The sequence below is a fragment of the Cupriavidus taiwanensis LMG 19424 genome (genome assembly GCF_000069785.1).
Lineage (GTDB): Bacteria > Pseudomonadota > Gammaproteobacteria > Burkholderiales > Burkholderiaceae > Cupriavidus > Cupriavidus taiwanensis.
The window spans coordinates 56,257-112,739 of record NC_010530.1 but is presented as its reverse complement, the minus strand read 5'-3'; the positions used below and the strand labels follow the sequence as shown (position 1 = coordinate 112,739).

The window sequence follows — 56,483 nt, the reverse complement described above, 5'->3', positions numbered from 1 at the left end:
AATACGTCACTTTCTTACCGGGACCTTTCATTCCCTCCCCTCGCAGGAGGGGACGCGACACGGACGCGTGACAATCCGGATTAGATTAAATTAAAATCTGGTCTGCGCCAGAGTTAATTGACCCCTCCGACGCATTCCCGACAAGCCGCCAGGCCTCCTGGCGGCTTCTTTTTTTGATCCGGTAGAATGCGCGTTGCCCGGCGCACCGGCAACCGACCTCTCGGTTGGCCGTCGCCCGCGGCGCCGCGGGCATCACACTGCCCGCATCCTGCGTCAACCGGCGCGGCGCCAGTCGCGTTGCCAATCCACATGAAACGACAGTTCCTGGGCCTGCTGGCCCGCGTCTACGTCCTGCAATTCGCGCTGGAAGTGCCCGCCACGGTGGCCATGCTGGCCGACATGCTGATGGAGTATGGCTTCCAGGTCGATATCGGCTCGGTGCGCCCCCTGCTGCGTGCGCTGCAAATGGAAGGTTACCTGGAAAGCGTGCTGCGCGACGGCATCGGCCGGGTCTACCTGCTGACCGAACGCGGCCGCGAAGAACTGCAGGCCAGCCGCCAGCGCATCGACGAACTCTACCGCCGGCTGCACGCCGGCCTGCCGGCGTCCGCGTCCGACGACGCCAAACGCTCGGCCTGAATCGGGCTCAATCGGGCCCGTCAGCGGCGGCCGCGGCGCCGACAGCGTACCCGTTTCTGCGGGCTGCTCGTGCCGCCGCGGCGCCGGCCCAACGGCTCTTATTTCTTCTCCGCCTTCCCTTCGTAGCGCTTGCTCCATTCGGCCAGGATGCGGTCGCGGTTATCGCTGGCCCAGCGGAAGTCGTTCTTGATCAGCCGCTTCTCGTAGTCCGCCGGCAGCAACGCGTCGGGCCTGGCAATGCCTGGCACGGCCAGCACCGCGAAGTTCTTTTCATACAGCGCCATCGCCTCGCGCGACGCCGAGAAGTCGGCCAGCTTGCGCGCGGCTTCCAGGTTCTTCGTGCCCTTGACGATGGCGGTCGCCTCGATGTCCCAGCCCAGGCCTTCGCTGGGCAGCACGATATCGATCGGCGCGCCTTCCTTCTTCGATTTCATGGCGCGGTACTCGAACGCGATGCCGATCGGGAACTCGCCTTGCGCGGCCATCTTGCACGGCTTGGAACCCGAGTGCGTGTACAGGCCGATGTTCTTGTGCAGGGCATCCATGTACTGCCAGCCCTTCTGCTCGCCCATCATCTGCAGCCATGCGCTGGCGTCAAGGAAGCCCGTGCCCGACGACGCCGGATGCGGCATCACCACCTTGCCGGCATAGACCGGCTTGGTCAGGTCGGCCCACGAGGTGGGCCTGGGCAGGCCCTGCTTCTGCGCCTCGACCGTGTTGAAGCAGATCGCCGCGCCCCACACGTCCATGCCGACCCATGCCGGCGGGTTGGCCGCGCTGCGGTACCTGGCATCGATCGCACCCAGGTTCTTCGGCGCGTACGGTTCGAGCATCCCTTCCTTGTCGAGGATCGCCAGGCTGGAGCCCGCCAGGCCCCACACCGCGTCGGCGCGCGGCGCGGCCTTCTCCGCCAGCAGCTTGGCGGTGACGATGCCGGTGGAGTCGCGCACCCACTTGATTTCGATATCGGGATGGACCTTCTCGAACGCGGCCTTGTAGGCGGCGATCTGGTCGGCTTCGAGCGCGGTGTAGACCGTCAGCACGGTGGCGGCGGCGGCGTGGCCGGCCAGCAGCGGCAGCGTGGCGGCGGCCACGGTTGCAATGGCCGCGGAAAGGCGGGTGATGCGGGACATGGTTTCCTCCTTTGAAATCGGTCAGTGTGTGGCGCAGTGCAGCGGGATGACAAAACGGAAGGCTCAGCCGGCGCGCCAGCGCTGCGCGCGGCGCAGCCAGCCGGCTGACAGCGCGTGCAGCAACAGCGCCGCCAGCACGGCGGTGAGCAGGATCAGCGTCGACATCGCCGCGGCGGGCGCGGTATCGCCGGCATCGTCCATGTTCAGCACCGAGATCGCGGCCAGCACGGTGTCGGGGCTGTACAGGAAGATCACCGCCGAGACCGTCGTCATCGACGACACGAACAGGTAGCGGAAAATATCGAGCAGCGCCGGCAGACACACCGGCACGGTCACGCGCCAGCACGTCAGCAGCGGCGCCACGCCCAGCGACAGCGCGGCGGCCTCGAACTCCTGGTCGAGCTGGCGCAGCGCGGCGGCAGCGGTCAGGTGGCCGGTGGTATAGCCATGCGCGACATTGCACAGCACCAGCAGCGCCATGGTGCCGTACAGCGGATGCAGCGGATTGCCGGGCGCGTTGAAGAAGAACACGTAGCCCAGCCCCAGCACCAGGCCAGGCACCGCCATCGGCAGCAGGAAGCCCGCGCGCAGCACGCCATGCAGCCAGGCCGGACCGCGCGTGCGCAGGGTCAGCCAGGCACCGAGGAAGATCGCCACGGTGCCGGCCAGCGCGGTCAGCACGGACAACTTCAGGCTGTTGCGGTAGGCCAGCCAGCCGCCGCCGTCCATGTTGTCGAAGTCGTAGTGCGCCAGCGTCAGGCCCAGGTTATAGGGCCACAGCTTGACCAGCGACGCCCCCACCGCGGTGGCGACCACCGCCAGCAGCGCGGCACTGACGGCCAGCACCAGCAGCAGGCAGGCGCCGTCGCGGCCGCGCTCGGGCGCCGGCACGTAGACCTGCGCGCGGCTGCCCAGCTGCGTGCGCTGGCGCCGCTGCAGCGCCATGTCCACGGCAAAGGTCAGCAGCGCGGGCGCCAGCAGCAGCATGCCGATCAGCGCGCCGCGGTCGAACTGCTGCTGTCCCACCACGGCCTTGTACGCCTCCAGCGCCAGCACCGGGTAGCCGCCGCCCACCACCTTGGGCACGCCAAAGTCCGTGATCACCAGCGTCAGCACTAGGCATGCCGCGGCGAACAGGCCCTGGCGCGCGCCCGGCAGCGTCACGGTGCGGAAGGTGCGCCACGGCCCCGCACCCATGGCGCGTGCCGCTTCGTAGAGGCGCGCGTCGGCCAGCGACAGCGTCGCCACCAGCACCATCAGCGCATGCGGGAAGGTGTAGAAGGCCTCGCCCAGCACGATGCCCCAGAATCCGTAGATGCCGCCCGGGCCGAACACGCCGCGGAAGATGCCCTGGTTGCCGAACAAGTAGACCAGCGCGATCGCCGGCAGCAGCGACGGGGCGAACAGCGGCAGCAGCGCAATGCCGCGCCACAGTGGCCGCAGCGCGATGCAGGAACGCTGCAGCGCATAGGCAAAGCCGAACGCCAGCGGCACCACCAGCGCCACCACCGTCAGCGACACCGCGACACTGCGCCCCAGCATCGGCAGGAAGTTCGGGCCGGATACCAGCGCCGCCATGCGCGCGCCCAGCACCCACTGGCCCGCGCCGTCGAACCAGGCCTGGCGAAAAAGCGCCAGCAGCGGCAGCAGCAGGCCAGCGGCAAGCCCGGCCAGCCACAGCCACTTCATCGCGGCGGGAGCGCCATGCGCCAGTCGCGCGGCCAGGCCGGTGCCGCGCCGATGGGACGACGGCGCCTGTGCCGGCAGCGCAGCGGTCGCGGCCCGCATCATGCGAACACCCGCAGCGCCGGCGCCGGCAAGGCGATCCAGAACTTGTGGCCGCCCGGCTCCGGCACCCGGTGCCGCGCCTCGCGCGCGACGTCGGCAAACAACGGCAGGCCAGGCAGGCGGTCGGCTTCCAGCGCCAGCCGGTAGCGGTTGCCGAGGTAGGTCTGGTCGACCACGCGCGCCAGCAGCCGGTTGGGCTCGGCGGCGTCCGGGTCCAGCCGCACCGCCTCCGGGCGGCAGCACAGCCTGGCGGCGCCGGCCACCGGCTGCGGCGCGTCGACCAGCAACTCGACCGCCTGGCTGCCCTCGCCGATGGTGAAGCGCCCGGCCGACCCGCTGTGCCCCGGCAGCCAGTTGGCCTGGCCGAGAAAGCCGGCGACGAAGGCCGATGCCGGCTGCTCGTAGATCTCGGCGGGCGTGCCGGCCTGCACGATGCGCCCGCCATCCATCACGGCGATGCGGTCGGCCATGGTCATGGCCTCTTCTTGGTCGTGGGTGACCATCACGGTGGTGATGTTCAGGCGGCGCTGCAGCTGGCGCAGCTCCGCGCGCAGATGCTCGCGCACGCGCGCGTCGAGCGCCGACATCGGTTCATCCAGCAACAGCAGTGAAGGCGCCGGCGCCAGTGCGCGGGCCATCGCCACGCGCTGCTGCTGGCCGCCCGAGAGCTGCCCCGGGAACCTGCGTTCGCTGCCGGCCAGGCCGACCAGGTCGAGCATTTCGGCCACGCGCGCGTCGCGGTGCGTGCGCCCCATGCCGCGCCCGTGCAGGCCGTAGGCAACGTTCTGCGCCACGGTTAGGTTGGGGAACAGCGCGTAGGACTGGAACAGGATGCCGTAGTCGCGCGCCTGCGGCGGCAGGCCGGTCAGCTCGCGCGCGCCGGCGTGGATGCGGCCGGTGTCCTCGCGCTCCAGGCCGGCGATGATGCGCAGCAGCGTGGTCTTGCCGCAGCCGGACGGGCCCAGCAGGCATAGCAGCTCGCCCTGCCCGACCGACAGCGACACGCCGTCCAGCGCGAGGAAGCCGCCGGAGCCGCCGGAGCCACCAAAGCGCTTGCTGACCCGCTCCACGGCCAGGAACGCCCCGCCCTGCTTTGGCTTGCCTGCCTGCATCACCGCATCTCCCTGCATCTCGATCGAACCGGCCGCCAGCATAGGCAGCGCAGATGCCAGCCATATGGCAGATCGGCAAAGTATTCCGATGGAGGTATCGGGGGATTTGGGATGCGGTGCGCCGGGTGCGATCAGGCCTGTTGCGGAGTGGACGCGGCCGGCGTGCCCGCGGTGCCGGGGACCGGTAACGGCTTGCGCAGCACATCGCGCAGCGCCTGCTGCGGCACGCCCTGGCTGAACAGGAAGCCCTGCAGCCCGTCGCATCCCTGGGCGCGCAGGAAGGCAAACTGCGCCTCGGTTTCCACCCCTTCGGCGATTACCTTGAGATGCAGCTGGTGCCCCAGCGCGATGATGGCCGCGGCCACGGCCTGGTCGTGGCCGGGGGTGTCCACGCCGTCGACGAAGGACTTGTCGATCTTGAGCCGGCTGATCGGCAGGCGGGTCAGGTAGTTGAGCCCGGAGTAGCCGGTGCCGAAATCGTCGATCGACAGCCCCACGCCCAATTCGCGCAGGCGGCGGAAGGTCTCGATGGTGGTCTCGCCGCCGTCGACCAGGATGCCCTCGGTGACTTCGATCACCAGCCCTTGCGGCGGCAAGCCGGCCTGCCGCAGGCAGCGCGCCACGGTGTCGGGGAAGTCGGCCTGGCGCAGCTGCAGCGGCGAGATATTGACGGCCACCTCCAGCTCGCGGCCCAGCTCCTCGCGCAGGGCCTGGATCTCGCGGCAGGCGGTGGACAGGGTCCATTCGCCGAGCGGCACCACCAGGCCGCTCTGCTCGGCAATGGGGATGAACTCGGCCGGCTGGATCACGCCGCGTTCGGCGGTCTCCCAGGTAATCAGCGCCTCGACCGCGGGGATGGTCAGCGTGGCGGTATCGACGATCGGCTGGTAGCGCAGCCGGAATTCGTTGCCGGCCAGCGCGCGCCCCAGCAGGCCTTCGATGGTGAAGCGCGCCAGCGAGGCCTCGGCCATGGCGCTGGCAAACCGGCACAGGCGCGCGCGCCCGCCCTGCTTGGCGGCGTACACGGCGGAGTCGGCGGACTTGAGCAGCTCGGTCAGCGTGTCGCCATCGTCCGGAAAGACCGCCATGCCGACCGACGGCGTCACCCGCAGGCGCTGGCCGCCGGCCACCAGCTCTTCATTGACGCGCGCCTGGATCTTGGCGGCGATCAGTTCCGCCTCGCTGTCGTGGCGCAGGCCGCCCAGCACCACGCCGAACTCGTCGCCGCCCATGCGCGCCACCAGGTCGCCCTGGCGCACCGTGCCCTTGATGCGGTCGGCCATGGTGCGCAGCACGTCGTCGCCCACCGGGTGGCCGAGCGAATCGTTGATGCGCTTGAAGTGGTCCAGGTCGAGCAGCAGCAGCGCCACGCGCTCGCCGCGGGTGCGTGCTTGCAGCAGCAGGGCCTGGGCGCGCTCGCCCAGCTCGGCGCGGTTGGGCAGGCCGGTCAGCGGATCGTGCAGCGCGAGGTGGCGGATGTACTCGTCCACGCGCAGGCGCTCGGTCAGGTCATAGCCGATCGCCTGGTAGCCGGCGGCCACCGTTGCCTGCGCCGGCACGGGCAACGCGGACACCGCGAGCCGCACCGGCATGCGCGAGCCGCCCTTGCGCACCCAGGTCCATTCGCGTTCATCGGTCAGCCCCAGCCGCGGCTTGGCCAGCAGCGCGGGCAGCCCCGGCGCCACCGGCGCACCCAGCTCGGCGCTCAGCGCGCGCGCGTGGTCGGCCAGTTCGGCCGCGACATGCAGCCCGGTCACCGGCATGTGGCCGACCAGTTCGGTGCTGCTGTACCACAGCATGCGCTGGCCGGCCGCGTTGATGCCGGTGATCAGGCCGTCCTCGTCGAAGGTGATGACGCAGAACGCGGCGTGGTCAAGCAGGCCGGCATAGCGCGCCGCCTGCATCGCGGCGGCGTCCTGCGCGCGCCGCTCGGGCGCAAGGTCGGTAACCGTCCACAGCCAGTGGGACGCGGCGCCTTCGGCGGCGGGCAGCCGCGCCGCGCTGACACGCAGCGCAAAGCGGTCGCCGTCGGCGCGCAGTCCCGCCAGTTCGCGGCGGATCGCGGAACCTGCCGCGGCGTCCGCGGGGACCACGCCGGTGGCGCCGGGAATCAGCGCGTCCAGGCTGCGTCCGGCCAGGCGCGTGGCATTGGTGCCGAACAATTGCCCGGCGCGCTCGCTGGCGCGCACCACCACGCCATGCGCATCGGTCACGACGAAGCCGTCGGCGGATTGCGCCAGGCAGGCCTGCAGCATGGCGCTGTCGTCTTCCCAGGCGTGCACGGCGCGGGCCTCGCGCTGCCGCGCGGCGCGGCCCTGGCGCGCCAGCGCATAAGTCAGCCAGGCCAGCAGCAGCGTCGCCAGGCCCCCCGCGGCCGGCACCAGCAAAGCGGGCCGCGGCCCATGCGCGGCTTCGAAGGCGGGACGGGTGGCGGCGCGCAGCGTCCAGCTGCGGCCGCCATAGTGGAACTGGCGCTCGCCCTGCAGCAGCGGGGCGCTGCCGTCTTCGCGCAGCTCGCCTTCGGTGGGGCCGCCCGACAGCAGCGCGCCGGCGGCGGCGGGGCCGCCCTCGTGCAGCGACAGCTCGAGTTCGTTCGATGCCGAGGCCCCGACCGCGCGCATCAGGTCGCCCAGCCGCAATGACAGGTAGACGTAGCCCAGCACGGCCTCGCGCCGCTGCGCCACCGTGCTGAGCGGGGCACCGGCGCCATAGACCGGCAGGAACACCAGCGCACCGCGCTGGCGCGCCACGGCTTCGGGCTCGCCGATCGGGTCCAGGCCGGCGCTCAGGCGCGGCTCGCCGCTGTCGCGCGCGGCTTCGAGCGCGGCCCTGCGGGTGGGCTCGGACAGCATGTCGAAACCCGCGACGCGCATGCTGCGCCCGTCCAGCGGATCGATGTAGAGAATGGGCGCGTACAGCGCGCGCGCGCCGGCGGGATGGATGCTGTAATCGGCCAGGCCGTCGGCGCGCGCGGCCTGCACCAGCCGGGGCACCTGCTGCGGCGTGGTGAGCGGCGCGTAGCCGATGGCCTGGGTGCCGGCCGGCAGGTCGTCGCGCTGCGCGGTATAGAGGTAGTTGCGCCATTGCGCGCGCGAGGCGCCAGGATTGGCGGTCATCACCGCGGCCACGCCGCGCAGCAGCCGTTCGTTCTCCTGCATGCGCTCGCGCAGCGCGCTGCCGGCCTGCGCCAGCAGCGCATCGAAGTGCTGCTGGGCGGCATGGCGCTCGAGCCGGTCGGCCTGCAGCCATGCCCCCGCCGTCAGCATCGCGCCGCCGGCCGCGACCAGCAAGGACAACAGGGCGGGGGAAAGCGAAGTCAGTCTCATGGTCGGTGGGTTCCGGCATGCGGCAGGGGCACTTCCCCTGCGCAGGCATGCCGCCACGCGGCCAGCCCTCGCCTTAGCGGGGGACTATACCGTGGCGCAGGCAGCGCGCACAGCCCCGCCGCGGCATGGCACCGCGCGCGGGGAAATGCCGGATGCCCCGCGAGGGCGGGGGTATGGTAGGGTTGCACCCGAGACTCGACCTGCAGGTTGCGACAAGCTCGCGCTCTTCCTCGCGGCCCTTGCGCCCCCCTTGCACCCGACATGCCCGTTTACACGCCCACGCTGAAAGCGCGCATTGCGATCATCACCACCGTGCTGGCCGCGGTGTTCGGCACCGGCATCATACTGATCGCCCTGTATGACGCGCACAGCGATCTGCACGATGCGCTCGAAGGCCAGCAGGATTCCGTGGTCAAGCTGACCGCCAACCAGCTCGACACGGCCATGAACGACCGTATCCAGCTGCTGTCGCACCAGGCCGACCGGCTCGGCGGCCTGATGGCGCAGGCGCACGGCGCGCACGCCGCCGCGATGCGGCAGCGCGCGCTGCAGGCGCTGTCCGACGCGATCCCGGTGCCGGCGGCGTTCAACGCGCTGCTGGTTGCCGACCAGCACGGCAATGTCCTCAGCGACCAGGGCGCCGGCGCCGAAGTCCGCGACCGCGACTACTTCCGCGAGGCCACGCGCACGCTGGCCCCGGTGGTATCGCCGCCGATCCGCTCGCGCACCAGCGGCCAGATGGGCGTGCTGGTTTCGGTGCCGGTGCTGTCGCCGCAGCGCAGCTTCCTGGGCCTGGTGGGCGGCTGGCTGGACCTGTCCAGCGCCAACTTCCTGGTCGACATCCTGCACAACCGCCTCGGCACCACCGGCTACTACTGCCTGGTATCCGCGGGCCGCGAGCCCGTCTACGTGCGCCATCCCGACCCCGCCCAGGCCCGCCAGCCGGCCCGGCCAGTGGGCGACACCTGCGGCGAGGACGACAGCCCGGCGCCGCTGGAATTCCTGACGCCGGCGCGGCCGGTGATTGCGCGCCATCTGATGTCGACCACCGGCTGGGAACTGGTGGCGCTGCTGCCGGCGCGCGAGGCCTACGCCCCGCTGCGGCAGATGCAGCAGCGCTTTCTCGGCATGGCCGGGGTGGCGATGGCCGGGGTGGCGCTGCTGATCTGGCTGGCAGTGCGGCGCCAGCTGACGCCGCTGTCGCGCCTGCACCGGGTGGTGCTGGCCAGCGCCAACGACTTGTCCGCCTTCGAGCGGCTGCCCACGCGGCAGCAGCGCGACGAAATCGGCGACCTGACGCGCGCCTTTATCAAGCTGATGCGCGACGTGCGCGAGCGCCGCCAGGCGCTGGACCGCAGCGAGCGGCGGCTGCGCGCGGTGACCGACACGCTGCCGTCGCTGCTGGCCTTCGTCGATACCGACGCGCGCTATGTGTTCAACAACCTGGCCTATGAGCGCGTGTTCGGCCTGAAGCCCGAAGAACTGCGCGGCAAACCCATGCGCGAGGTGCTGGGCGAAGCCCGCTTCGCGCACGTGCGGCCGTACCTGGAACGCGCGCTGGCCGGCAGCGCGGTGATCTTCGAAACCGAGGACGAGGTCCCCGTCTACCACTGCATGGAAACCAGCCTGCGCCCGGAATGGAGCGCCGACGGCAGCGAAGTGGTGGGCGTGCATGTCCACGTGCAGGACATCACCCAGCGCAAGCTCGAGACCCAGCGCCTGGCGCGCATGTCGCGCACCGACCACCTGACGCAGCTGCTCAACCGCAGCGCCTTCGAAGGCCAGCTGCACGCGGCCATGGCGCGCAGCCGCGAGCAGGGCACGCTGATGGCGCTGCTGTATCTCGACATGGACCGCTTCAAGGCAGTCAACGATATCCACGGCCACGCCGCCGGCGACCTGCTGCTGCAGGACTTTGCCCAGCGCGTGCGCCGCTGCGTGCGTGACAGCGATACCGTGGCCAGGCTTGGCGGCGACGAGTTCGCGGTGGTGCTGGAAGACCTGCCGCAGGCAGGCGCCGCGCGCCGGGTCGCGCAAGCGATCCTGCAGGCGATGGATGCGCCGTTCCGCTTCGAAGGCGTGCACGCCGACGTCGACGTCAGCATCGGCGTAGCGCTGTATCGCGGCGGCGCCGCGCAGGAGCACGAGCTGATGCGGCTCGCGGACGTGCTGCTATACCGCGCCAAGGGCGCGGGCCGCGGCCGCTACGAGATCGGCCCGCCCGAACTGGCGGACGCGCCCAGCGCGCAGCCGGCGGGGCCGCCCGCGGCTCAGTGAAGGGTGCCCGCGGGCTTGTCCGGCACCGCCCCGGCCGCGCCCTCGGGCTCGAACGGCACGTGGCGGCCGTCGCTGGACTGGTAGCCAAGCTGTGCGTCGGCGCCGAGCATCTTTTCCCAGGCGATCATGGCCTGGGCGACGGCCTCGGGCGCGCCCTTGAACACCACCACGTCATTGCCGCAGCCCGGGCATTCGCCCCCGAACACCGCGTCGATGCCGGGCAGGCCTGGCACGTCGAGCGTGTCGAACTGCGCGAACGCGGTCTTGCAGTGCCCGCAGACCAGCTGGGCGGGGCGCAAGGCCTCGATCTTTGCGCGTGCCTGTGCCGCACGCTCCTCGGGAGTACCCCGCCGTTTTGCCTCGCCCATGATGTCCTTCCTTCCCCGTGCTGCCGGTGTGTGTTTGCAGCGGCCGGCCGGTCTGGCCGGTGCCGTGACTGTTAGATGCGCAATGCCGGCCGGTGGTGCCCCGGACCGTCGCGCAGGTGACGGCAGCGCTGCCTGTGTGCCGCCGCCTGCCTGCCGCGCTATCCGGCATTGTAACCAGCACCAAGCAGCAAATACCGGGCCGACAGGATGCTGCAGCGCCTGCTATTGTGGATAACGATGCCCCGAGCGCACGCAGATGCGCCGCCTGCCGCTCCGGGGCATGCCGGTTCCATCCACCTACCCCCCAAGGAGGACGTTCCATGATCCGACCCACCGTGCAGGAAAACGCCGCCCGCTACGCCGACTGCATTGCCGCCTGCAATGCCGCGGCGGCGGCGGCCCTGAAGTGCGCGGCCGCGTGCCTGGAAGAACAGGACGTGCGCAAGATGGCGCGCTGCATTGCGCTGGACATGGATTGCGCCGGCATCGCCCAGCTGGCCGCGTCGTACATGCTGCGCAACAGCGAGTTCGCGCCGCTGGTGTGCGAGGACTGCGCCGAAGTCTGCAAGTGGTGCAAGGAAGAATGCGAACGCCATGACGCCGAGCACTGCCAGGAATGTGCGCGCGCCTGCGCCGTGTGCATGGAGCAGTGCCTGAAAATGACGGCGTAGCGCCGGCGCCCGGCGCGCCGGGGTGGCGCCCGCTCAGCCTGCGCCGCGCCCCTGCGCGGGCGGCGTGTCCGCCAGCGCGGCAAACGCATCGATCAGCCGCGCGCCGCGCCGCTCGCGCAGGCAATACAGGTATTCGTGCAGGCACGGCGAAGCATCGGTGAAGCCCAGCACGCGCAGGTCGGGATGGCTTGGCACTTCGTGCCGGGCGATCACCGAAACCCCCAGGTTGCGGATCACCGCTTCGCGGATCGACTCCCGGCTGCCGATTTCCATCTGCGCCGCCGGGCTGACGCGCGCCTGCGCCAGCATGTCCTCGGTGGCGATGCGCGTGGTCGACCCCAGCTCGCGCATCAGCAGCCGGCAGCCCGCCAGCGCGCTCACCGGCACTTCGGTATGGCCGGCCAGCGCATGGGTGCGGTGCACCACCAGCATCAGCGGATCGACGCCGAGCAGCATGCGCGACAGGCGCGCGTCGTCGACGCGCTGCGACGAGGTGGCAAGGTCGACGCGGTACTCCTGCAGCGCCTCCAGCACCTCCTGCGAATTGCCGGTGACCACGCTCACGTCGATCGCCGGGAACCGCTCGCTGAAGCGGCGGATCAGTTCCAGCACGTAGTACGGCGCGGTGGCGCCCACGCGCAGGCTGCCGGTGCGCAGGTCGCCCGAATGGCGCAGGAAGAAGTCGATCTCGGTTTCCTGCTGCACCAGCGCCTCGACCCGCGGCAACAGTGCCAGTCCGGCGTCGGACAACGCCAGCCGGCGCCCGCCGCGATGGAACAGTTCCACCCCGTAGGCCTCTTCCAGCGCGCGGATCTGCGCGGTGATGGTGGGCTGGGACAGGCCCAGGCGCTTGGCCGCCTGCGTGACGCTGCCGATGCGGGCCACCATGAAGAAGGATTTGAGCTGGGCGATGAGCATGCGGCGGGACAGATTGCGAACGCCGGCCACGCGGCAGGACGGCCGGGCGCGGGCACCCGCCATGGCGAAGCGGTATTCTAATGGACCGCACCACGTCCTCCGGCCCAGCCGCCCGCCGCCTTGCCAAGGAGTCAACCCATGCCTGCCCCGTCCACCGCCGCCACCCGCATCGAAAAAGACAGCCTGGGCGATGTGCCCGTGCCCGCCGACCATCTGTGGGGGGCGCAAACCGAACGCTCGCGCCAGAACTTCCGCATCGGCACCGAAAAGATGCCGCCCGCGCTGATCGAGGCCTTTGCCATCCTGAAGCTGTGCGCGGCGCGCGCCAACGGCGAACTGGGCGTGCTGCCGCCCGAACTCGCGCATGCCATCGAGCAGGCCGCCGCCGAAGTCATTGAAGGCCGCTGGCCCGACGAGTTCCCGCTGTCGGTGTGGCAGACCGGTTCCGGCACGCAGACCAACATGAACCTGAACGAGGTCATCGCCAACCGCGCGATCCAGCTGCTGGGCGGCGAGGTCGGCAGCAAGACCCCGGTGCATCCCAACGACCACGTCAACGCCAGCCAGTCGTCGAACGACAGCTTTCCCACCGCGATGCACATCGCCGCCACGCGTGCGATCCAGCAGGAACTGCTGCCCGCGCTGGAGCAGTTGCAGCAGACCTTCGCGCGCAAGGTCGAAGCTTTTGCCGATATCGTCAAGGTCGGCCGCACGCACCTGCAGGACGCGGTGCCGCTGACGCTGGGGCAGGAGTTCTCCGGCTACATGGCGCAGGTGGCCGATGCCCAGTCGCGCCTGCAGCAGGCCATGCTGCGCGCGATGCCGGTGGCGCAGGGCGGCACCGCGGTGGGCACCGGCCTGAACGCGCCGCACGGCTTTGCCGCTGCCTTTGCACGCGCGCTGGCCGACTACACCGGCCTGCCGTTCGAGCCCGCGCCCAACCGCTATGCACTGCAGGCCGCGCACGACGCGCTGGCCGACCTGTCGGGCGCGCTCAACACCACCGCGTCGTCATTCCTGAAGATCGCGCGCGACTTCATGCTGCTGGGCTCCGGCCCGCGCGCCGGCTTTGCCGAGCTGGTGCTGCCGGCCAACGAGCCGGGCTCGTCGATCATGCCGGGCAAGGTCAACCCGACCCAGGCCGAGGCGCTGGCGATGGTGTGTTGCCGGGTGATCGGCAACCACACAACGGTCACGCTGGCGAACGGGCTGGGTACGCTGGAGCTGAACGCCTACAAGCCGGTGATCATCTACAGCCTGCTGCAATCGGTCAGCCTGCTGGCGGGCGCGGCCGCGAGCTTTGCCGAGCATATGGTCGAGGGTGTCGAGGCCGACCGCGAACGCATCGCCGAGCTGCTGGAGCGCTCGCTGATGCCGGTGACCGCGCTCAACCCGCATATCGGCTACGACCGCGCCGCGGAAATCGCCAAGCTGGCGGTCAAGCGCAACCTGTCGCTGCGCGAGGCGGCGATCGCCTCGGGGCATGTCACCGAGGCGCAGTTTGCCGAGTGGATCGACCTGAAGGGGATGACGCGCGAGGTGTAGCGCGCTGGGGATACAACAGGGGCGCCCGGCGCGGAATCGCGCCGGGGCGGACTGGCGTCAGCCGACGAAGGCCTTTTCCAGCACGAAATGGCCGGGGTGGCTCATATTGCCTTCGGCAAAGCCGCGCGCTTCCAGGATGGCGCGCACGTCCTTGAGCATATCGGGGCTGCCGCACAGCATGATGCGGTCGTTCTCGGTCGAGAACGGCGCCATGTCCAGGCGCTCGAACAGCTCGCCGGAGGCGATCAGGTCGGTGATGCGGCCGCGGTTGTCGAACTCTTCGCGCGTCACGGTCGGGAAGTACACCAGCTTCTCGCGCACCATTTCGCCCAGGTGCTCGTGCTGTGGCAGGTGTTCCTGGATCAGTTCGCGGTAGGCCAGTTCTTCGACGAAGCGGCAGGTGTGGGTCAGCACGACCCGGTCGTAGCGCTCGTAGACGTCGGGGTCGCGGATGATCGACAGGAACGGCGCCAGGCCGGTGCCGGTGGCGAGCAGCCACAGGGTCTTGCCGGGCAGCAGGTTGTCCACCAGCAGCGTGCCGGTCGGCTTCTTGCCGACATAGATCTGGTCGCCTTCGCGCAGATGCTGCAGGCGCGAGGTCAGCGGGCCGTCGGGCACCTTGATGCTGAAGAATTCCAGCGTCTCTTCATAGTTGGCGCTGGCAATGCTGTAGGCGCGCAGCAGCGGGCGGCCGTTCACCTCCAGGCCGACCATGGCGAACTGGCCGTTTTCAAAGCGGAACCCGGGGTCGCGCGTGCAGGTGAAGCTGAAAAGGGTGTCGGTCCAGTGGTGGACGGAAAGGATGGATTGCTGGTTCAGATTGCTCATGGCAAGACGCGGAATGCAGCGCAACGGCGCGCCAAAAAACGGCTGGAAGGAAGCGATCTTAACGCAAGCCCCCGGTCGGCGCAGGCGGAGCCTGTAACGCCAGCAAGGGATTAGCGCCCACTCCTCTCGAATGAGACGACGTCATCACATCAACGTCCGAGGCTTGGGCCTGACCAGCCAGGTTCAGGCTTCACCCACCGGGCGTGAGCGCGCCGGACAGTTCGCAGCGCTGGCGCGCCAGCGCTTCGCGCGAGTAGCCATGGCGCACGCGCAGCTGGTGCTCCACGGCGTCCGCCTGGTCCAGGCAGGCGAACACCAGGTCGTCCTTGACGCGTTGCGACACACCCTTCAGGCGCGGCGCCTCGTACGCGACCTGGCGCGCGCGGCAGCGCAGGAACAGCAGGGTTTCCTGGGAGGCAATGATGAGCTGGTCGTGCTCGATCCGCTTGCATTCGACCAGGTCCTGGGCATAAACGCCGGCGCCGGCAAAGAACAAAGGCAGGCACAGCCATCGGCGCAGCGAGCGGTGCATGGCAAACGGGGGCGCAGAAGGCCAGTTGAGGGTCCGGCTCGAATCATTGCCCAGACCCGCGCACAGTGCAAGCCGCAGTGCGCGCAACAACGCATTGCGCGTGCGCGGAACGGTGTCAAATTCGGTTTTCAGTGTCCATTTAACGGAACAATCGCCCGCGAAGCCTGTTAGCTTCGTCGCCGCTCACGGAAATGCTGCGCCGCAGCACATCGCAGGGGGTGGGCAGGCCGGCCCGTTGCCGCTACGCTGATGCCAATAGCGCCGCAGTTCGCGCCAGATCACGCCCCAGACCGACGGGCTTGTCGCCCGGCCTGCCCCCGTGTGTTCCCCTTTGCCGCTTCCCCGTCTCCCGTCAGGCGGCCCCGGTTACGGCATCCCCCGCCCCGTACTGCGCAGCGCGACCCCTCCGCGGCGGCTTGCACCGCCCTGACTGCCAAGACCACAACATGACCGATCTCACCGCTACCTCAGCCCAGACGGCGTCGCCCGACCGTGAAGACGTGCGCAAGCGCGTCTATGCCATCGTCGCCGCCTCGTCGGGCAACCTGGTCGAATGGTTCGACTTCTATGTGTACGCCTTCTGCGCGATCTACTTCGCGCCCTCGTTCTTCCCCAAGTCCGATCCCACCGCGCAGCTGCTCAATACCGCCGGCGTGTTCGCCGCCGGCTTCCTGATGCGGCCCATCGGCGGCTGGCTGTTCGGCACCATTGCCGACCGCCACGGCCGCAAGAACTCGATGCTGATCTCGGTGGTGATGATGTGCGCCGGCTCGCTGCTGATCGCCTGCCTGCCCACCCATGCCAGCATCGGCAACTGGGCCCCGGCGCTGTTGCTGCTGGCGCGGCTGATCCAGGGCCTGTCCGTCGGCGGAGAATACGGCACCACCGCCACCTATATGAGCGAGGTGGCGTTGCGCGGCCGGCGCGGCTTTTTCTCGTCGTTCCAGTACGTGACGCTGATCGGCGGCCAGTTGCTGGCGGTGCTGGTGGTGGTGATCCTGCAGCAGCTGCTGGATGAGGCGCAGCTGAAGGCGTGGGGCTGGCGCATTCCGTTCGTGGTCGGCGCCGTCACCGCGGTGGTGGCCCTGTTCCTGCGCCGCACGCTGCACGAGACCTCGTCCGCCGCCAGCCGCGGCAGCAAGGAAGCCGGCAGCGTGGCCGGGCTGTTCCGGCACCACAAGGCGGCGTTCTTCACCGTGCTGGGCTACACCGCCGGCGGCTCGCTGATTTTCTACACCTTCACCACCTACATGCAGAAGTACCTCGTCAACACGGCCGGCATGTCGATCAAGACCGCCAGCTACGTGATGACCGGCTGCCTGTTCCTGTACATGTGCATGCAGCCGCTGTTCGGCGCCCTGTCGGACCGCATCGGCCGGCGCCGCAACATGCTGCTGTTCGGCGCGCTGGGCACGCTGTGCACGGTACCGATCCTGAGCGCGCTGCGCACGGTCACCAGCCCGGGACTGGCCTTCGTGCTGATCGCCGCGGCGCTGGCCATCGTCAGCTTCTACACCTCGATCAGCGGCATCGTGAAGGCCGAGATGTTCCCGCCCGAGGTGCGCGCGCTGGGGGTCGGCCTGGCCTATGCCATTGCCAACGCGATCTTCGGCGGCTCGGCCGAATATGTCGCGCTCGGCATGAAGACGCTGGGCCACGAAACCGCGTTCTACTGGTACGTGAGTGCGATGATGGCGATTGCCTTCTGCGTCAGCCTGCGCCTGCCGCGCCAGGCCAGGTACCTGCACCACGAGCACTGAGGCATTGCCCGCGGCGCCATGCCGCCGGCATGGCAATATACGGGGGCTGTCACCGCCCCCGTCTTTTCCCGATCACCCCATGGACCTGAACGCCCTGCGCCTGTTCGTCGACATCGTCGACGCCGGCAACCTGAGCGCGGCCGCGCGCAAGCTCAAGATGACGCGCGCCAATGTCAGCTACCGGCTCAAGGCGCTGGAGGAAGAGCTGGGCGTGCAGCTGCTGCGCCGGACCACGCGCCATGTCGAACCGACGCCGGTGGGCGCCGGGCTGTACGAGCACGGCCGCAATATCCTGGGCGAGGTCGCGGCGGCCAATGCGCTGATCAGCAATATGGGCAAGAGCCTGCAAGGCCATGTGCGGCTGTCGGTGCCCACCGGGCTGGGCCATTCGCTGCTGTCGCCGCTGCTGGTGCGGTTCAAGCAGCGCTACCCGGACATCACGCTCGACGTGGTGTTCGACAACCGCGTGCACAACCTGGTGTCCGAAGACGTGGAGGTGGCGCTGCGCATCATCTCGACACCGCCGGATTCGGTCGTGGCCACCGAGATCGGCGTAGTCGACTGGATCGTCTGCGCCTCGCCCGCGTATCTAGCGGGGCACCCGGCGCCGCATGCACTGGCGGGACTGCGGTCGCATGCGATCGTGTGCGCGTCACCGGTAGGGCAGAAGCTCAAGGCGTCAGGTTCGCGCGAGGGCAGCGACGACGTGCGCGAACAGGTGGTGCTCGAGCCCACGCTGAGCTCGGAGAATTTTGCCTTCCTGAAAGAGGCGGTGCTGGCCGGCCTGGGCGTCGGCATCTTTCCGCTCTATGCGATCGGCGCGGAACTGGACCACGGCGCGCTGGTGCCATTGCTGTCCGACTACCGCATCAGCGTGTTCGGCAGCAAGCTCTACATGCTGACCCTGCCCAACCGCTACCAGACCCTGGCCACGCGCTACCTGCTCAACTTCCTGAAGACCGAACTGCAGGCAGTGTGGCCGCGGCTGCACCGCTAGCCGCATGCCGTCAGCCTGGCGCGGGCGCACTATAGTAGGAGCACAAGGATAAACCGTCGGCGCATACGGAACCAAGGAGCAACCATGGCCCTGGCTAGCACGCTCGCAAACTGCCTGAGCAGCAAGAACACCCGCTACGACATCATCCGCCACCCCTACACCCTGAGCAGCATGGCCACGGCAGAGGCCGCGCACGTGCCCGGGGACCGGCTGGCCAAGACGCTGTTGCTGGAGGATGAACGCGGCTACGTCGCCGCTGTGATCCCTTCGAGCCATCACCTGCAGATGGCCGCCATCTGCGAACAGACCGGGCGCAACCTGGTGCTGGCGCACGAGGACGAGATCCGCGAGATATTCAAGGATTGCGACCTCGGCGCGATTCCGCCGGTGGCGATGGCATACGGCATGCAGACTTATGTGGACGACAGCCTGATGCAGCAGCCCGAAGTGTATTTCGAGGGCGGCGACCACCAGGACCTGGTGCACATGAGCGGCGACCAGTTCAAGCAGCTGATGTCGGATGCGGGGCATGGGCAGTTCTCGCGCCGCATGATGTAGGTGGTGCGACGGCAACGGCCACCATGCGGGTCGCGGCCCGCGTGGTGGCCGTTTTTCGTTTTCAGCGGATTGGAGCGGTCTTCAGCGGAGCTCTGGCCTTGGCCCGGCGCTGCCGGTCGGCAATGCCGGCGCGCTGTCGTCCTTCAGGTCCACGCCCGAGCGCCCGAGCGCCGCGGCACCGCGCAGCAGGAACACCAGCCGGTCGGCGGCCTGCGCGTAGGACAGCCCTTCCGGGCGCACGTTGGAGATGCAGTTGCGCTCGGCATCGGTGCGGCCGACGCGCGGCGCATGGGTCAGGTAGATGCCCAGGCTGTCGGGCGAACTCAGCCCGGGCCGCTCGCCGATCAGCATCACCACCTGGCGCGCGCCGAGGCGCTCGCCGATCTCGTCGCCCAGCGCCACGCGCGACTGCTCGGCCACCACCACGGGACCGAGCTGCCAGTCCTGCGGCAGGCGCTGGCGCGCCGCCTGTAGCAGCGGCAGCGCATGGCACTGCGTGGCCAGCGCGGACAGGCCATCGGCAATCACGAACACCACGTCCGGCGCCTGCTGCGGCCGTGTTGCATCCAGCCGCGCGCGGCTGGCTTGGTCCAGGCGACGGCCCAGGTCGGGGCGGCGCAGGTAGTGCTCGCGGTCGGGCGCGGCGCTGTGCACGGCCACGTGCGGCAGCCCTGCCGCATCCAGCGCCGTGGCGACGGCATCCACGTCCAGCGCCAGGTGCACCGCATCGCGCGCCTGCGCATGGGCCAGGCCGAAAGCCAGCACGGCGTCGGTGGGCTGGCTGTGGCCGGTGCGGCCCAGCGCGATGCGCGCGCGCGTGAAGCGGCGCAGCCGTTGCCACGGGTCGGCTTCGGCCGCGGGGTCGGGACGGACGGGAGCCTGGCGTTTGGCTGTCATCTCGGCGCCTTACAAGGTGTGGGCCATCTGCAGCAGCGGCTGGCGCGCCGCGGGCTCCAGCAGCCGGCCCGCGCCATCGGCAATGCCAATGCGCTGCAGCCAGGCCTCGAACTCCGGCGCCGGACGCAGCCCCAGCACTTCGCGCAGGTACAGCGCATCGTGGAACGAGGTGCTCTGGTAGTTCAGCATGATGTCGTCGGCGCCGGGGACGCCCATGATGAAGTTGATGCCGGCCACGCCGAACAGCGTCAGCAGCGTATCCATGTCGTCCTGGTCGGCCTCGGCATGGTTGGTGTAGCAGACGTCGCAGCCCATCGGCACGCCCATCAGCTTGCCGCAGAAGTGGTCTTCCAGACCGGCGCGGATAATCTGCTTGCCGTCGTACAGGTACTCCGGCCCGATAAAGCCCACCACGGTATTGACCAGCAGCGGCGAGAACGCGCGCGCCACCGCATAGGCGCGCGCCTCCATGGTCTGCTGGTCGACGCCGTGGTGCGCGTCGGCCGACAGCGCGCTGCCCTGGCCGGTCTCGAAGTACATCAGGTTGTCGCCCACGGTGCCGCGCGCCAGCGCCTGCGCGGCGTCGTGCGCCTCGGCCAGCAGCGACAGGCTGATGCCGAAGGCCGCGTTGGCGCGCTCGCTGCCGGCCACGGACTGGAACACCAGGTCCACCGGCGCGCCCTGGCCGATCGCGCGCAGCGTGTTGGTGACATGGGTCAGCACGCACGACTGCGTGGGGATGTCGAAGCGGCTGCGCAGCTCATCGATCATGCGCAGCAGCGAGACGATCGCGCCCAGGTTGTCCGAGGCCGGATTGACGCCGATGGTGGCATCGCCGCAGCCATAGAGCAGCCCGTCGATGATCGACGCGGCGATGCCCTTGGGGTCGTCGGTCGGATGGTTGGGCTGCAGCCGCACCGCCAGCCGGCCCGGCAGCCCGACGGTGCTGCGAAAGCGCGTGACCACCTGGCACTTGCGCGCCACCGCGACCAGATCCTGGTTGCGCATCAGCTTGCTGACCGCCGCCGCCATCTCCGGCGTGATGCCCGGGGCGACACGCGCCAGCATGGCGCTGTCGGTCTCCTGCCGCAGCAGCCAGTTGCGCAGGTCGCCCACGGTGGTGGCATCGATCGCGGCAAAGGCGGCGGCGTCGTGGCGGTCGTGGATCAGGCGCGTGACCTCGTCTTCTTCATAGGGCACCAGCGCCTCGTTGAGGAAGCGCGTCAGAGGCACGTCGGCCAGCGCCAGCCTGGCCGCCATCCGCTCCTGTTCGCTTTGCGCGGCGAGGCCCGCGAGCGCATCACCGGAGCGCGCCGGGCTGGCCCTGGCCAGCAGCGTGCGCAGGTCGGCAAAGACGTGGCGGTGGTTGCCGATGGTATGGGTGTAGGCCATGCGTTGCGTTCCCAAGGCTTGGCGACAACAAGGACTACGCGGCGAACCACGGGCCGCGCACGATTCCCCCTAATATAGACAGCCTTTGCGTGTGCCGATATGCCAACATCGGCCCCACGTCGTGGCGCGAGGTCGCGGCGGCCGGGGGACCCAAGCCGCGGCTGACGCAGCCATTACATCTGGATCGGCGAGGATCCAGGAATTCCTTTCAGCAAATTGCATGCCGGAGACACCGATGAAAGACCCCGAACCGACCGCCACGCCGCGCCTGCCGCCGGCCGCGTGGTACAGCGTCGGCACCGTCGCCTACCTGCTGACCGCGCTGGCGCTCTGGACCGTGCTGCATGCCAACCTGGTCGCGGCGCTGCTGTCCGGGCTGCTGCTGTATTCGCTGGTGGACGTGCTGGCCCCGCGCCTGAAGCGGCTGCACCAGCGCCACGACGCGCTCGCCGTGGCGATCCTGTCGGCGCTGATCCTGCTGGGGCTGACGCTGGCGGGCTGGCTGCTGGTGCGCTTTGTCAGCGGCGAGGGCAATACCCTGGACGGCCTGCTCAACCACGTCGCCGACATCATCGACCGCTCGCGCGGGCAGCTGCCGCCGTGGCTCAGCGACGCGCTGCCCAACGGCGTCGACGAACTGGCCAACACGCTGATCGACACGCTGCGCGAGCACGCCGCGATGGCGCAGAAGCTGGGCGCCGAAGTGCTGCGCACGCTGGTGCATATCCTGATCGGGCTGGTGATCGGCGCGATGGTCGCGCTGTACCGCGCGGTGGCGCGCCCCAACCGGCGCCCGCTGGCCGCCGCGCTGGTGGCGCGGGCGCGCACGCTGCAGCAGGCGTTCTCGCAGTTCATCTTCGCGCAGATCCAGATCTCCACCATCAACACCGTGCTGACCGCGGTCTACCTGCTGCTGGTGCTGCCGCTGTTCGGCGTGCACCTGCCGCTGACCAAGACCCTGGTGGTGATCACCTTCGTGGCGGGGCTGCTGCCGGTGCTGGGCAACCTGATCTCGAACACGGCGATCGTGGTGGCCTCGCTGTCAGTGTCGCTGCCGATCGCGGTGGCATCGCTGGTGTTCCTGGTGGTGATCCACAAGCTCGAGTACTTCCTGAATGCGCGCATCATCGGCGCGCGCATCCAGGCCGCGGCGTGGGAACTGCTGATGGTGATGCTGCTGATGGAAACGCTGTACGGCATCCCGGGCGTGATCGCCGGGCCGATCTTCTATGCGTACCTGAAGCGCGAGCTCGCGGGCGCCGGGCTGGTCTGAAGGCAGTGGCCGGCACGCCGGGCCGGTGGTAGGACCAATAAGCGGGCCTCTCCCCAAATGCCGTTCAGGTAACGACCGTCGTTCCCGCGCAGGCGGGAACCCAGTGACTTTCTTCACGGAGGGGACGTGAAAGACGCTGGATTCCCGCCTGCGCGGGAATGACGGTAGTGATGGATCCCTTAACTGAACGGCATTTGGGCCTCTACCCGCTATTCAGGCCCCGTCCTGCTCCACCCGGCTGCGCACGAAGTCGATATGCGTCTGCATCGCCGTGCGCGCCTCTTCGGGACGGCGCGCGCAGATGGCGTCGCACAGCGTGCGGTGCTGCAGCAACAGCAGGTCCGAGGCGCCGTCGTCCTGTTCGCGCAGGCCGGTGCCGTTGATGGTGATGTGCTCGCGCAGCATGCCGATCACGCTGGTATGCAGGTGCAGGAACATGGTGTTGTGCGAGGCCTGCGCGATGGCGTCATGCAGCTGTGCATCGGCATCGGCCTCGGCCTGCTTGTCGTCGGCGGTGCGCGCGCGTTCCAGCTCGGCCATCAGCGCGCGGATGCGCTTCACGTCGGCGGCATCCGCGCGCAACGCCGCGAAATAGGCAGTCGCGCCCTCGAGCACACGGCGGAACTCCAGGATGTCTTCGCGCAGCGCGGGATGGTCGGCCACCAGCTGGCCCCACGGCGAAGCAATGCCGGCGCGCAGCTGGTCGGTGGCATAGACGCCCGCGCCGCGCCGGCTCTGCAGCAGGCCGCGCGCGGCCAGCCGCTGGATGGCCTCGCGCACGGTGTTGCGGGCCACCGCGTACTGCTCGGCCAGCGTGCGCTCGGCCGGCAGACGGGTGCCGGGCGGCCAGGTGCCGTCGAGCAGCGCGGTTTCCATGCGCCGCATCACCGACTCCACGCGTCCGCGGGCGTGCCCGTGCCTGGCTGCCGTCATGCCGTTATCCCTCGTTCCTGAACGTGCGCGGCGCGCATTCTGAATTGGTCCGACCAATTTGAAGCGCCGCGCGGAAGCGGGAATTATGCGCCCAAACGTGCGACCCAGCACGTGTGGAGCGAGACATGAAGGATCGTCAGTACCCCAGCGGCCCTGCCCCCACGCAGGCCTACCTGTTTGCCACCTGCCTGGTCGACATGTTCGTGCCGCAGGCCGGCCTCGATGCCGTGCGGCTGCTCGAGCGCGAAGGCCTGACCGTGCATTTCCCGCGCGGCCAGAGCTGCTGCGGCCAGCCCGCCTACAGCAGCGGCAATCCCGACGCGGCCCGTGCGGTGGCGCGCGCCCAGCTCGACCTGTTCGGCCAGCCGTGGCCGGTGATCGTGCCGTCCGGCTCGTGCGCCGGCATGATGCGCCACCACTGGCCGCAGCTCTTTGCCGACGATCCCGTGGCCGGCCCGAAGGCGCGCGAACTGGCCGGGCGTGTGTATGAGCTGGGCGAGTTCCTGCTGCACGTGCTGAAGGTGGACTTCGGCGCTGCCGCACCGGGAGCCCAGCCGCAGGAGCGCATCGTGCTGCATACCTCATGCGGCGCCCGTCGAGAAATGGGTACGCGCCAGCACGGCGTGGCCCTGGTCGACGCCTTGCCGGGGGTGACCCGCGTGGAGCATGCGCGCGAGTCCGAATGCTGCGGTTTCGGCGGCACCTTCTCGCTCAAGCATCCCGATATCTCCGGTGCCATGGTGCGCGACAAGGTGGCCGCGGCCTGCGCCACCGGCTGCGACCGCCTGGTCTCGGCCGACTGCGGCTGCCTGCTCAATATCGGCCATACCGCCGCGCACGACCGCGCGCCGCTGCAGGTCGAACACCTCGCCAGCTTCCTGTGGCGACGTACCGGAGGTGCCGCATGAGTACGCCCGGCGCCCGTGAACGCATGCTGGGCCGGCTGCGCGCCGCCGCGCCCGTGCCGTCGCCGCAGACGACGGATCTGGACCGCCGCATCGACAGCCATTTCGAAGCACGCCGCCACGGCATGCCATCGACGGCCGCACGCGTCGCCGCGATGCAGGCCGCGCTGCAGGGCCTGCATGCCGAAGTGTGGTGCGCGCACGCCAGCGCCTGGCCGGCATTGCTGGCTTCCGAACTGGCCAGGGCGGGCGTGAGGCGCCTGCTGCTCGACCCGGCCACCGTGGCCGGCGCGGCGCTGGCAGCCGCGTTGCCGGCCGGTATCGATGCCATCGGCTATGACCGCCCGATCGAGGCGTGGAAAGCCGAACTGTTCGACACCGTCGATGCCGGCTTTACCGTGGCGCGCTCCGGCATCGCCGCCACCGGCACGCTGGTGCTGGCGCCTGACGCGGGCTCGCCGCGCACGGTGTCGCTGGTGCCGCCGTTGCATGTCGCGCTGGTGCGCGCCTCGACCCTGCATGACGACCTGCATATGGCCGCGCGCGTCGAGCGCTGGGCCGACGGCATGCCGACCAACCTGGTACTGGTGTCCGGCCCGTCCAAGACCTCGGACATCCAGCAGACCCTGGCCTACGGAGCGCATGGTCCGCGCCGGCTGTGGGTGGTGATCGAGACCGATACTGCGGAGACCACCCGATGAGCGAGCAGACCCTGCAATTCGTTGCGCCGCAGGCGTTCAAGGCGCGCGCCCGCGCGGCACTGGACGATCCCAAGCTGCGCCAGAGCTTTCGCGGCGCGATGGACTTCCTGCAAGGCAAGCGCCTGGCGCAGTTCCCCGACGCGGACGAGCTCGAACGCCTGCGCGACCTGGGCGAGGCGGTGCGCCAGCACGCGCTGGCCAACCTGCCGGACCTGCTGGTGCAGCTGGAACAGAATCTGACCGCCGCCGGCGTGCAGGTGCACTGGGCCGAGACCGCCGACGAGGCCAACGCCATCATCCACGGCATCGCCAGCGCCAGGCAGGCCACGCGCGTGATCAAGGGCAAGTCGATGGCCAGCGAGGAAGTCGAGCTGAACCATTACCTGGCCGAACGCGGCGTCGATTGCATCGAGTCGGACATGGGCGAGTACATCGTCCAGCTGGCCGGCGAGAAGCCATCGCATATCGTGATGCCGGCGATCCACAAGACCAAGGGCGATATCGCGCAGCTGTTCACCGAGCATATCCCCGACACGCCCTATACCGAAGACGTCGACGCGCTGATCCAGACCGGCCGCCGCGCGCTGCGCCAGGCCTTTGTCGAGGCCGACATCGGCCTGTCCGGCGTGAACTTCGCCGCCGCCGACACCGGCACGCTGTGGCTGGTGGAAAACGAGGGCAACGGCCGGCTGTCCACCACCGTGCCCGATGTGCATATCGCCATCATGGGCATGGAGAAGGTGGTGGCCAGGCTCGAGCACATCGTGCCGCTGTCGACGCTGCTGACGCGCTCGGCCACGGGGCAGGCCATCACCACTTATTTCAACCTGATCTCCGGCCCGCGCCGCGCCGGCGAGCGCGACGGCCCGCGCGAAGTCCACCTGGTGCTGCTCGACAACGGCCGCACCCAGGCGTATGCCGACGCGCAATTGCGCGCGACGCTGCAATGCATCCGCTGCGGCGCCTGCATGAACCACTGCCCGGTCTATACCCGCATCGGCGGCCACGCCTACGGCACTACCTATCCCGGCCCCATCGGCAAGATCATCTCGCCGCATCTGCTGGGGCTGGACGCCACCGCCGACCTGGCCACCGCCTCGAGCCTGTGCGGCGCCTGCGGCGAGGTCTGCCCGGTGCGCATCCCGATCCCGCAGCTGCTGGTGCGCCTGCGCACCGAGGCCAACCGCGACCCCGACGAGCAGGTGGCGAATCCCCTGCGCGGGCAGGGCGCTAAGTACAGCCGGGGTGAACACCTGGTGTGGCGCTTCTGGAGCGGGGCGTACTCGCATCCAGCCACGTACCGGCTGTTCCGCTGGGCCGCGACGCGGCTGCGCGCGCTGACACCGGCGCGTCAGATGGGATGGACGCAGCACCGCACGCCGCTGAAGCCGGCGGCGAAGAGCCTGGCGGACCTGCTGAAGGAAAAGGGGCAGCCGGAGTAGGCGACAGCAGGCGCGGCGCAGTACAGCACTGACGCTTCCCACTGTGTACTCCCTCTCCCGCTTGCGAGAGAGGGTTGGGGAGAGGGCGGGAGCATCGACGAAGTACAACGCTGCCGCATGACGACGGCCTGCCCTCTCCCCCGCCCCTCTCCCGCAAGCGGGAGAGGGGAGCAAACAAGCGGGAACTGAGACGGCCTCGGTACTCGCACACAAAACAAGAATTTTTGAACCACCACCAAAGGAGACCACCCTTGCAACCCTGGACCCAACTCTACACACCGCTAGGCAGCCTGTGGCTGTCCTCGCTGGCGGCAGCGATCCCCATCCTGTTCTTCTTTATCGCGCTCGCGGTCTGGCGCATGAAGGGCCATGTCGCCGCGGCGGTGACGCTGCTGCTGGCGCTGGCCGTGGCGATCTTCGCTTATGGCATGCCCGCGCAGCAGGCGCTGGCCTCGGCCGGATTCGGCTTTGCCTACGGCCTGTGGCCGATTGCATGGATCATCGTGACCGCGGTGTTCCTTTACAAGATCGTGGTCAAGACCGGCCAGTTCGATGTGATCCGCGCCTCGGTGCTGTCGATCACCGACGACCAGCGCCTGCAGATGCTGCTGATCGGCTTTGCCTTCGGCGCCTTCCTCGAAGGCGCGGCAGGCTTCGGCGCGCCGGTTGCGATCACCGCGGCGCTGCTGGTGGGGTTGGGCTTCAATCCGCTGTACGCCGCGGGCTTGTGCCTGATCGCCAATACCGCGCCGGTGGCGTTCGGCGCGATGGGCATTCCCATCATCGTGGCCGGGCAGGTGACGGGCATCGACCCTTTCCATATCGGCGCCATGGCCGGTCGCCAGCTGCCGCTGCTGTCGCTGCTGGTGCCGTTCTGGCTGGTATTCATGATGGACGGCGCCAAGGGCGTGCGCGAGACCTGGCCGGCGGCGCTGGTGTGCGGCGGCAGCTTTGCGGTGACGCAGTACTTCACCTCCAACCATATCGGGCCGGAACTGCCGGACATCACCTCGGCGCTGGTGAGCCTGGTGTCGCTGGCGGCGTTCCTGAAGGTGTGGCAGCCGCGCAGCGCATCGCAGCGCGCGGGCGGCAGCGCGGGCAACGTCAGCGGCGGCACGGTCGCGCTGGCGGGCTTTGGCGGCGATATTGGCGGCAGTTATGGCGGCGCGATGGCAAGCCGCAAGGCATCGCCCTACACGCTGGCGCAGACGCTGCGCGCGTGGGCGCCGTTCGGCATCCTGACCGCCATCGTCACGGTGTGGAGCCTGCAGCCGTTCAAGGCGCTGTTCGCCGCCAACGGCGCGCTGGCCGGCACGGTGCTGAAGTTCAAGATCCCCGGGCTGGACCAGCTGGTGATCAAGGCCGCGCCGATCGTGGCCACGCCCAAGGCCTATGACGCGGTGCTGAAGATCGACCTGCTCTCCGCCGTCGGCACCGCGATCCTGCTGACCGCGCTGATCTCCGCCGTGCTGCTGCGCATGAAGCCGCGCGACCTGCTGGCCACGTTCGGTGAAACGCTGGTGGAACTGGCGCGCCCGGTGCTGTCGATCGGGCTGGTGCTGGCATTCGCTTTTGTCGCCAACTACTCCGGCATGTCGTCGACGCTGGCGCTGCTGCTCGCCGGCACCGGCGCGGCATTCCCGTTCTTCTCGCCGTTCCTGGGCTGGCTGGGCGTGTTCCTGACCGGGTCCGACACCTCGTCGAATGCGCTGTTCTGCGCGCTGCAGAACACCACCGCGCACCAGATCGGCGTGTCCGACACGCTGATGGTCGCGGCCAACACCACCGGCGGCGTCACCGCCAAGATGATCTCGCCGCAATCGATCGCGGTGGCCTGCGCGGCGACCGGCCTGGTGGGCAAGGAGTCGGAGCTGTTCCGCTTTACCGTGAAGCACAGCCTGCTGTTCGCGGTGATCATCGGCGTGATCACGATGGTGCAGGCGTATTGGCTGCCGGGGATGATTCCGGGGTGACGGACCAGGCGTCGATGCTGGCGGTGTGCTCCCCTCTCCCGCCTGCGGGAGAGGGGTTGGGGGAGAGGGCCGGCGTATGCAAGTGCGACGGCTTTTACTTCGTGGAGACTCTGGCCCTCTCCCCCGCCCCTCTCCCATAAATGGGAGAGGGGAGATAACAAGCGTGGATCAGGCGTTGTCGGCAAACTCGGCGTCCAGAAACGCCTCGCCCTCCGTCAACGGCGCATACCGGTAGCTCGCCGGCGTCCGGCTCAGCTTCACCGGCGCACCCAGCCCCCGGTACCCCCCTTCCATCTCCACCACCATCTCGCGGTGCCGCGTATGCGGATGCTGCAAGGCATCCGCCACCGACAGCACCGGCGCGCACGGCACGCCGGCGGCCACCAGCGTATCCGCCAGCGCCTTGCCGTCGAGCATGCGCATGCGCGCTTCCAGCTCGGCCTTCAGCGCGGCGCGATTGACCGAACGCGCGCCGGCCGTGGCGTAGCGCTCGTCGTCGGCCAGCGCCGGCACCTGCAGGTGCTCGCACAGGATGCGGAACTGCCGGTCGTTGCCTACCGCCAGGAACACCGGGTCGGTGGCCGTGGCGACGGTGTCGTACGGATAGATGTTGGGATGCGCATTGCCGGTGCGCTGCGGCGTCTTGCCGCTCATGAACCAGTTGGCCGCATGCGGATGCAGCAGCGACAGCCCCGAGTCATACAGCGCGGCCTCGACGAACTGCCCGCGTCCGCTGCGGGCGCGCTCCTGCAGCGCCAGCAGCACGCCGATCACGGCGTTGAGCCCGGTCACCATGTCGACCACCGGCAGGCCCACGCGCAGCGGATCGCCGTCGGCCTCGCCGTTGATGCTCAGGATGCCGGACATGGCCTGGATCGCGGCATCGTAACCGGGCAGGCCGCCCAGCGGACCGTCGGCGCCGAAGCCGGACACGCGGCAATGGACCAGCCGCGGGAAGCGCGCCGACAGTTCGTCATAGCCCAGCCCCCACTTCTCCAGCGTGCCGGTCTTGAAGTTCTCGACCAGCACGTCGGCCTCGGCCAGCAGCGCCAGCAGCACCTCGCGGTCCGGCTCGGCGGTCAGGTCCAGCCGCATCACGCGCTTGTTGCGGTTCAGGCCGAAGTAGTAGGACGCCACGCCGTCCTTGAACGGCGGCCCCCAGGTACGGGTGTCGTCGCCCTGCGGCGGTTCGATCTTGAGCACGTCGGCGCCGTGGTCGCCCAGGATCTGGCCGCAGTACGGGCCGCCCAGGATGCGCGACAGGTCGACCACGCGGATGCCGGCGAGCGCGCCGGGACGGGCTTGGGTCATGGCTGCAATCCTCCTGGCGTTCTCAGTCAAGCTGGGCACCGGACTTCTGCACCACGGCACGCCACTTGCCAACCTCGGCCTTGACGAAGCTGCCGAGCTGCTCCGGCGTGGTCGACGGCGCGAACTCCAGCCCTTGCGCCTGCAGCGTCTTGCGCACCTCGGGCTGCTTCAGCGCGTCGGCAAAAGCGCGGTTGAGCTTGCCGACCACCTCCGCCGGCGTGCCAGCCGGCGCGACCACGCCGAAGAACACCGACACGTCAAACCCCGGCACGCCCTGCTCGGCCACCGTCGGCACGTCGGGCAGCGCCTGCGAGCGCGCCCTGGTGGTCACGCCCAGCGCGCGCACCTTGCCGCTCTTGATGAAGGGCATCGCGGTCAGCACGTCGGTGAAGGTCATGCTGACCTGGCCGCCCAGCAGGTCGTTCAGTGCGGGGCCGGTGCCCTTGTACGGGATGTGCTGGAAATCGGTGCCGGTGACGTTGTTGAACAGCACGCCCGCCAGGTGCGACGAAGCGCCATTGCCGGACGAGGCATAGGTCAGCTTGCCCGGGTGCGCCTTGCCGTAGGCGATCAGCTCGTTGACGTTCTTCGCCGGTACCGACGGATTGACCACCAGCACGTTGGGCAGCTGGCCGATCTGGATCACCGGGGTGAAGCTCTTGACCGGGTCGTAGTTGATCTTGCGGTACAGGCTGACGTTGATCGCCAGCGGCGCCGAGGTGCCGAACATCAGCGTGTAACCGTCGGGCTCGGCGCGCGCCACCGCTTCGGCGCCGATATTGCCGCCGGCGCCGGCGCGGTTCTCGACCACCACCGGCTGGCCCAGGCTGGTCTTCAGCGCGGCGGCCAGCGTGCGCGCCATGGCATCGGTGGGGCCGCCCGGCGGATAGGTGACGACCATCATGATCGGCTTGGTGGGGAAGTCCTTCTGTGCGAAGGCGGGGGCGATAAACAGCGAGCACGCGGCGATGGCCGCGACGCGTTGCCAGAGTTTCATGGCGTTGTCTCCTGGTGTAGGACGTCTCCCGCGGAGGCGGGATGGTATGGGGCGTCTTCGGGGCGGGGTGCTCACCCTCCCGCTTGCAGGAGGGCGGAGCAAACAGTGGGGAACGAATACGGCGTCAGAACACGTTGACGTCGGCGACCACGCCAGCGGCGCGCACCAAGCCGTCAGCGGGGGGCGCCACGGTCTCGGCCAGCCATGCCGGCTCCTCGCTTGCCGCCAGCGGGTCCTGCGGCAGCACGCGGTGACGCAGCACCAGCTGCGCCAGCCGCATGCGGCGCACCGATCCGATGCGGCCGGCTTCCCAGGCCATCGCCACCGCGCTGGTCACGTGGTACAGCGCCGAGGCCGCCTGGCGCGCCAGCAGCTCGCCGTCGGCACCGGCCGCGGCCGCGTGCCCGGCAAGCTGGGCGGCGCTGGCGATGGCGCCCTCGAACACGGCGCGGGCACCGGCCTGCATCGGCGTATCGGCCAGCAGCCCGGCCAGGTGCGCCTGCAGTACCGGCAGCGCGCCCTCGCGCCGCACCGCGCGCAGCACGTCGAGGGCGACGATATTGCTGGTGCCTTCCCAGATCGAGCCGAGGTGGGCGTCGCGCACCAGGCGCGGGTCGCTCCACTCCTCGATATAGCCGCAGCCGCCGCGAATCTCCATGGCGTCGCCGGTGACCTTGCGCGCGTCGCGGCAGGCGCGGAACTTGATCAGCGGGGTCAGGATGCGCATCAGCGCGTAGGCGTCGGCCTCGCCGGCATCGGCGCGGCGCAGCGCCTCGGCGGTCTGGAACACCATGGTGCGCGCCTGCTCGGTGGGCAGCGTCAGCTTGAGCAGCTGGCGGCGCATCAGCGGCATGTCCTGCAGGCGCTTGCCGAAGGCCTGGCGCTCGCGCGCGATGAACAGGCCTTCGGTCAGCGCGCGGCGCATCAGCCCGGCGGCGCGCACGCCGTTGGACAGGCGCGAGTTGTTGATCATGTCCGCCATCTGCACGAAGCCGCGGCCGGGCTCGCCGACCAGCCACGCATGCGCGCCCTCCAGCCGGATCTCGCCGCTGGCCATGGAACGCGTGCCCAGCTTGTCCTTCAGCCGGATGATGCGGTAGTGGTTGGCGCTGCCATCGGCCAGCTTGCGCGGCAGCAGGAACAGCGACACGCCCTTGTGGCCGGGCACGGCGTTGCCGGCCTCGTCTTCCACGCGCGCCAGCACCATCGCCAGCGCGGCATCGGGATTGGAGCAGAACCACTTGTCGCCCAGCAGGCGCCAGCCGCCCTCGGCCGAGGCATCGCGCACCGCGCGGGTGGCGGTGGCGGCCACGTCGGAGCCGGCGCCCTGCTCGGTCATGAACATCGCGCCCTGATACAGGTCGTCAAAGACCTGCGTGGTCAGGTTGGGCAGGAAGCGCCCGACCAACGCCGGGTCGCCGAACTTGCGCAGCGTACGCGTCAGCGAATCGGTCATCGACAGCGGGCAGCACAGGCCGAACTCCGCCTGCACGAACAGATACGTGAGCGCGTACTTTGCCGCCGGCGGCATGGGCTGGTCCCAACCCAGCACACCGCTGCGGTGCGAGGCCGCGGCGAGCCCGAATTCGGCAAAGGCCACGCGCTCCATCTCGACATAGGCCGGATGCTTGTCGATGCGTTGCGCATCCACGCCGGCGCGGGTGCGGTAGCTGAGTTCCGGCGGGTTGCGGTCGGCCACGCCGGCCAGCTCGTCGAGCACGCCGCCGGCCAGCGCGCCCATGCGCTCGAGGTGCGGCAGCAGGTGGCTGAACAGGTCCGGCGGCAGGTAGAGCGGCAGCAGCGCGCGCAGGTCCGGGTCGGCGGCGAACAGGCTGCCGCCCTGGCGGTCCGGCACCGGATGGACGGCGGCCGCAGCGGGCGCGGCCGGGTGTTGCGGGGGGATGTCGCGCGCGGCGCTGGATGGCATGGCTGGTCTCCTGGTTCGGTGGGATGCCGGCTTGCGGCCCCCTTTGGCCACCATTATTCAAACCCCAAGCATTCGCGTCTAATTCTAAAATTGGCTTGATCCATATAAATTTTGTATCGCCATGGAATTCCGCCACCTGCGTTACTTCCTCGTGCTCGCCGAGGAACTGCACTTCGGCCGAGCCGCGCGCCGGCTGGCCATATCGCAGCCGCCGCTGTCGCTCAACATCCAGCAGCTCGAGGCCTCGGTCGGGGCACGGCTGTTCGACCGCGACAGCCGCGGCGTGCGGCTCACTGCGGCCGGCCGGGCCTTTCGCGAATCGGCCACGGCGCTGCTGGCGCAGGCGGAAGCCGCGCGCGTGCTGGCGCGTGAGATCGAAGCCGGCGCGGTCGGCCGCCTGCGCGTGGGCTTTGTCGGCTCGATGCTGTACCGCGGACTGCCGCAGACCCTGCGCGAGTTCCAGGCCGCTTATCCCGGCATCCACGTGGCCCTGACCGAACTGAACTCGCAGGAACAGATCGACGCGCTGCTGCATGACGAACTTGACGCGGCCTTCATCCACACCGGCCGGGTGCCGGATACGCTGCAGGCCACGCTGGTGCACTCCGAGCCCTTTGTCTGCTGCCTGCCCGCCGACCATCCGCTGGCCGCGCTGGCGGAACTGCCGCTGACCTCGTTGCGCGGCGAACCGTTCGTACTGTTCTCGCGCAAGGCCTCGCCGGACTATTACAGCCGCATCTTCGACATGTGCGCCGCGCAGGGCTTCTTCCCGCAGATCCGGCACGAGGTGCGGCACTGGCTGTCGGTGGTGTCGCTGGTGTCGCAGGGGATGGGCGTGGCGGTGGTGCCGGCGGCGCTGGAGCGCTCCGGCATGGCGGGCGCGGCGTTCCGGCCGCTGGCCGACGCCGCGGTGCGCTCGGAGGTCTATTGCGCCTGGAAGACTGCGCCGGACCATCCGGCGCGCGACCACTTTGTCGCCATGGTGGCGGGCAAGCCGGCGCAGCGGAAGCGCAGCCATCAAGAAAAAGCCACCGGTCCAGGGACCGATGGCTTGTGAAGTACGCGTGGAACGGGGTGTTCAGCGTGCTGTGAGCTTAACGCCGCCGGCTTACGGCAGCCATAACGCAAATGCAGTAATTGCGCGCGACGGCAGGCTCGGCGCGGATTCGGTGTTTCATTGCCGGACCGTCGCGCGGCTCGATGGACAGCCGCTCGCGACCGCCTGTACGCGCTCAGCGACGACCCTTAGCGGTTATCATTCGCCTCCTGCCGTGCCTGGCGCGGCAAGGCTGGCGTGCCCGCCCTTTGAGGGGGCAACGCAAAGCCACATTTGCGATACAATGAAAACGATTTTCATTTACATACCCCGGCGCGGTCGCACCGACCGCTTGGCGGCAGGCCGCGCCACGGACTGGAAGCATGATGCGGTTGTCTGAACTTCCACGGCGCACGCCCGCCGTAGTGCAATCGGTGGACGACGCCACCCCTGGGGATCCGGTTGCGCGCCGCCTGCGCGAACTGGGCTTCGTTGCCGGCGAGCCCGTGCAGATCATCGCCTACGGGCCGTTCGGCATGGATCCGCTGGTGGCGCAGGTGGGCTTCACCCGCTTTGCGCTGCGCCGCTCGGAGGCGGCGCGCATCGGGGTGGAAATCGCCAGTGCCTCGGTCACGCGCATCGCCCCCGCCACGCAGGGCGACCAGACTGCCCAACCGTCCGCCAAACGGACTGCCTGAGCCTTCCCCGGATTATGTCTGCAGCTGCTTCCTCCTCTGCCCTGCGCATTGCGCTGGTCGGCAATCCCAATTGCGGCAAGACCGCACTGTTCAACCGCCTGACCGGCAGCCGCCAGAAGGTGGCCAACTACGCGGGCGTCACCGTCGAGCGCAAGGAAGGCTACTTCGTCTCGCCGGGCGGTCGCCAGGTGCGCATCCTCGACCTGCCCGGCGCCTACAGCCTGCATGCGGCCAGCCTCGACGAGGCCATCACGCGCGATGTCTGCCTGGGCCAGCGCGCCGGCGAAGCGCGTCCGGACCTGCTGGTGTCGGTGGTCGACGCCACCAACCTGCGCCTGCACCTGCGCTTTGTGCTGGAACTGCGCGAGCTGGGCTTGCCGATGGTGGTGGTGCTGAATATGAGCGATGCCGCCGAGCGGCGCGGCATTCAGATCGACCGCGACAAGCTGTCGGCCGCGCTCGGCGTGCCGGTGGTCAGCACCGTGGCGGTCCGGCGCGACGGCGCCGCGTCGCTGGTCGGCCTGCTCGATGCCGCGCTGCCGCCGGCCCCGCGGGCTGGCACTGCGTCCGGCCCTGATTTCGACGTGCATGCCGAAGTCAACCGCCTGCTGTCGGCCGCGGTGAGCATGCCGGCGCGCACCGCTGCGCTGGACGACCGCATCGACCGCATCGTGCTGCACCCGGTGCTCGGCCTGCTGTTGCTGGCGGTGCTGCTGTTCCTGATGTTCCAGGCGGTGTTCTCGTGGGCCGAGCCGCTGATGGACGGCATCGAGGGCGGCGTGCACTGGGCCGGCGAGATGCTGGGCGCGTGGCTGCCTGACGGCATGCTCAAGAGCCTGCTGGTCGACGGCCTGGTCGCCGGGCTGGGCAGCGTGGTGGTGTTCCTGCCGCAGATCCTGATCCTGTTTCTGTTTATCCTGACGCTGGAAGAATCCGGCTACCTGCCGCGCGCGGCGTTCCTGCTCGACCGCCTGATGATGGGCGCGGGGCTGTCGGGGCGCTCGTTCATCCCGCTGCTGTCCAGCTTTGCCTGCGCCATTCCCGGCATCATGGCCACGCGCACCATCCAGGACCCGCGCGACCGGCTCACCACCATCCTGGTGGCGCCGCTGATGACATGCTCGGCACGGTTGCCGGTCTATGCGCTGCTGATCGGCGCCTTTATCCCCGAGCGCACCGTGATGGGCCTGTTCAACCTGCAGGGGCTGGTGCTGTTCGCGCTCTACGTGGCCGGCATCGTCAGCGCGCTGGTGGTGGCCTATGCGCTCAAGTTCCTGCGCCGCGACCGTACCGACCATCCGCTGCTGATGGAACTGCCCTCGTACCGCATCCCCAATCCGCGCGATGTGGCGATCGGCCTGTGGGAGCGTGCCCGCATCTTCCTGTCGCGCGTGGGCAAGGTGATCCTGGCGCTGACGGTGCTGCTGTGGTTCCTGTCGACATTCCCGTCGGCGCCCGAGGGCGCGACCGCGCCGGCCATCGACTACAGCTTTGCCGGCATGATCGGCCATGCGCTGCAGAAGGTGTTCGCGCCGGTGGGCTTCAACTGGCAGATCTGCATTGCGCTGGTGCCGGGCCTGGCCGCGCGCGAAGTCGCCGTCGGAGCGCTGGCCACCGTCTACGCGCTGTCGGGCAGCGAAGAGACCGTGGCCACGCAGCTGGCACCGATGATCGCGGCGCAGTGGTCGCTGGCTACCGCGCTGTCGCTGCTGGCGTGGTACGTGTTCGCGCCGCAGTGCATCTCGACGCTGGCGGTGATCCGGCGCGAGACCGACTCCTGGAAGGTGATGGCGCTGTCCGCCGCCTACCTGACCGGGCTGGCCTACCTGGCCGCGTTCGTGACCTACCGCGTCGCGCTGATGTTCAGCTGAGGCCAGCTGCCGCCATGTCCCTCTACCACGCCATCGAAACCCTGCTGGTCCCGCTGATCGTGCTGGCGTGCGCGGTGTCGGTGGTGGCGCGCTATGCGCCGCGCACGCGCGAACGCGTCAAGGCGGCGCTGGCGGCGCGCCTGGGCGGCGCTGCGGCCGCGGGCTGGCGCGGCCGCCTGGCACGCTGGCTGGCGCCGCAGGCCGCCGCGGGCTGCGCCAGCGGCTGCGACGACGGCGGCTGCAACACCTGCGGCGCCAACACCAGCACGCCCGCCAGCCAGGACAAGCCTGCCGAGCAGGTGGTGCGCTTCGTGCGCAAGCGCTGACGCGCGCTTTTTCTTCTCCTTATCTTCCACGCAGAAACGGGTACGCTCGCTGCTGCCGCATGGCGCGGCCAGCGGCGGGTTGCGCGCGTCCGGGCCTCTTGGCAGGTGGCGGCGTGCGCCTTTGCCGGGTCAATCCGGCCCTTCGCGAGGCTTGCTCTCATCCACGCAGAATTGGGTACGCTTTGCGCGCTCGTCGGCGGGGCAGGCACGCAGGTGCCGAACACTGCCACGCAGAAACGGGTACGCTCAACAGTCATCCCTGCCGCTTGTGTACTCCCTCCCCCGCTTGCGGGAGAGGGGAGCAAACCCGCAGTCCGTCTGCGTCTCAGCAAAGCAAAAGCGCAAAGCAAAACGCCCTCCATCCGGAGGGCGTCTCGTCAGCCGCGGGATACCAGCCCTTACTTCACCGTCCCGTAGAAGACCACTTTCAGCGGCGTATTGTCCGCGACCGCGGTGCACGTGGCGGTGATGGTGAAGTCGCCGGCTGCGGTGCCGCTGGCGCGCACCTGGTTGGGCAGCATCACCGCGCTCGGGCTCAGCGACACCGGCCCGGTGCTGGACCATGCCCAGGCCTTGCACGCGGTGAATTGCGCATCCTCGCCCAGGTGCTTCATGCGCGCGGTCACCTCGACCGGGACGGGCGCGAGCAGCAGCAGCGTCATCGGGTCCTGGTTGTCGCCCACCAGTGCCCACAGCGGGTTCTCGGTCACCGTCAGGGTGGCGCTGCGGCGCTCGCCCAGCTTGCTGCTGACCGCGGTGACCGTCAGGCTGCCCTGGACCGGACCCGTGTCGCCGGCCAGGCTGGTGCGTACGGTGGCGTCATGCGTACCCGCTGCTTCGGTCGCCGACAGTGTCGCCGAGGTGGCCGCGTAGGTCCAGGCGCCGTCGAAGTCCGCGGTCACGTCCTGGCCGTCGTGGCGCAGCACGCGCGCGGTGAAGGTGTCGGGACGATTGCTGAACACCTGCAGCGCATTGACCTCGCGCCCGCCCTTGGTGGTCACCACGCGATAGGCCGCGGCGCCGTTCTTCTGCACTGTCACCGCGATGACGCCGGCGAGGGCATGTCCGTCAGGCGCGGTCACCGATACCGAGACACTGGCCGTGGCCGCGGTCGTCGGCGAGCCGTTGCTGGCCTTGAGCGTGGCGCTGTTCTGGCTGGCCGTGACCTGGACCGCGGTGCCGCTGCTGGACCATGCCCAGTTCGAAACGCTGGCCGACACATCGCTGCCGTTGCTGTCGAGCAGCGTCACCTTGACCGGCAGTTCCTGGCCGTCGCTCATCGACAGGCTGGCGGCGGGCATGGACAGCGTGTAGCTCAGCGCCGACGCCGGCACCACGGTGATGGTGGCCGCTTGCGGGGGGAGCTGCACGGTCGTGTTGTCGGCGGCCCGGACCGTGGCCACCACCTGCACGGTGGTGGTGCCCGGCGCAACGCCCCGGACCACGGCACTGCCCGGCGTGGCGGCGCCCGGCGTCACGGTGGCGACGGCGCTGTCGGTGCTGGTCCAGTCGAAGGTGGTGTTGCCCGATACGTCGACGCCGTTGCTGTCGACGGCCAGCGCGCTGATGGTCAGCGTGCGGCCGACGCCGACCTCGCCCGAGGTCACGCTCATCTTCGCGGTATAGGTCAGTGGCGTGGTGGTGCCGCCCGAAGCCGGCGCGGCGGGCGCGCTGCCGCCGCCGCCACCCCCGCATGCCGTCAGCAACAAGGCCGCGGCCGGGCCCACCAGCCAGGATGCCCACGTTCTCAGTCTCATGATTGTTCCCCCAGTCGTGTTTTTCCCGCGCTATCAGCCTAGGCACAAAGTGGCCGGCGCAATACCGGCCAGAGGACTGAGGTGCGGCGCACAGAACATCGCCGCAATTCATCCATTCAGCGCAGGACATCGCCATTCGGCCGAGAAAAACCGCGGCCGGATGGCACGCACTGCAGCCGGCCCCCAACCGTTTGGCGCAGCCCTTCCACGATCCCCTGATCGGGCCATGACGGTTTGCCGCGCACGACGGCACGCGCGCAACGCTTGACCGGGCCCGGACTTGTCGACTAACCTTGCCCGTTCCTATGGACTTGCGCGGCATGCGCATCCACGCGGAGCGGCTGCGGCCCCTCCCACTCCAGCCACGATGAACCTTTACTCCAGCACTCCCCGCCAGGCTGCCGATGCGTCCCGCATCGCTGCCCGCGCACGCGTGCTGGCTGCCCTGGCATCGGGCCGCGCCCTGCGCGCTTCCTCGCTACTGCTAAGCCTACCGATCGGTTGCCGGGCCTAGGGCCCCGTGGCAGTTCGGCAGCCTTTCGCCACCCTTTTTCCCGTTTTTTCCCTTTCATCTTCCCTTGCGAGGAAGGAGACTCCGCATGCTCGTCAATCCCGCTACCAAGTACCGCCCCGCCGCCACCGTCGACATCCCTGACCGCACCTGGCCCGGCCGCACCATCACGCGCGCGCCGCGCTGGATGAGCACCGACCTGCGCGACGGCAACCAGGCCCTGATCGAGCCGATGAACCCGGCGCGCAAGCTGCGCCTGTTCGAACAGCTGGTAAAGATCGGCCTGAAGGAAATCGAAGTGGCATTCCCCGCCGCCTCGCAGACCGACTTCGACTTCGTGCGCATGCTGATCGAAGAACGCCGCATTCCCGACGACGTCACCATCGTCGTGCTGACGCAGTCGCGCGAAGACCTGATCCGCCGCACCGTCGAATCCGTGCGCGGCGCGGCCCGCGCCACGGTGCACCTGTACAACCCCATCGCACCGGCCTGGCGGCGCATCGTCTTCAATGCCTCGCGCGACGAGATCAAGGCCGTCGCGGTATCGGGCACGCGCCTGATCAAGGCGCTGACCGATGCCATGCCCGAGACCGCCTGGACCTACGAGTATTCGCCCGAGACCTTCAGCCTGGCCGAACTGGATTTCTCGCTGGAAGTGAGCGACGCGGTGTCGGCCGCGTGGCAGGCCGGCCCGGGTCGCCCGATGATCCTGAACCTGCCGACCACGGTCGAATGCAGCACGCCCAACGTGTTCGCCGACCAGATCGAATGGATGCACCGCCGCCTCGCGCGGCGCGCGCATATCGTGCTGTCGGTGCACCCGCACAACGACCGCGGCACCGCGGTGGCCGCCGCCGAGCTGGCGCTGATGGCGGGCGCCGACCGCGTCGAGGGCTGCCTGTTCGGCAATGGCGAGCGCACCGGCAACGTCGACCTGGTGACGCTCGCGCTGAACCTCTATACGCAAGGCGTGGCGCCGGAGCTGGACTTCTCCGACATCGATGCGGTGCGCCAGTGCGTGGAGCACTGCAACCAGCTGCCGGTGCATCCGCGCCATCCGTACGTGGGCGACCTGGTGTTCACGGCGTTCTCGGGCTCGCACCAGGATGCGATCCGCAAGGGCTTCGCGCAGCAGCAGCCGGACGCGATTTGGGAAGTGCCCTACCTGCCGATCGACCCCGCCGACCTGGGCCGCAGCTACGACGCGGTGATCCGCGTCAACAGCCAGTCCGGCAAGGGCGGCATGGCTTACCTGCTGGAACAGGTGCATGGCCTCTACCTGCCGCGCCGCCTGCAGATCGAGTTCAGCCGCGCGGTGCAGGCCATGACCGACGACACCGGGCTGGAAGCGAGCGCGGACGACCTGTATGGCCTGTTCCGGCGCGAGTACCTGGCGCGCGAGACGCCGCTGCGCTACGTCTCGCATCAGCTGGCGTCCGACGCCACTGGCGCCACCGCGATCACGGTGCAGATGGAGCGCGACGGCCAGCCCTGCACCGTGCGCGGCACCGGCAACGGCCCCATCGACGCGTTCATCGATGCGCTGGACCTGCCGGTACGCGTGATGGACTACCACGAGCACGCGATGACTGCCGGCGCCGATGCGCGCGCAGCTTGCTACGTGGAAGTCCGCGTGGGCGATTCGCCGACCGGGTTCGGCGCGGGCATCGACGCCAGCCTTGTCACGGCCTCGCTGCGCGCGGTGGTCTCGGGCGTCAACCGGCACCTGCAGGCTGGCTTCGGCGCGCGGGCGCAAGCCACGCAAACCGCCTCGGCCAGCGCAGCCACGGAGGCCTAGCCCTGGCACCTGACGCTGCGCAAGAAAACCGGTGTGCCCCGCCCCCACGGGGCACACCCGGAAAGACGCCCTTGCGGGCGCCCACGACATGCCTGGTGCCGATCCGGACACGCCTTGCGCGTGCTCCGATCTTTCGCACAGCGTAAGCGGCAGCATCGGGCCGCGCTACGAATCATTTCGCATGTGGTTAGAAGCGACGGCTGAGGCCGCGCTGCGCGAGGCACGCTGTCGCGCCCTCGCGACGCCGCGCGCACCATTTGGTTCCGCTTGTTTTGTGTCAAGGCCCCCGCTGGCCCGCTACGCCACACTAGGCGCGGCTTCGATAACAAACCAAGCAGACCTCATGAAAACACTGTCTCTTCGCACCGCCACCTGTTCGGCCATCGCCGCCTGCGCCATGCTCGGCGCCTTTGCCACGCCCGCGGCCGCCGCGGACGACGCCCAGGGCAACTGGATGGTGCGGCTGCGCGGCACCTACCTCGATATGGCCCACAGCTCGGATCCCGTTGGCGGCGTCGGCCGTTCGGACCGCATCACGGTCAACAACAAGTGGATCCCCGAACTCGACGTCACCTACTTCTTCACGCCGAACTTTGCCGCCGAACTGGTGCTGACGGTGCCGCAGAAGCAAAACGTCTACCTCGACGGCAACAAGATCGGCACCTTCAAGCATCTGCCTCCCACGCTGCTGATGCAGTACCACCTCATTCCCAACGGCACCTTCCGCCCGTATATCGGCGCGGGCCTGAACTTCACGCACATCTGGGGCGAGAACATCGCCAACAACGCGCTGCAGCTCGATAGCTGGAGCGTAGGCCCGGCGCTGCAGATCGGCATGGACTACAAGCTGACCAAGAACTGGTTCCTGAACGCCGACATCAAGAAGATCTGGCTGTCGAGCGACGTGAAGGCGGGGGACGTCAAGGTCTCCAAGGTAAGCCTGGATCCGTGGCTGTTCAGCATGGGGGTGGGGTATCGATTCTGATTCTGCCGCGCGATAAAAAAGGCCGGCGCCCCTTGGGCGCCGGCCTTTTGCATTCCACGAGAACGCGCAGCGGACCGTTACCTGAACGCCGGCTCGTCAAAGCTGCGCAGCTTGCGCGAATGCAACTGCTCCACGCCGTTCTCGCGCAGGATGCGGATCGCCTCCAGGCCGATGGTCATGTGCTGGCTGACGCGCTGGCGATAGAACGCGTTGGCCATGCCGCGCAACTTGAGTTCGCCATGCAGCGGCTTGTCCGAAACGCACAGCAGGGTGCCATACGGGACGCGCAGCCGGAAGCCGTTGGCAGCCACCGCCGCGCTTTCCATGTCGATGGCGATCGCGCGGGACTGGTTGAAGCGCGCGTACAGCGCCTTGGACTTCAGTTCCCAGTTGCGGTCGTCGGTCGACACCACCGTGCCGGTGCGCATGCGCGTCTTCATCTCGTTGCCGGACAAACCCGTCACGCGCGCCACGGCTTCCTGCAGCGCCACCTGGATCTCGGCGATCGGCGGCACCGGCACCCATGGCGGCAGGTCGTGGTCGAGCACGTGGTCGTCGCGCACGTAGGCGTGCGCCAGCACGTAGTCGCCGAGCTGCTGCGAGCGGCGCAAGCCGCCGCAGTGGCCCACCATCAGCCAGCAATGCGGGCGCAACACGGCGAGGTGGTCGGTCATGGTCTTGGCGTTGGACGGCCCCACGCCGATATTGACCAGCGTCACGCCCAGCTTGTCGCCGCGCACCAGGTGGTAGGCCGGCATCTGCGGCAGCACGCGCGGCCGCGTGGCATCGTCGGGTTCCGCCGCGCCCAGGTCCTGCACCACGTCGCCCGGCTCGACAAAGCGCGTGTAGCCGCCGCCGTCGCCATCGCCCATCAGCGCGCGCCCCAGCGCGACGAATTCGTCGACATAGCGCTGGTAGTTGGTGAACAGCACGAAGCGCTGGAAGTGCTGCGGCGCCGTGCCGGTGTAGTGGTAGAGGCGCTGCAGCGCCAGGTCGACGCGCTCCGCGGGAAACAGCGACAGCGGCCAGGCTTCGCCCGGCACCGGCTCATAGGTGCCGTTGGCAATGCCGTCGTCGATGCGGTTCAGTTCCGGCAGCACGAACGAGGCTTCCAGCTCGCGCGCCTGGGTGTAGCTAATGTCGGTGGTGGAAGCCTCGATCACGAACGGCAGCGGGATCGGGCGCCGGCTCAGCCCCACCACCACCGGCACGCGGTGATAGCGCATCAGCCGCTCGATCTGGTCGCGATAGTAGTCGGCCAGCAGGTCGGGCCGCGTCACCGTGGTGCCGTATACGCCAGGGTATGCCACCGTGCCCCATGACGGCCGGCTGTCGGTGACCATGGTCTCGATGTTGACCGAGATGCCCAGGTACGGATAGCACGCATGCGCGGCCGAGGGCAGCGGCTTGCCGCCGGCGAAGGCATCGAAGCGTGCGCGCACGGCGCCGACCGATGCCTCGTAGATCTCGCGGATGCGGGCGACCGCCGCATCCGCGTCGGTGAACTCGGCAAGCTGGTCGGCCGGATGCGCGGAGGAGAAGACGGGGGCGTTCATGGAAGCGATGATACCGCGCCGGCGCGTCACCGTGAGCGGTGCCCCACCCCGCCGGAAGCCAAATTGACGCGCCCGCGCACGCTCGCTACACTCCGCCAATTGCGCAGCACGGCTTGCCGTGCCGTTCTCGACTCGCGGCGCCCTGGTGGCAAGGGGCGGCGAGGGGCCGTACATGCTTTGCTGGGAGAGCCGCCAATGGAAATCCGTAACCTGTTGCCCGACGACCTCGAGGCAGCCAGACAACTACTGATCGCCAATGGCTGGGCCCACCGGGTAGGCGGCCCCGAGAAGTTCGCGCGACTGGTGGCCAACTCGCAGCGCGTGGCCGTGGCGGTCGAGAAGGGCGAGGTGGTCGGCTTTGCCCGCGCGCTGTGCGACGATGTCTGCGACGGGTTCCTGTCGATGGTGGTGGTGGCGCCCGGCCACCGCCGGCATGGCATCGGCCGCGCGCTCGTGCGCCATATCGTCGGCAGCGATCCCGATATCAGCTGGATGCTTCGCGCGGCGCGCTCGTCCGAAGCCGCCTTCTTCGGCCAGCTCGGCTTTACCCCTTCGATGGTCGCGATGGAGCGGCGCCGGCCCTGAACCCGCCCGGGCCGGCATGGCCCGGCGCAGCGCCGGCACCCCCCCTGTTGTTCCGTTGGAACCCTTCGACCGCGGCTAGCGGTTGCTGCGTTATCGGTCGCTGCGGATGGGGCCAAATTCCGCCGGCACCCACGCATAGCCCGCGGCGTCGCGGCGCACATGGCCCAAACCCGGGAATGGCATGTGCGCGCCGCCCACCCACAACCTGCCCTTGGCCGCCTGCTCCAGGATGCGCTTGCGCGTGATCACGGCCTGGTTGCTGTCCACGTCGAACTCGATGGCCACCTGCGGGCGGCGCAGCTGCAGCGCGTGGTTGTGCACGATATCGCCCCACAGCAGCAGGCTGTCGTTGCCCGAGGTGAACAGGTAGCCGCTGTGGCCAGGGGTATGCCCGTTGGCCGGCACCACGCGCACGCCGGGAATGGGCTCGCTGCCGGCGCCACCATTGAACGTGCGCAGGCGCTGCGCCGCCTGGTACGGCGCGACTGCGGCCCGCGCCATGGCGAACAGGCCCTGCGCCTCCTTCGGCGCGGCAGCGGCGTTGGCCTCGCTCAGCCAGTAGTCGAGGTCGGCCTTGTCGACATAGACCGTCGCGTTCGGGAACGCGGCCTTGCCGTCGGTCGCCAGGCCGCAGGCATGGTCGCCATGCAGGTGGGTCAGCAGCACGGTGTCGACCTGCTCGGGCGCATAGCCTGCGGCGCGCAGGTTCTCGCCGATGCGCCCCAGCGTCGGCCCGAAGCAGCCCGCCGCGCCGGTGTCGACCAGCACCAGGCGGCTGCCGGTATGGATCAGGTAGGCGTTGACCGCGGTCTGCATGCCCGGCGTCGAAGCGACGAACATCCGCGCCAGCAGGCTTTGCACTTCGCGCGCGCTGGTGTACTTGAACAGCTTGGGGTCCAGATCGATGTAGCCGTCATAGAGCGCGGTGACTTCCAGCTGGCCAACCATCATGCGGTAGTAGCCCGGCACCTGCGTCTTCTGCTGCTGCGGCGGCGTGGCGGTCTGTGCGCCAGCGACGCCGGCGGCCAGCGCGGCGCCGCCCATGGCGATGGCGACGACGGCATGCGAGACCGCGCGGCGCAAGCCCGGACGCGTGCTCCGGCTGAAGGTGGCATGGCGCACCATGGACTGCAGCTTCATATCCTGATCCTGTTCTGATTGGTGTTGTCGAGGAGCAGGCCGGCGCATGGGTGCGCGCGGCCAGCGCATATCTTAGCCGCGCCTTGCCCCGCAAGGCCGAAAGGGTCAAAGCGTACCTACTTCTGCGTAAAAAACGGGACCACGTGGCCCCGTTTCCCATGCATGGGAGCTTGCGCTGCCCGGTTTTTACTCCGGCTGGATATTCGCCGCCTTGATGATGCGGCCCCACTTGCCGGACTCCTGCGACTGGAACTTCGCCAGTTCCGCGGGCGTGCTGGTGAAGACTTCCGTGCCGGTAGACTTGTAGAAGCCGGCGGCGCTCTCGCTGCGCGCGGCCTTCACCATCATCGCGTTGAGCCTGGCCACGACCGGCTGCGGCGTGCCCGCGGGCGCGTAGGCGGCGAACCAGTAGCTCATCTCGTAGCCCTTGACGCCGGCCTCGTCGATGGTGGGCACCTCAGGCGCCAGCGGCGAGCGGGTCTTGCCCGACACGCCCAGCGCGCGCAGCTTGCCGCTCTTGACCTGAGGCAGGCCGGTGGCGGTATCGGTGATCATCATCTGGATCTGGTTGCCGAGCAGGTCGGTGATGGCCAGCGGGTTGCTCTTGTATGGCACGTGCAGCAGCTGCACCTGCGCCATCTGCTGGAACAGCTCGCCGGCAATGCGCGACGACGAGCTGCCGCTGCCGAAGCTGAGCTTGCCCGGCTGTTGCCGCGCCAGCGCGATGAATTCGCCCACGGTCTTGGCCGGGACCTGCGGATTGACCACCATGATCTGGCCGCCGCGTCCCAGCGCCGTGATGGGTGTGTAGTCCTTGACCGGGTCGTAGGGCAGCTTCTTGAACAGGTGCTCGTTGGCCGCATGCGTGGTGTTGGTGCTGATCAGCACGGTATACCCGTCCGGCGCGGCCTTGGCCACGTCCGACGCTGCGATAAAGCCGTTGGCGCCGGGCTTGTTGTCGACCACCACGGTGACCTTGCTGTCCACCGTGATGGCCTGGCCGATGGCGCGCGCGAGCTGGTCGGTGGCGCTGCCCGCGGCAAACGGCACCACGAAGCGGATCGGCTTGTCGGGAAATTCGGCCCAGGCCTGGCCGGCGGGCAGGATCAGCGCGAGCGCGGCAACGGCCAGTGGCTTGAAGAACGGATGCATGGAGGTCTCCTGTTGAAGTCGTTATCGGGCAAGGCAAGGGTTCAGGGGCGGTCCGGCGTAGCCTGAGCCAGCCGCGGCGGCACCGGGATCTCGAGCTGCAGCAGGCGGAACGACAGTGCCTTGCCGTGGGTGTCGAGATTCAGCGCGTCATTGACGCCGCCATCGAGCACGCCGTCGAGGACAAAGTTCATCGCGTGCAGCGACGGCACCAGGTAGCGCGTGACCGCCGTGGGCCGGCGCTCGCGAAACAGATCGCGCACCGCGTCTTCGGTCACGTGCGCGACCAGGTGGTCGAAATCGCGCGGGTCATAGGCGATCACGCTGATGTTGGAACGGTCGCCCTTGTCGCCGGTGCGGCCATGGGCGAACTGGTAGAGCGCGGCGGTGGCGGTCATGGCGGGCTCCTCAGTCGATGAAGGTAAAGGTGGACGTGACCGCCGCGCGCGACACCAGGCACGACACCGCGTTCAGCCGTGCGCGCTGCGCCGTGCGCACGCCGCCGCCGCCGGCCGGGCCGCAGGTATAGAGCGCGTTGACTTCGCGCTGCAGTGCCTGCGCCACGGCCACGTCGTCATGCGCCAGCGCGGCGCGCAGGCGCACGTCCTGCGCCTGCGCCTCGTGCGGCTGGGGCTGCGCGAGCATGGCGCCGGCATCGTCGGCCAGCACGCTGAGCACGCCGATCAGGTCGAAGCGGACCGGCGCGTCGTGGCCCAGCATGCGCATGCGCCGGCGCAGGATGTCGGCGGCCAGGCGCGCGCGCGCCGCGGCATTGGGGCCGGCGTAAGAGATCTCGCCCTCGGCGAGCCAGCCGCCGTGGCTGAACACATTGGCCTTGAGCTGCGCCGGGCGGGGGTGGCCGCGCACATTGCGCACGGCCACGCGGTCCGGGCCCAGCTGCGCCACGGTGACGGCGCCGATGTCGGCCACCACGTCCGGCGTCAGGTAGGCGCACGGGTCGTGCACCTCGTACAGCAGCTGCTCCTTGACCGTGCGCAGGTCCACGCAGCCGCCGGTGTCGGCGGCCTTGAAGATCTCGATGCCGCCGCCGGCATCGAGCTGCGCGATCGGAAAGCCCAGCGCATGCACATCCGGCACCTCCTTGCGGCCCGGGTCGGCAAAGTAGCCGCCGGTGACCTGCGCCCCGCATTCCAGCAGGTGCCCGGCCATGGTGGCGGCGGCCAGCCGGTCCCAGTCGTCCCAGGCCCAGCCGAAGTGCGCCATCGCCGGCCCCACCGCCAGCGCCGGGTCCGCCACGCGCCCGCACACCACCACCTCGGCGCCGGCGGCGAGGGCGTCGGCAATGCCTTGCGCGCCGATATAGGCGTTGGCGCAGACGAAGCGTTCGGCGTCGAAGGCCTCGCCCAGGATGCCGTGCAGGCGTGCGCGCCCGGCCGCGTCGGACAGGTCGTCGCCCTCCACCACCGCTACCCGCGGCGCGGCCAGGCCGAGTTCCTGCGCCAGCTGCCGCACGCGCTGCGCCGCCGCGCGGGGGTTGGCGGCGCCGAAATTGCCGACGATGGGAATGCGGTGCTGCAGGCACAGGCCAAGCACCGGCGCCAGCAGCGCATCCAGCAGCGGCTCGTAGCCCTGCGCGGGGTCGTTGCGCCGCGCCAGCTGCGCCAGCGCCAGCGTGCGCTCGGCCAGGGTCTCGAAGATCAGCGCGGCGGGCTGCGCCGCGGCAATCAGCGTGCGCACCACCGGCAGTGCGGCGTCGGTACGGTCGCCGGAGAAGCCGGCACCGGAGCCGATCAGCAAGGGAGCAGTCATGGTCGGAGGCAGGGTTGCAAGGCAGGGGAAGGGCTGGTCGATCCCATTCTAGGGTCGGCAGGCCCAACCAAAAAACGGATTATTTGGATTAATCTATCGACTTCCTGGATATATCCCGCTGGCGCCATGAACCTGTCGGTCAAGCACCTGCGCGCCTTCGTGGCGCTGGCCACCTACCGTAATTTCACGCGCGCGGCGCGCGCCTGCCACTTGTCGCAGTCGGCCTTCAGCGCGCTGGTGCAAACGCTGGAAGAGCAGGCGGGCAGCCGGCTGTTCGAACGCACCACGCGGCATGTGGAGCTGAGCACGGACGGCGTGCGCTTCGAGCAGACCGCGCGCCGGCTGCTGGCCGACTTCGAGACCGCGTTCGAAGACCTGCGCGCGCACGCCGAGCGGCGCAAGGGCCGGGTCTCGATCGCGGCGCTGCCTTCGCTCGCCGGGGGCGACCTGCCGCCGCTGCTGGCGCAGTTTCGCGCGCGCTATCCGGGCATCGAGCTGGAATTGTTCGACCAGCTGGCCGATGGCTGCATCGCGCTGGTCCGGCAGGGCCGCGCCGACTTTGCGCTGGCGCCCGCGCCGGCCCAGGACGACGACCTGCGCGTCGAGCCGCTGGTGCGCGACACTTTCCACCTGGTGTGCCCGGCGGACCATGCGCTGGCGCGCAAGCGGCGCATCACGCCCGAGATGCTGGCGGGGTTGCCGTTCATCCAGCTGTCGCGCACCACCAGCGTGCGCCAGCATCTGGACGCCGCGCTGCATCCGCTGCGGCTGGCGAGCGTGATGGAGGTGGAGCACCTGGCGACGGTGGCGGCGCTGGTACAGGCGGGGCTGGGCATCAGCGCGGTGCCGTCACTGGCGCTGTTCCAGTTCCGCCGCGAAGGGCTGGCGATCCGGCCGCTGCAGCTGCCGTCCTTGGTGCGCGATATTTGCCTGGTGCGGCTCAGGGACCGCGGCGATTCGGCCGCCGCCGCCGCGATGATCGAGGCCTTGCAGGCGTTCTACCGCGGCGGCAAGGCGCCCGCGCGGCGCTGAACCAAGGGGCGGAGCGGGTACGCAGAATTGGGTACGCTTTGGACAGAAAGCAGCGTGCGGCGCGTCAGAAGTGGCCGAGATAGCCGCCGTCGACCGCCAGCACCTGGCCGGTGACATAGGACGCGGCCGGCGAGGCCAGGAACACCACCGCGCCCGCCACCTCCTGCGGCTGGCCCCAGCGGCCGAGCGAGGTGCGCTGGCGCAGCCACTCGGCCACACTTTCGTCTTCGACCATGGGCTGGTTCGGCTCGGTGGCGAAGTAGCCGGGGGCGATCGCATTGACGGTGACGCCATGGCGGCCGAGGTCGGCGGCCATTGCACGGGTGAGCGCGTCCAGGCCGCCCTTGGTGGCGGGATAGAGCACGTCGCCGGCGCGCGCCACCTGGCCCGCGATCGAGCTGACATTGACGATGCGCCCGTAGCCGCCCTGGCGCATGCGCTGCGCGGCCAGCCGGCACAGCGCGTAGGGCGCCACCAGGTTGGTCTCGAGCATGGCGCGCAGGTCGCCGGCATCGAGCTGCGCCATGTTGCTGCGGTTGCGCGCGCCGGCATTGTTCACCAGGATGTCGAGCCGGCCATGCTCGGCATCGATGCGGTCGAAGGCCGCCGCCACGGCGGCCTCGTCGGTGATGTCGAGCACCAGCGCCCCGGCGCTGCCGCCGCGCGCGGCCAGCGTGGCCACGGCCTCGTGCACGCGTTGCGCATTGCGGGCCACCACCAGCACATGGGCACCGGCATCGGCCAGACCGGCGGCAATCGCCAGGCCCAGGCCCTGCGCGCCGCCGGTCACCAGCGCCACGCGGCCATGCAGCGCGAACGGGTTACGGGAATCGGGGGAGGGGGTAGGAGTAGCCATGCGGGCGACTATACCGCAGCAGCGTGCTCCCGCACCGTGGCCGCGCGCTAGCGGATCAGCTTGCCGGTGGACGACACGATCGACATTTCCACGAACGACGAGCCGGTGTGGCGCGCCGCGCTGTAGCTGATCAGGATGCCGCCCAGGTCGTAGTCGCGCATGCCCTCCAGCGCCGCGACCAGCCGCTCGCGGGTCAGGTCGGGCCCGGCGCGGCGCAGGCCTTCGACCAGCACCTTGGCCGACATGAAGCCCTCCATGCCGGCGTTGGAGGTCTCAACGCCCTGCTGCTTCGCCAGGCTGCGGTATTCGCTGGCCAGCGTCATCTGGCTGGAGTTGGTGCCCGGCACCACCTGCGTGATGATCAGGCCGCGCGCGTCGTCGCCGAGTTCGCGGATAAAGGCATCGGCGGCGTTGTTGGACAGCGTGACGAACTGCGCCTCGCTGCCGGCACGGCGCAGCTCGCGAATGATGCGCGCCGCCTCCGAGCCCGAGCCGATTACCAGCACCGCCTGCGGGTTGGCCTTGTGCATGGCCGCCACGCCCTGGCTGATGTCGCCCATGGGCCGGGCGAAGTTGACCGTCGCCGCGGGCTGCACGCCGCGCGCCTGCAGCGCGGTGCTGTAGCCTTCCAGCACGTCCTGGCCGAAGCCGTCGTTGGCGTAGAAGATGCCGATGCGGCTCATGCCCGACGTCGCCAGGTGGTTGATCGCGCGCGCCACTTCGTCCTGGTACTTGGCGCGCACGTTGAACACGTAGCGGTTCACCGGCCGGTGCAGCGTGATGGCGCCGGTCAGCGGCGCGATCAGCGGCACCTTCTGCGCGGCAATGATGGGCAGGATGCTTTCGTTCTGCGGCGTGCCGCGCACCATGAAGAGCGCGAACACCTTGTCTTCGTCTAGCAGCTTGCGCACGTTGTCGGGCGTGCGTTTCGCATCGAAGCCGTCATCGTAGGTGACCAGCTCGATGCGCCGGCCCGCGACACCGCCGCTGGCGTTGACCGTGCGCAGGTACACCTGCGCGCCGGCGATCTGCTCCTTGACCGAGCCCGCCACCGGCCCGGTGACACCGGCCGACTGGCCGATGCGAATGGTGTTGCGGGTCACGCCCGGTTCCGCCCGGGCCGTGTGCGCGGCCCACCCCAGCGTGGCGGCCAGCAGGCCGCACGCGATCCATTTCGCCTTCATTGTCTCGACCCCTCCGCCTGGACGGCTTGCTTTCATTGTTCTGTGGCGGCGCGGCGGGCAGGCGCCCGCGCGCCGTCACGCAAGGTACCGCATGCGTCCGACGTGGGCAAACCGGGAAAACAGGGAGTGTTGCAGCGGCATCACACCGGAACCGGGGGCGGTTCCGGTGCGGGCCGGGGTGCGCGGCAAGTTGCGCGCCGGAGCGCGCCGCGCGGGCGCGCGCAGAGAGACATGCGGCGCCACGTGGCGCCAGGGGGCGGCAGGCGCCTGATCAGGGGAACGCCGGAATGGCCGGATCGACGCCGGCGAAGCTGGCTTCCGGATGCGCGTTGCGCAGCAGGGTTTCGACTTCCTCGACGCGGCTGCGCGGTACGTCGACCATCAGCAGGATCTTGCCCGCCTCGATGTCCTTCTCGAACGCGCGCAGCCGGCTGTTGGGCGCCGAACTGCCGATCATGCTTGCGGCCCAGGCCCCGAACACCGCGCCCAGCACCGCCAGCACGCCGACCAGCCCCCACTGCGGGCTGTCGCTGACGATGGGGAACATCGCCACCACCACGCCGGCCACCACGCCCACGCCGCCGCCCACCATCAGGCCCATTTCGGCCGCATGGACGATGTCGGAAGTCTGGAACAGGTTGGCTTCATGCAGGCCGGTCATGTCGGCACCGTCGCGCGCCACGAAGTGGATGTGGCGGTTCTCGACGCGGGCCAGCAGCAGGTCGTCCATGGTGCGTCGGGCACTCGCCAGGTCGGGCAACAACCAGAAGATGCGTTTGCGCATGTCTCTCTCCTTGTTCAGGCCGCACCACCGATGAGGTTGAAGCTGGTCGGAAAAAGTACCGCTGGCGGCGCGGGGTTATTTCTTTGTACGCCGTTCACGGGGCCAGCGCAAGGCGCGTTTCGGCGCTGTCGCACGGTGCCGGCGGATGTGATGCGCACGCGTGTCCCGCCCGGGCGGGGCACGCGTCACGTCTGGCGCGGCACACTGCGCCGGCGCGTCAGAAAGTGATCGGCAGGCGCACGTTGACCTGCAGGTCGGGCGTGTCGCGCGTCAGCCCCGCGCCGACCGAAAGGTTCAGCGTATAGCGGTTGTTGAAGCGGTACGAATACCCCACCAGCAAGGTGCCCTGCGTGATGCGCACCGAGCCCGGCACGGTCTGGCCGTTCTGCTTGGTCGGCCAGATGATGGCCTGGTCGTAGCCGATACTGAACGACGCCTTCTCGTTGAGCGACAGCCCCATGCCGAAGCTGAACTCGAAGATGTCCCCCGGCGCGATCTTGCCGAGGTTCTCCTTCTCGCCGTTCAGCACGGTGCGGCTCACGTTGTCGCGGGAGAAGTTGTGCAGGTAGCTGAAGGTGCCGAAGAACACCGCCGGATCGGTCGGCAGCAGCCACGTAATGCCGGGCTGGATCGCATGGAAGCCGGTACCGGTGGGCAGCCCCAGCGGCAGGCCAGTGCCGGTGGTATTGCCCACGCAGCGCGTCACGCAATCGGTCACCACTTCGAACGGGTCCTTGCCGGTGTTGGACTTGTAGCGCAGCCAGCCGACGAAATACGGTATCCGCTCATTGCCGTAGTTGAGCTGGTAGCGCACCGTGGCCTCGACATCGCCCAGTCCCTTGCCGCTGGCATTGAACACGTTGTCGACCGCGGTCCCGGTGAACACCTCGCGGCTGATGGTCGAGCCCGAGGTCTGCACGTACGGCACCTTGGCCTCGATCTCGAGCCGCTTGGTGACGCCGTAGCGCAGCGCGATCGATTCGATATAGGTCGAGGTCTTGACCTCGCGCACATCGATCAGCCCGATCAGGATGGCCGGAATGATCGAGTAGCCGACCAGCGCGACGCGGTTGTTCGACGAGTAGCCGTACTGGAAGCCCGGCTCGACCACAAGCTTGCCCTCGGCGGTGAGCACCCCGGGCTGGTCGATCAGCGGTGCCACCTCGGGCGGGCGCCGGTCAGTCTCGGGCGGGCGCCCCACCGGCTCTTCCACGGCCACCGTCTGCGGGCTGGCGGACTCGCCCTGCTGCGCCCCGGGCTGCGGCCCCTGGGCCATGACCTGCTGCGGGTTGCTGGCCAGGCCCGGCGCGCTTTGCGTGGCACTGGCCGCCGCTGCCGCGGTGGCGGCGTTGGTGGCGTTGTCGGCCGGCATCACGCCGGGCCCGGAGCGTTGCCCGCCGCGCTTGGTGGCCAGCACCTCGGTGCCGATCGCACTGCGCAGTTCGCGGATCACTGCCTCCTGCTCGGCCAGCGCCCGCTTCATGGCATCGAGCTGGCTGGCCTGCTCGGCGAGTTCCCTCTGCAGGGATTCCAGTCCTGCCGCGGGTGGCCCCGCCTCCGGCGGCGTCTGGGCCTGCGCCAGTCCGCCGAGCAACAGCAACGTCGAGCACCCCGCATTGCGGATGCCCTGCATCGACCGCTTCTTCATCACGTCTTCCTCCCCCGGACGGCAGGCTGTTCTGCAGGAGCCTGCGACCTGTACTGCCTGCTACCTCGCTAACGGCTATCTCATGCTTGCGGCCCGCAGCAGCGCGTTGTTCAGCGCCGTGTGGGCCAGTTGCGACCGGAAGGCCTGCAGCGTATTGACGCTTGCGTCGATTGTCATCAGGCTCCGGATGCTCTGGTTGTTCAGCGTGTTCTGGATCACGGTCACTGGCGTTCCCGCCAGCGCCCCCACCGATGCGGCATTGCCCGGGCCGTTCTGGATCACGTTCAGCAGCCCGTTGGTGACGACCTGGCCGGTGGCGGTGCTCACGGCTGTCGCCGGCAGGCCAGCGCTTGCGGCACCCGCACTCGCACTCGCACTCGCACTCGCACCCGCACTCGCACCCGCACTCGCACCCGCACCCGCACTCGCACTCGCGGCACCGGCACTGGCAGAAGCCGAAGCACCACCATTGGCCGCAGCCGTCGCCGCACCGCCCGCCTGCGCACCACCCGCAGCCGCTGCCGCCGCGCCATTGGCATTCATCGCCGCGGCTGCGTCGGCCGTGACTGGATTGCCTGCCAGCGCGTTGGCCACCGCGGCATTGGTGCTGGCCACAATGGCTGGCCCCAGCGTCGCGGCAAGCCGCGCGGCCTGGTCCGCAGTGATGCGGCTGACGTCTGGGATGTTAATGCTGGTCGCGACCACCAGATCGCCGTTGATGTACACCGCGCGTTCGATACCGAACGAAACTTGCAGCCCCGGCATCTCGAAGCCGCCGCGCATGTCGTCGAGCTTTTCCTGTGCCACCGGTTTCCAGCCGGCCATGCTGCCGCGCGCGGCAGCCACAGGGTGGGAGTCGCCGCGCTCGCGCGCGGCCATGGCAGCCTGCGCCGGGGGCGTCGCGGCATCGGCCGCCCCAGGCTGCGGCGGCATGCCGGCCTGTGCCGTGCCGGCGTACGCCAGGCCGGCGCCCAGCACCATCGCCGCGGCCGCCGAGGCAGCGCTGCGTGGCACCGCCGGGGGCGGCAAGGAAGTCTGCAACATGATGCGTTCCTCAAAAATCTCCGGCGCCATGGCGGGGCATGACCGTGAAGAACAGGTTGTCCCGGTTGACGCCCATCCAGTAAGGACCGCTGGGCGCGACGCGCCAGTCCGCGGCGACATTGAAGCGCGCGCGCTCGGTGCGGTTGTGGATCACGAACAGCAGCTGGCTGTCCCAGATGCGCTCGAACTGTTCGCGCGACATGGCGCGCGTGCCGCGCGCCGGATCGCCGACCAGCACGCGGTTGCCCTTCACGCCCTTGACCACCACGAAATGGTGGTAGCCGTTCTCGACGATCAGCACGATCGCCGGCACCTGCGTTTCCTCCAGCTTGGACAGCGGCAGTTCGAAGCCATCCGCCTCATAGCCCAGCGCGGCCAGGAAGCGCTTCATGTCCAGCAGCGAGAACCCCTCGGCGCGGATCTTCTGCTGGTCGCCGTTGAGGTACATGTTCTGGAACACGGTGGCCTCGTTGATCGGATGGCCGTACTGGTACGTCAGCAACGTGGCCACCGCGGCCGAGCCGCAGCTGAAGTCGTACTGCTGGCGGATGGTGGACTTGAAGCGCGCCTCGCGGATGCTGGTGACGCGGACGCTGTAGGGCTCGCCCACCGGGCCGTACAGCGCGACGTCGGCGGCCTGCGCTTGGGGCACGTGCGCCGTGGCCAGCAGCCACGGCACGCACGCCAGCAGGATTCCCAGCGGCTTCATCATTTGAACTGGACGTTGACGATGGTGGCGTTCTGGATCAGCACGTTCGATCCCGAGTTCTGGATCGCGGTGGGAATCCCCGCCGCATTCGAGAACGCGCCTTCCGTGATGTGGTTGGTGCCGGACAAGGTATTGACCGCGGCGTTGTCGGCCACCGTGCCGTGCAGTCGCATGTCGTTGACGGTGACTTCCGCACCGCCGCGGACATCATCCAGCCGCGACACGGGCACGGCCTTGGCGGCGCCGGCAAACAGCGCGGCCCGTGCCGGTGCCGGCACGGTGTCGGGCGCCGCGCGGTTGGGCGCGGCAGTGTCCGCGCGCGCCGCCGCCATGGCGGCCTCAAGCCCTGGCGGCTCCGCGTGGGCCTGCAATGCTGGCCAGGCGAGTAATGCCGCGGCACAGGCGCCGACGGCGAAGCGGACCGGTTGCATGGTGTTCCCCCCTGCCGGTGCGCCGACTCTCTCCAGTCGGCTGCATGGCAACATGGCTTGCGTAGGCATGACAGGGCCCGGGCGCCCGCACACAGGATGCGGGCGCCGGTCCTGCCGGCATGACTGCGAAACCGCCGGCCGGCCCGGGGGCAAACCCGGGATCCGGCCGCGTTGCGCGTCTTACCTGCCGCCCACGTTGAGGTTGGCCTGCACGTTCACGCTTTGCTGCACCAGCGAGGCCACGCCGCTGTTCTGGCTGGCCATCATGATGCCCGCCGCCGTCTGACCAACGCTGGTCATGGTGTTGGACATGTTGAAGGTGCCGGCGTCGACCAGGTTGTAGCCGCCAGCACCACCGGTTCCGCCAAGCCCGCCGTTGCCGACGCCGCCGGTGCCACCGGTACCGCCAGTCGCTGAACCGCCGCTACCGCCGCTGCCGCCGCTGCCGCCGTTACCGCCGTTGCCGCCGTTACCGCCGTTACCCGCGGAATTGCTGCCGTTCGAGGCCACGCTGGTGGCTGCCCCGGAGGTAGCCGCCGCGCCGGCACCGCCGGCACCGCCAGTGCTGCTCTGCGCGCCGCCGGCACCGCCGGTCGCCGTGCCGTTGCCGGCCGTCGCGGTCGAGCCCGCGCCGCTGGAGCCGCCCGCGCCGCCAGTGCCGCTGCCGGCGCCGCCGGTCGCGACCGCGCCCGAGCTGCCCGCGCCGCCCGCACCGCCGGTGGCACCCGCGCCGCCGCCCGTGCCGGTGCCCGAACCCGCCGTGTTGGTGCCGGCCGCGCCGGAACCGCCACCAGCGCCGCCAGCACCGCCGGCATCCGCGCCGCGGCCGTTGGCATCGCCGCCGCTGCCGCCCGCGCCGCCGGCCGAACCGGCCAGGCCACCCAGGGCACCGCTGGCACCCAGGCCGCCGCCACCGATCGCGCCGGCGCTGCCGCCGCGGCCGCCCGCGCCAAGCGAGGCGCTCAGAGCGCCGCCGCCCTTGCCGTAGGCATCACCACCGCTGCCGCCCTGGCTGCCCGCGGCGCTGAGCGCGCTGCCGCCCTTGCCATAGGCGCTGCCGCCATCGCCGCCCCAGCCGATCGCTGCGCCGCCATTGCCACCGTCACCGCCCACTGCCCTGCCCGTGGTGGCATCGCCGGCGCGCGCACCGCCGTTGTAGGCGAACGCCTTGGCGCCGACTGCGCCGGCAGCGCCAGTCGCACCGGCAGCGCCGACAGCCCCGGCACCGCCGGTGCCGCCAGCGCCGTTACCGCCGGTGCCGCCGGTCCCGCCCTTGCCGCCGAAGCCGGTGCCGCCGTTGGCGTTACCGAAGTTCTTGGCCACGTTGCCGATGTTGGCGACCGTATTGCCGGTGACCTGCCCACTGAGCTTGCTGACCGCGATCGCCTTGCTGGTGTTGAAGGAATTGGC

General features: G+C 69.5%; 48 protein-coding genes (1 of these 48 running past the window's edge). 20 read left to right on the top strand and 28 right to left on the bottom strand.

The annotated features are described in order from the left end of the window. The first annotated feature begins 309 nt into the window (after positions 1-309). Positions 310-639 (top strand): PadR family transcriptional regulator, encoded by a 330-nt coding sequence (locus RALTA_RS16270; RefSeq protein WP_012354963.1) that lies wholly within the window; start codon positions 310-312, stop codon positions 637-639. Positions 640-737: 98 nt separating this feature from the next. On the opposite strand, the gene RALTA_RS16265 is transcribed toward RALTA_RS16270, so the two are convergent. The 4 genes from RALTA_RS16265 to RALTA_RS16250 form a co-directional block, all read right to left on the bottom strand. Continuing rightward, on the bottom strand, positions 738-1,772 hold the full coding sequence (locus tag RALTA_RS16265; RefSeq protein WP_012354962.1) for a putative 2-aminoethylphosphonate ABC transporter substrate-binding protein: 1,035 nt from the start codon (positions 1,770-1,772) through the stop codon (positions 738-740). A 63-nt stretch (positions 1,773-1,835) separates the two neighbouring features. Further along, the gene (locus tag RALTA_RS16260) at positions 1,836-3,563 is read right to left on the bottom strand and encodes a putative 2-aminoethylphosphonate ABC transporter permease subunit (RefSeq protein ID WP_041232407.1); all 1,728 of its coding nucleotides are present in this window, start codon (positions 3,561-3,563) and stop codon (positions 1,836-1,838) included. Next, positions 3,560-4,672 (bottom strand): putative 2-aminoethylphosphonate ABC transporter ATP-binding protein, encoded by a 1,113-nt coding sequence (locus RALTA_RS16255; RefSeq protein WP_012354960.1) that lies wholly within the window; start codon positions 4,670-4,672, stop codon positions 3,560-3,562. The genes RALTA_RS16260 and RALTA_RS16255 overlap by 4 nt, the downstream gene beginning before the upstream one ends. A 131-nt stretch (positions 4,673-4,803) precedes the next feature. Continuing rightward, positions 4,804-7,998 carry a bifunctional diguanylate cyclase/phosphodiesterase gene (locus RALTA_RS16250; protein WP_012354959.1) on the bottom strand — a complete coding sequence of 1,065 codons (3,195 nt, stop codon included), beginning with the start codon at positions 7,996-7,998 and terminating at the stop codon, positions 4,804-4,806. Between the two features lie 261 nt (positions 7,999-8,259). Between RALTA_RS16250 and RALTA_RS16245 the strand changes: the two genes are divergently transcribed. Beyond that, on the top strand, positions 8,260-10,275 hold the full coding sequence (locus RALTA_RS16245; RefSeq protein ID WP_012354958.1) for a sensor domain-containing diguanylate cyclase: 2,016 nt from the start codon (positions 8,260-8,262) through the stop codon (positions 10,273-10,275). On the opposite strand, the gene RALTA_RS16240 is transcribed toward RALTA_RS16245, so the two are convergent. Next, on the bottom strand, positions 10,269-10,643 hold the full coding sequence (locus tag RALTA_RS16240; protein ID WP_012354957.1) for a hypothetical protein: 375 nt from the start codon (positions 10,641-10,643) through the stop codon (positions 10,269-10,271). The genes RALTA_RS16245 and RALTA_RS16240 overlap by 7 nt on opposite strands. A gap of 320 nt (positions 10,644-10,963) precedes the next feature. Here RALTA_RS16240 and RALTA_RS16235 point away from each other — a divergent pair, with 320 nt between their 5' ends. Continuing rightward, entirely contained in the window at positions 10,964-11,314 is a 351-nt protein-coding gene (locus RALTA_RS16235) for a four-helix bundle copper-binding protein (RefSeq protein ID WP_012354956.1), read from the top strand. Between the two features lie 33 nt (positions 11,315-11,347). Here RALTA_RS16235 and RALTA_RS16230 read toward each other — a convergent pair whose 3' ends face one another. Further along, positions 11,348-12,232 carry a LysR family transcriptional regulator gene (locus RALTA_RS16230; RefSeq protein ID WP_012354955.1) on the bottom strand — a complete coding sequence of 295 codons (885 nt, stop codon included), beginning with the start codon at positions 12,230-12,232 and terminating at the stop codon, positions 11,348-11,350. A gap of 138 nt (positions 12,233-12,370) precedes the next feature. On the opposite strand from RALTA_RS16230, the gene fumC reads away from it, so the two are divergent. Then, positions 12,371-13,777, top strand: a complete 1,407-nt coding sequence (gene fumC, locus RALTA_RS16225; RefSeq protein WP_012354954.1) for a class II fumarate hydratase — start codon at positions 12,371-12,373, stop codon at positions 13,775-13,777. A 57-nt stretch (positions 13,778-13,834) separates the two neighbouring features. Here the strand turns inward: fumC and RALTA_RS16220 are convergent, their stop codons facing one another. Together RALTA_RS16220 and RALTA_RS16215 are read right to left on the bottom strand one after the other, a co-directional pair. Next, complete coding sequence (locus tag RALTA_RS16220; RefSeq protein ID WP_025586169.1) at positions 13,835-14,605, bottom strand: ferredoxin--NADP reductase; 771 nt, start codon at positions 14,603-14,605, stop codon at positions 13,835-13,837. A gap of 190 nt (positions 14,606-14,795) precedes the next feature. Continuing rightward, entirely contained in the window at positions 14,796-15,137 is a 342-nt protein-coding gene (locus RALTA_RS16215; RefSeq protein WP_232347832.1) for a hypothetical protein, read from the bottom strand. Positions 15,138-15,583: 446 nt separating this feature from the next. On the opposite strand from RALTA_RS16215, the gene RALTA_RS16210 reads away from it, so the two are divergent. The 3 genes from RALTA_RS16210 to RALTA_RS16200 all read left to right on the top strand — a co-directional run bounded on the left by RALTA_RS16210 (position 15,584) and on the right by RALTA_RS16200 (position 18,452). Then, positions 15,584-16,897, top strand: a complete 1,314-nt coding sequence (locus tag RALTA_RS16210; RefSeq protein WP_012354951.1) for an MFS family transporter — start codon at positions 15,584-15,586, stop codon at positions 16,895-16,897. 79 nt (positions 16,898-16,976) lie between these two features. Continuing rightward, complete coding sequence (locus RALTA_RS16205) at positions 16,977-17,894, top strand: LysR family transcriptional regulator (protein ID WP_012354950.1); 918 nt, start codon at positions 16,977-16,979, stop codon at positions 17,892-17,894. Positions 17,895-17,978: 84 nt separating this feature from the next. Next, complete coding sequence (locus tag RALTA_RS16200) at positions 17,979-18,452, top strand: aminoacyl-tRNA deacylase (RefSeq protein WP_012354949.1); 474 nt, start codon at positions 17,979-17,981, stop codon at positions 18,450-18,452. Positions 18,453-18,533: 81 nt separating this feature from the next. Here RALTA_RS16200 and eutC read toward each other — a convergent pair whose 3' ends face one another. Further along, positions 18,534-19,349 (bottom strand): ethanolamine ammonia-lyase subunit EutC, encoded by an 816-nt coding sequence (eutC, locus tag RALTA_RS16195; RefSeq protein ID WP_012354948.1) that lies wholly within the window; start codon positions 19,347-19,349, stop codon positions 18,534-18,536. A gap of 9 nt (positions 19,350-19,358) precedes the next feature. Beyond that, entirely contained in the window at positions 19,359-20,741 is a 1,383-nt protein-coding gene (locus RALTA_RS16190) for an ethanolamine ammonia-lyase subunit EutB (protein ID WP_012354947.1), read from the bottom strand. 235 nt (positions 20,742-20,976) lie between these two features. Between RALTA_RS16190 and RALTA_RS16185 the strand changes: the two genes are divergently transcribed. Then, on the top strand, positions 20,977-22,014 hold the full coding sequence (locus tag RALTA_RS16185) for an AI-2E family transporter (protein WP_012354946.1): 1,038 nt from the start codon (positions 20,977-20,979) through the stop codon (positions 22,012-22,014). 213 nt (positions 22,015-22,227) lie between these two features. Here the strand turns inward: RALTA_RS16185 and RALTA_RS16180 are convergent, their stop codons facing one another. Then, positions 22,228-22,947, bottom strand: a complete 720-nt coding sequence (locus RALTA_RS16180) for a FadR/GntR family transcriptional regulator (protein WP_012354945.1) — start codon at positions 22,945-22,947, stop codon at positions 22,228-22,230. A 125-nt stretch (positions 22,948-23,072) separates the two neighbouring features. On the opposite strand from RALTA_RS16180, the gene RALTA_RS16175 reads away from it, so the two are divergent. The 4 genes from RALTA_RS16175 to RALTA_RS16160 all read left to right on the top strand — a co-directional run bounded on the left by RALTA_RS16175 (position 23,073) and on the right by RALTA_RS16160 (position 27,968). Beyond that, positions 23,073-23,855, top strand: a complete 783-nt coding sequence (locus RALTA_RS16175) for a (Fe-S)-binding protein (RefSeq protein WP_012354944.1) — start codon at positions 23,073-23,075, stop codon at positions 23,853-23,855. Further along, entirely contained in the window at positions 23,852-24,553 is a 702-nt protein-coding gene (locus RALTA_RS16170; protein ID WP_012354943.1) for a LutC/YkgG family protein, read from the top strand. The genes RALTA_RS16175 and RALTA_RS16170 overlap by 4 nt, the downstream gene beginning before the upstream one ends. Further along, entirely contained in the window at positions 24,550-25,995 is a 1,446-nt protein-coding gene (locus tag RALTA_RS16165; protein WP_012354942.1) for a LutB/LldF family L-lactate oxidation iron-sulfur protein, read from the top strand. Before RALTA_RS16170 ends, RALTA_RS16165 begins: the two co-directional genes overlap by 4 nt. Before the next feature lie 251 nt (positions 25,996-26,246). Further along, positions 26,247-27,968 carry a lactate permease LctP family transporter gene (locus RALTA_RS16160; protein ID WP_012354941.1) on the top strand — a complete coding sequence of 574 codons (1,722 nt, stop codon included), beginning with the start codon at positions 26,247-26,249 and terminating at the stop codon, positions 27,966-27,968. Positions 27,969-28,136: 168 nt separating this feature from the next. On the opposite strand, the gene RALTA_RS16155 is transcribed toward RALTA_RS16160, so the two are convergent. The 3 genes from RALTA_RS16155 to RALTA_RS16145 form a co-directional block, all read right to left on the bottom strand. Next, positions 28,137-29,279, bottom strand: coding sequence for a CaiB/BaiF CoA transferase family protein (locus tag RALTA_RS16155; protein ID WP_012354940.1), 1,143 nt, complete (start codon positions 29,277-29,279; stop codon positions 28,137-28,139). A 22-nt stretch (positions 29,280-29,301) separates the two neighbouring features. Continuing rightward, positions 29,302-30,276, bottom strand: coding sequence for a Bug family tripartite tricarboxylate transporter substrate binding protein (locus tag RALTA_RS16150; RefSeq protein ID WP_012354939.1), 975 nt, complete (start codon positions 30,274-30,276; stop codon positions 29,302-29,304). 124 nt (positions 30,277-30,400) lie between these two features. Beyond that, positions 30,401-32,203: an acyl-CoA dehydrogenase family protein gene (locus tag RALTA_RS16145; protein ID WP_012354938.1), complete on the bottom strand. Its 1,803-nt coding sequence runs from the start codon at positions 32,201-32,203 to the stop codon at positions 30,401-30,403. A gap of 121 nt (positions 32,204-32,324) precedes the next feature. Between RALTA_RS16145 and RALTA_RS16140 the strand changes: the two genes are divergently transcribed. From RALTA_RS16140 to RALTA_RS16125, 4 genes are all read left to right on the top strand, one after another. After that, on the top strand, positions 32,325-33,260 hold the full coding sequence (locus RALTA_RS16140) for a LysR substrate-binding domain-containing protein (RefSeq protein ID WP_012354937.1): 936 nt from the start codon (positions 32,325-32,327) through the stop codon (positions 33,258-33,260). Positions 33,261-33,625: 365 nt separating this feature from the next. After that, positions 33,626-33,937: a FeoA family protein gene (locus tag RALTA_RS16135; protein WP_012354936.1), complete on the top strand. Its 312-nt coding sequence runs from the start codon at positions 33,626-33,628 to the stop codon at positions 33,935-33,937. A 14-nt stretch (positions 33,938-33,951) separates the two neighbouring features. Then, the gene (gene feoB / locus RALTA_RS16130; protein WP_012354935.1) at positions 33,952-35,808 is read left to right on the top strand and encodes a ferrous iron transport protein B; all 1,857 of its coding nucleotides are present in this window, start codon (positions 33,952-33,954) and stop codon (positions 35,806-35,808) included. A gap of 14 nt (positions 35,809-35,822) precedes the next feature. After that, complete coding sequence (locus RALTA_RS16125) at positions 35,823-36,134, top strand: DUF6587 family protein (protein ID WP_012354934.1); 312 nt, start codon at positions 35,823-35,825, stop codon at positions 36,132-36,134. A 398-nt stretch (positions 36,135-36,532) separates the two neighbouring features. Here RALTA_RS16125 and RALTA_RS16120 read toward each other — a convergent pair whose 3' ends face one another. Further along, complete coding sequence (locus RALTA_RS16120) at positions 36,533-37,891, bottom strand: hypothetical protein (protein WP_012354933.1); 1,359 nt, start codon at positions 37,889-37,891, stop codon at positions 36,533-36,535. A 599-nt stretch (positions 37,892-38,490) separates the two neighbouring features. Between RALTA_RS16120 and leuA the strand changes: the two genes are divergently transcribed. Both leuA and RALTA_RS16110 read left to right on the top strand, forming a co-directional pair. Continuing rightward, the gene (gene leuA, locus RALTA_RS16115; RefSeq protein ID WP_012354931.1) at positions 38,491-40,200 is read left to right on the top strand and encodes a 2-isopropylmalate synthase; all 1,710 of its coding nucleotides are present in this window, start codon (positions 38,491-38,493) and stop codon (positions 40,198-40,200) included. A 343-nt stretch (positions 40,201-40,543) separates the two neighbouring features. Further along, positions 40,544-41,185: an OmpW/AlkL family protein gene (locus RALTA_RS16110; RefSeq protein ID WP_012354930.1), complete on the top strand. Its 642-nt coding sequence runs from the start codon at positions 40,544-40,546 to the stop codon at positions 41,183-41,185. Positions 41,186-41,262: 77 nt separating this feature from the next. On the opposite strand, the gene RALTA_RS16105 is transcribed toward RALTA_RS16110, so the two are convergent. Next, complete coding sequence (locus tag RALTA_RS16105; protein WP_012354929.1) at positions 41,263-42,741, bottom strand: AMP nucleosidase; 1,479 nt, start codon at positions 42,739-42,741, stop codon at positions 41,263-41,265. A 195-nt stretch (positions 42,742-42,936) separates the two neighbouring features. Here RALTA_RS16105 and RALTA_RS16100 point away from each other — a divergent pair, with 195 nt between their 5' ends. Beyond that, positions 42,937-43,326, top strand: coding sequence for a GNAT family N-acetyltransferase (locus RALTA_RS16100; protein ID WP_012354928.1), 390 nt, complete (start codon positions 42,937-42,939; stop codon positions 43,324-43,326). 90 nt (positions 43,327-43,416) lie between these two features. Here RALTA_RS16100 and RALTA_RS16095 read toward each other — a convergent pair whose 3' ends face one another. The 4 genes from RALTA_RS16095 to RALTA_RS16080 all read right to left on the bottom strand — a co-directional run bounded on the left by RALTA_RS16095 (position 43,417) and on the right by RALTA_RS16080 (position 47,385). Continuing rightward, on the bottom strand, positions 43,417-44,466 hold the full coding sequence (locus RALTA_RS16095; RefSeq protein ID WP_012354927.1) for an MBL fold metallo-hydrolase: 1,050 nt from the start codon (positions 44,464-44,466) through the stop codon (positions 43,417-43,419). Between the two features lie 186 nt (positions 44,467-44,652). Then, positions 44,653-45,618, bottom strand: a complete 966-nt coding sequence (locus RALTA_RS16090) for a Bug family tripartite tricarboxylate transporter substrate binding protein (RefSeq protein WP_012354926.1) — start codon at positions 45,616-45,618, stop codon at positions 44,653-44,655. Between the two features lie 41 nt (positions 45,619-45,659). Then, positions 45,660-46,013: an AtuA-related protein gene (locus tag RALTA_RS16085; protein ID WP_012354925.1), complete on the bottom strand. Its 354-nt coding sequence runs from the start codon at positions 46,011-46,013 to the stop codon at positions 45,660-45,662. 10 nt (positions 46,014-46,023) lie between these two features. Beyond that, positions 46,024-47,385, bottom strand: coding sequence for an acyclic terpene utilization AtuA family protein (locus tag RALTA_RS16080; protein ID WP_012354924.1), 1,362 nt, complete (start codon positions 47,383-47,385; stop codon positions 46,024-46,026). A 126-nt stretch (positions 47,386-47,511) separates the two neighbouring features. Here RALTA_RS16080 and RALTA_RS16075 point away from each other — a divergent pair, with 126 nt between their 5' ends. Continuing rightward, positions 47,512-48,417, top strand: coding sequence for a LysR family transcriptional regulator (locus RALTA_RS16075; RefSeq protein ID WP_012354923.1), 906 nt, complete (start codon positions 47,512-47,514; stop codon positions 48,415-48,417). A gap of 64 nt (positions 48,418-48,481) precedes the next feature. Here RALTA_RS16075 and RALTA_RS16070 read toward each other — a convergent pair whose 3' ends face one another. The 8 genes from RALTA_RS16070 to RALTA_RS16035 all read right to left on the bottom strand — a co-directional run. Then, positions 48,482-49,273, bottom strand: a complete 792-nt coding sequence (locus RALTA_RS16070; RefSeq protein WP_012354922.1) for an SDR family oxidoreductase — start codon at positions 49,271-49,273, stop codon at positions 48,482-48,484. A 47-nt stretch (positions 49,274-49,320) separates the two neighbouring features. After that, positions 49,321-50,457: an ABC transporter substrate-binding protein gene (locus RALTA_RS16065; RefSeq protein ID WP_012354921.1), complete on the bottom strand. Its 1,137-nt coding sequence runs from the start codon at positions 50,455-50,457 to the stop codon at positions 49,321-49,323. 271 nt (positions 50,458-50,728) lie between these two features. Next, positions 50,729-51,241: a hypothetical protein gene (locus tag RALTA_RS16060; RefSeq protein ID WP_012354920.1), complete on the bottom strand. Its 513-nt coding sequence runs from the start codon at positions 51,239-51,241 to the stop codon at positions 50,729-50,731. Positions 51,242-51,458: 217 nt separating this feature from the next. Further along, positions 51,459-52,889, bottom strand: a complete 1,431-nt coding sequence (locus RALTA_RS16055; RefSeq protein ID WP_012354919.1) for an acetate kinase — start codon at positions 52,887-52,889, stop codon at positions 51,459-51,461. Between the two features lie 75 nt (positions 52,890-52,964). Further along, the gene (locus tag RALTA_RS16050; RefSeq protein WP_012354918.1) at positions 52,965-53,933 is read right to left on the bottom strand and encodes a flagellin; all 969 of its coding nucleotides are present in this window, start codon (positions 53,931-53,933) and stop codon (positions 52,965-52,967) included. Between the two features lie 10 nt (positions 53,934-53,943). After that, the gene (locus RALTA_RS16045) at positions 53,944-54,642 is read right to left on the bottom strand and encodes a C39 family peptidase (RefSeq protein ID WP_041232406.1); all 699 of its coding nucleotides are present in this window, start codon (positions 54,640-54,642) and stop codon (positions 53,944-53,946) included. Beyond that, on the bottom strand, positions 54,642-55,073 hold the full coding sequence (locus tag RALTA_RS16040) for a hypothetical protein (RefSeq protein ID WP_012354916.1): 432 nt from the start codon (positions 55,071-55,073) through the stop codon (positions 54,642-54,644). Before RALTA_RS16040 ends, RALTA_RS16045 begins: the two co-directional genes overlap by 1 nt. A gap of 180 nt (positions 55,074-55,253) precedes the next feature. After that, positions 55,254-56,483: the 3' portion of a hypothetical protein gene (locus tag RALTA_RS16035; RefSeq protein ID WP_012354915.1), read on the bottom strand. Its footprint extends 408 nt past the window's final position; 1,230 of the gene's 1,638 nt are visible here — the last part of the coding sequence; its start codon lies off the right edge, out of view; it ends in the stop codon at positions 55,254-55,256.

Bases quoted from the DNA above. Each gene is read 5' to 3' on its own strand.
- RALTA_RS16235 (WP_012354956.1), top strand. From the start codon at position 10,964: ATGATCCGACCCACCGTGCAGGAAAACGCCGCCCGCTACGCCGACTGC.
- RALTA_RS16210 (WP_012354951.1), top strand. From the start codon at position 15,584: ATGACCGATCTCACCGCTACCTCAGCCCAGACGGCGTCGCCCGACCGT.
- RALTA_RS16060 (WP_012354920.1), bottom strand. From the start codon at position 51,241: ATGCGCAAACGCATCTTCTGGTTGTTGCCCGACCTGGCGAGTGCCCGA.
- RALTA_RS16090 (WP_012354926.1), bottom strand. From the start codon at position 45,618: ATGCATCCGTTCTTCAAGCCACTGGCCGTTGCCGCGCTCGCGCTGATC.
- RALTA_RS16250 (WP_012354959.1), bottom strand. From the start codon at position 7,998: ATGAGACTGACTTCGCTTTCCCCCGCCCTGTTGTCCTTGCTGGTCGCG.
- RALTA_RS16125 (WP_012354934.1), top strand. From the start codon at position 35,823: ATGTCCCTCTACCACGCCATCGAAACCCTGCTGGTCCCGCTGATCGTG.
- eutC (WP_012354948.1), bottom strand. From the start codon at position 19,349: ATGACAGCCAAACGCCAGGCTCCCGTCCGTCCCGACCCCGCGGCCGAA.
- RALTA_RS16135 (WP_012354936.1), top strand. From the start codon at position 33,626: ATGCGGTTGTCTGAACTTCCACGGCGCACGCCCGCCGTAGTGCAATCG.
- RALTA_RS16150 (WP_012354939.1), bottom strand. From the start codon at position 30,276: ATGAAACTCTGGCAACGCGTCGCGGCCATCGCCGCGTGCTCGCTGTTT.
- RALTA_RS16270 (WP_012354963.1), top strand. From the start codon at position 310: ATGAAACGACAGTTCCTGGGCCTGCTGGCCCGCGTCTACGTCCTGCAA.
- RALTA_RS16080 (WP_012354924.1), bottom strand. From the start codon at position 47,385: ATGACTGCTCCCTTGCTGATCGGCTCCGGTGCCGGCTTCTCCGGCGAC.
- RALTA_RS16260 (WP_041232407.1), bottom strand. From the start codon at position 3,563: ATGATGCGGGCCGCGACCGCTGCGCTGCCGGCACAGGCGCCGTCGTCC.
- RALTA_RS16085 (WP_012354925.1), bottom strand. From the start codon at position 46,013: ATGACCGCCACCGCCGCGCTCTACCAGTTCGCCCATGGCCGCACCGGC.
- RALTA_RS16180 (WP_012354945.1), bottom strand. From the start codon at position 22,947: ATGACGGCAGCCAGGCACGGGCACGCCCGCGGACGCGTGGAGTCGGTG.
- RALTA_RS16050 (WP_012354918.1), bottom strand. From the start codon at position 53,933: ATGTTGCAGACTTCCTTGCCGCCCCCGGCGGTGCCACGCAGCGCTGCC.
- RALTA_RS16205 (WP_012354950.1), top strand. From the start codon at position 16,977: ATGGACCTGAACGCCCTGCGCCTGTTCGTCGACATCGTCGACGCCGGC.
- RALTA_RS16100 (WP_012354928.1), top strand. From the start codon at position 42,937: ATGGAAATCCGTAACCTGTTGCCCGACGACCTCGAGGCAGCCAGACAA.
- RALTA_RS16245 (WP_012354958.1), top strand. From the start codon at position 8,260: ATGCCCGTTTACACGCCCACGCTGAAAGCGCGCATTGCGATCATCACC.
- RALTA_RS16170 (WP_012354943.1), top strand. From the start codon at position 23,852: ATGAGTACGCCCGGCGCCCGTGAACGCATGCTGGGCCGGCTGCGCGCC.
- RALTA_RS16175 (WP_012354944.1), top strand. From the start codon at position 23,073: ATGAAGGATCGTCAGTACCCCAGCGGCCCTGCCCCCACGCAGGCCTAC.
- RALTA_RS16185 (WP_012354946.1), top strand. From the start codon at position 20,977: ATGAAAGACCCCGAACCGACCGCCACGCCGCGCCTGCCGCCGGCCGCG.
- RALTA_RS16230 (WP_012354955.1), bottom strand. From the start codon at position 12,232: ATGCTCATCGCCCAGCTCAAATCCTTCTTCATGGTGGCCCGCATCGGC.
- RALTA_RS16190 (WP_012354947.1), bottom strand. From the start codon at position 20,741: ATGGCCTACACCCATACCATCGGCAACCACCGCCACGTCTTTGCCGAC.
- RALTA_RS16165 (WP_012354942.1), top strand. From the start codon at position 24,550: ATGAGCGAGCAGACCCTGCAATTCGTTGCGCCGCAGGCGTTCAAGGCG.
- RALTA_RS16140 (WP_012354937.1), top strand. From the start codon at position 32,325: ATGGAATTCCGCCACCTGCGTTACTTCCTCGTGCTCGCCGAGGAACTG.
- RALTA_RS16215 (WP_232347832.1), bottom strand. From the start codon at position 15,137: ATGCACCGCTCGCTGCGCCGATGGCTGTGCCTGCCTTTGTTCTTTGCC.
- feoB (WP_012354935.1), top strand. From the start codon at position 33,952: ATGTCTGCAGCTGCTTCCTCCTCTGCCCTGCGCATTGCGCTGGTCGGC.
- RALTA_RS16240 (WP_012354957.1), bottom strand. From the start codon at position 10,643: ATGGGCGAGGCAAAACGGCGGGGTACTCCCGAGGAGCGTGCGGCACAG.
- RALTA_RS16055 (WP_012354919.1), bottom strand. From the start codon at position 52,889: ATGAAGAAGCGGTCGATGCAGGGCATCCGCAATGCGGGGTGCTCGACG.
- RALTA_RS16065 (WP_012354921.1), bottom strand. From the start codon at position 50,457: ATGAAGGCGAAATGGATCGCGTGCGGCCTGCTGGCCGCCACGCTGGGG.
- RALTA_RS16155 (WP_012354940.1), bottom strand. From the start codon at position 29,279: ATGACCCAAGCCCGTCCCGGCGCGCTCGCCGGCATCCGCGTGGTCGAC.
- RALTA_RS16040 (WP_012354916.1), bottom strand. From the start codon at position 55,073: ATGCAACCGGTCCGCTTCGCCGTCGGCGCCTGTGCCGCGGCATTACTC.
- RALTA_RS16045 (WP_041232406.1), bottom strand. From the start codon at position 54,642: ATGAAGCCGCTGGGAATCCTGCTGGCGTGCGTGCCGTGGCTGCTGGCC.
- RALTA_RS16070 (WP_012354922.1), bottom strand. From the start codon at position 49,273: ATGGCTACTCCTACCCCCTCCCCCGATTCCCGTAACCCGTTCGCGCTG.
- RALTA_RS16075 (WP_012354923.1), top strand. From the start codon at position 47,512: ATGAACCTGTCGGTCAAGCACCTGCGCGCCTTCGTGGCGCTGGCCACC.
- RALTA_RS16095 (WP_012354927.1), bottom strand. From the start codon at position 44,466: ATGAAGCTGCAGTCCATGGTGCGCCATGCCACCTTCAGCCGGAGCACG.
- RALTA_RS16200 (WP_012354949.1), top strand. From the start codon at position 17,979: ATGGCCCTGGCTAGCACGCTCGCAAACTGCCTGAGCAGCAAGAACACC.
- RALTA_RS16105 (WP_012354929.1), bottom strand. From the start codon at position 42,741: ATGAACGCCCCCGTCTTCTCCTCCGCGCATCCGGCCGACCAGCTTGCC.
- RALTA_RS16255 (WP_012354960.1), bottom strand. From the start codon at position 4,672: ATGCAGGCAGGCAAGCCAAAGCAGGGCGGGGCGTTCCTGGCCGTGGAG.
- RALTA_RS16145 (WP_012354938.1), bottom strand. From the start codon at position 32,203: ATGCCATCCAGCGCCGCGCGCGACATCCCCCCGCAACACCCGGCCGCG.
- leuA (WP_012354931.1), top strand. From the start codon at position 38,491: ATGCTCGTCAATCCCGCTACCAAGTACCGCCCCGCCGCCACCGTCGAC.
- RALTA_RS16220 (WP_025586169.1), bottom strand. From the start codon at position 14,605: ATGAGCAATCTGAACCAGCAATCCATCCTTTCCGTCCACCACTGGACC.
- RALTA_RS16120 (WP_012354933.1), bottom strand. From the start codon at position 37,891: ATGAGACTGAGAACGTGGGCATCCTGGCTGGTGGGCCCGGCCGCGGCC.
- RALTA_RS16265 (WP_012354962.1), bottom strand. From the start codon at position 1,772: ATGTCCCGCATCACCCGCCTTTCCGCGGCCATTGCAACCGTGGCCGCC.
- RALTA_RS16110 (WP_012354930.1), top strand. From the start codon at position 40,544: ATGAAAACACTGTCTCTTCGCACCGCCACCTGTTCGGCCATCGCCGCC.
- fumC (WP_012354954.1), top strand. From the start codon at position 12,371: ATGCCTGCCCCGTCCACCGCCGCCACCCGCATCGAAAAAGACAGCCTG.